We start from the raw sequence: 57077 nt of genomic DNA, 5'->3' as shown, positions 1-57077 counted from the left end.
GTCCTCGGCGAAGACCTTGCCGAGGACCGTCTCGTGGGACTCGGGGTCGAGGGCGTCGAAGGCGACGGTACGGACGTCCGCGCCGAGGGCGCGCAGGCCCTCGGCGGTCTGCTCCAGCGCGGGGGAGGGGCGGCCCGCCAGCCACACGGTGCGGGTACGGCGGGCGATCAGTCGGCGGGCGATGGCCAGCCCGATCTCGGACGTGCCACCGAGGACGAGCAGGGACTGCGGGGCTCCGGGCATGCCAGTGACCGTATCGCCCGGCTATAGGTGGTTAATGGGATGACGCGCCATATTGGCATTAGGTCTTTGCCATCAGGTGTTTGCGTAGGTATTTGCGATGAGGGCAGGAACGGATCATGGACTGGCTGAAGAAACTGCCTGCCATCGGGCCGATCGTCACCCGGCTGACGGCCACCCACGCATGGCACTGTTACGAGCGCCTGGACCGGGTGAAGTGGTCCCGGCTGGCCGCCGCCATGACGTTCGTCAGCTTCGTGGCGCTGTTCCCGCTGCTCACCGTGGCCGCCGCGGTCGCCGCCGCCACGCTCAGCCCGGCCCGCCAGAAGGCCGTCGAGCACCGGATCGCCGACCAGTTCCCGGGTATCTCCCAGCAGTTGGACATCAGCGGCCTGGTCCACAACGCCGGTACCGTCGGCATCATCGCGGGCGCCGTCCTGGTGTTCACCGGCATCAACTGGGTCGGCCAGGTGCGGGACTGCCTGCGCGCGGTGTGGGAGCTGCCGGACCGCGAGGAGAACCCCGTCCTCGCCAAGGCCAAGGACGCGGGCATCCTGATCGGCCTCGGCGGCGCCCTGCTGGTGACGTTCGCCGCCTCCACCCTCGCCTCCGCGGCCGTGGGCCGGGTGTCCCATCTGCTCGGCCTGGCCGGCCAGGGCTTCGGCAGCCTCCTGCTGCGCATCGCCGCGTTCGCCGTCGCCGTGCTCGCCGACTTCCTGGTTCTGCTCTACGCCCTGACCCTGCTGCCCGGGGTCGAACCGCCGCGCCGCCGGCTGCTGGTGGCCGCGCTGCTCGGCGCGGTCGGCTTCGAGGCGCTGAAGCTGCTGCTCAGCAGCTACATCCAGGGAGTCGCCGCGAAGAGCATGTACGGTGCGTTCGGCGTGCCCGTGGCCCTGCTGCTGTGGATCAACTTCACCTCGAAACTCCTCCTGTTCTGCGCCGCCTGGACGGCGACGCAGAACGAGGAGGAGACGGAGACCGAGGTACAGGAGGAGGCCGAGGTGCAGGAGGAGGCCGAAGAGGAGGACGTCAGGGACGAGGCCGACGGCGCATCAGATCCGGCAGCGGCCAACGGCGGTTGACCAGGAACACCCCGCCCGAGAGCAGCACCAGCAGCCCGCCCGCGATGGCCAGCGCGATCCCGACCCCGCCGGAGCCGCCCCCGGCGGTGGCGCTCGTCACCGGCTTCGAGCCGGAACCGCCGGTCGCGGAGCCCGCCTTGCCGGCGGGGGCACCGCCGCTCGGCTGCGCACTGGCCTGCACGGCACTCTTCGGCGGCACCAGCTCGCCCACCGCCGCGACCTTGCCGGCCGACCGGAAACCCCAGTCGAGCAGCTTCGCGGCCTCCCTGTAGACCTCGTTGTGCTCGTGCTTCTCCGGATTCATGACGGTGACCAGCAGCACCCTGCCGTTCCGCTCGGCGACACCGGTGAACGTGGCGCCGGCGTTGGTGGTGTTGCCGTTCTTCACACCCGCGATGCCCTGGTAGACGGGCACGTCGGTGTCGCCGCTCAGCAGCCGGTTGGTGTTCTGGATCTCGGCCGCACCGAATTTCGCGCGCACGGTCGAGCAGTAGTCGCGGAAGTCCTTCTTCTGCAGCCCGGAGCGCGCGAACAGCGTCAGGTCGTACGCCGACGACACCTGCCCTGGCGCGTCGTAGCCGTCGGGGCTGATCACATGCGTGTCCAGCGCCTGGAGTTCGTCGGCGTGGTCCTGCATGTCCTTGACGGTGCGCGGGACGCCGCCGTTCATCGCGGACAGCACGTGCACCGCGTCGTTGCCCGAGCGAAGGAAGACGCCGAGCCACAGGTCGTGCACGTTGTAGCTGTGGCCCTCCTTTATCCCGACCACGCTGGAGCCGGCGCCCATGCCCGCCAGGTCGGGCGCCGCCACCTTGTGCGTCATCGACCTCGGGAAGCGGGGCAGCACGGTGTCCGCGAACAGCATCTTCAGCGTGCTCGCCGGGGGCAGCCGCCAGTGGGCGTTGTGCGCGGCCAGCACCTGGCCCGACTCCGCGTCGGAGACGATCCAGGAGCGGGCGGTGAGGTCCTTCGGCAGCGCGGGGACACCGGGGGCGGAGTTCACCTGCGTGCCGGGCTGCCCGAGCCGCACACCGCCCACCGTCGACATACCGGCCGGGGGTGTGGCCGTCGGCGTCGTCGAGGGGCGCGGGGCCGCGAGCGCGGCGGGCGCGGCGACGGAAAGGGACAGCAATGTGGCTGAGGTGACCAGCAGTGATCGCCTGATGGTCTTGTTCGGTGCGGACACGATCGAGAACGTACCTGGACCGGACGCCGAAGTCCCGCGCACCACCCCACCCCCGGCACGGAACCGGACACCGGCCAGTGATACTGGCTCCATGAAGCTCAGCCGCCCTGTCTCCTGGTTCCTGCTCGCCTTCGGGGTGTGGAGCTGGGTCATCTGGGTCACTTTCGTCAAGAATCTCGTCAAGGACAGCAGCGGACTCGCCTTCGACGACGGTCACCCGACCGCGTACTTCTGGGTGCATCTGCTGCTGGCGATCGTCTCCTTCGTACTGGGGACGGTCATCGGGGTCATCGGGTTGCGCGGACTGCGCGCACTGCGCCGCACTTCATAGCGGAGGGTGCGGTCGGGGCGGTGTGACGGTGATCGAACCGGCCGCCACGCGCACGTGACTGGAACCGCTTTCCTTCCTGTGAAGGCGTTGTGAAACCAGGCGGTAACAACACGCTCGGTAAGTTCTTTCCCCATCTGGTCAGAAAGCCCTTCCCCCAGGTGAGAGACCTGTGATTAGGTGAGCCGCGCCGCTTAGGGGAGTGGCGAAATTGTGCTGGCCATGGGTAGGGCTCAAAAGGCCTGGGGAGGGCACCACCATGCGATCTGTTCGCATGCGCGTTCTCGTGACACTGATCGTGCTCGGGGTCGTAGGGATCGGCGGCTGGCAGTTGCTGCCGTCGGATCAGAACAAGAACAAGACCATCACGGTCGGTACGACGGACGCGGTGACGTCGCTGGACCCGGCCGGGGCCTACGACGCCGGTTCCTGGGCGTTGTTCAGCAACGTCTTCCAGTCGCTGCTGACGTTCGAGCCGGGCGGAGTCGAGCCGGTCCCGGACGCGGCGAAGAGCTGCTCCTTCCAGGGCTCGGGTCTGAAGACGTACCAGTGCACGCTGCGCGACGGGATCACGTTCCCCAGCGGGCGCACGATGACCGCCGAGGACGTGAAGTACTCCTTCGACCGGGTCAAGAAGATCGACTCGGATGTCGGCCCGGCGTCCCTGTTCGCCACGCTCGGCTCGGTGACGGCCGACAGCGCGACGACCGTGACCTTCCACCTGTCGTCCCCGGACGCCACGTTCCCGCAGAAGGTGGCGACCGGCGCCGGTTCCATCGTGGACAAGGACAGGTACCCGGCCGACAGCCTGCGCACCGACGCCGCGGCCGACGGCACCGGGCCGTACCGGCTGACGTCGTACGTGAAGGACACGAAGGCCGTCCTCGCGCCGAACTCGAGCTACAAGGGCGACCTCAGCGGCACCGGCCGCCCCGTCGAGCTGCGCTACTACGCCGACTCCCAGGAGCTGAACAGCGCCTGGAACGCCAAGAAGCTCGACGTCGCCACCCGGACGCTGCCGCCGGACGTGCTCTCCCGGCTGAACCCGAGCGACCCCAAGCAGCGCGTCACCGAGGCCGACAGCTCCGAGACCCGCAACCTCTACCTCAACACCCGCGCCGGCTCCCCGCTGCACGACGTGCACGTGCGCCGCGCGATGGCCTGGCTCGTCAACCGCGAGAAGCTCGCCGCCACGGTGTACCAGGGCACGGTCGACCCGCTGTACTCGCTGATCCCGACCGGCATCACCGGCCACACCACGTCCTTCTTCGACACCTACCCGACGCAGGACGTCGCCAAGGCCCGCGAACTGCTCACCCAGGCCGGCGTCACCCTCCCGGTGCGCTTCACCTTCGGCTACGGCAAGGGCCGGGGCGCGGGCGAGGACGAGGCCGCGGCGCTGAAGACGCAGCTGGAGCAGGGCGGCCTGTTCAAGGTGGACGTCCAGGGGTACGAGTGGACCGACTTCCAGAAGCGCTGGGCCGCCGGGAAGATGGACGCCTGGGCGGTCGGCTGGGTCGCGGACTACCCCGACCCGGACACCTTCGGCTCCCCGCTCGTCGGCACCGGCTCGACCATGAACACGGGCTACAGCAACAAGGCGGTCGACAACCTCATCCTCGACAGCCAGCAGTACGCCGACCGCAGCCGCGCGGCGAACGACTTCCGTGACATCCAGTCGACCGTGGCCACCGACGTCCCGCTGATCCCCCTGTGGCAGCGCAAGGAGTACGTGGTCAGCACCGAGGACGTGGGCGGCGGCCAGTACCTGTCCGACGGCACGGGCGTGTTCCGGCTGTGGCGACTGGAGTGGATCTGATCAGCCGGCCCCTGGGCCCTCCCGGCCCTCCCGGCCCTTCTTCGCCGGGTCCGGCAGCGCCTTCGTCATCCCCGGCAGGAAGTCCGTGAACAGTTCGTGGACCTCCAGCACGAGGGGGCGCAGGACCCGGAACCGGGCCAGGGCGACGCCGCGGGCGGTGAGGCGGGCACCCCGCCTCGCCAGCCGGTAGCTACGCTCGCGGCCCTCCGTGCGGTCGAAGATCCAGTACAGGACCAGGCCCATCTGGGAGAGCCACAACAACTCCGGGAGAACCTCCCGGAGTTCGGGTGCGACCTTGGACTTGGAGCCGGCCAGGACCTGCCGGTGCACGCTGATGGCCTGCTCACGTGCGTGCTCGCTCTCCGGGGAGAAAGGGCTGAGCGGGCTGTCGGGGTCGGCGGCGTTCTTGAAGAACTGGACGGCGAACTCGTGGTACGGCCTGGCGATGTCCAGCCAGGCGGTCAGTACGCCCGCGAGCCGCGCCTCCAGATCGGTCTCCCGCTCCAGGACCTCCCGGACCGCCACCTGGTGCTCGGCGGCGATCCGGTCGTAGAAGCCCTGGATGAGGTGTTCCTTGCCCTCGAAGTAGTAGTACGCGTTGCCGACGGAGACCCCGGCCTCCGTGGCAATGGCCCGCATCGTGGTCTTGTCGTAGCCGCGTTCCTGGAACAGCCGCATGGCGGTCTCAAGGATCAGCGCACGGGTCTGCTCGGACTTGCTGCTCTGGGGGCCGGCCGCTTCGGGGCCGTCGTTCTTCGCGGGCACGAGAGGAGAGCCTAACGAGTGCCGTCGGCCGCGCCGGAGCAGGAGGGCGGCTCGTGGACCCAGCCGCTGTTCGGGTGATACACCCACCCGTCGGCCCGATGGTACGACTGCCCTCCCCAGGCCCCGCCCTGCCCGCTCCGCTCCCCTCCGCCCGGCCACTGGGCGCCCCGCCACTTCGCGGCGGCCAGGGCCGCGCCCCGGGCCACCCTGGCCCCGGCCGGAGTGCTCAACCTGTGGGCGAGCGGGCGGTGTTCGCGCAGGGCCCACAGGACGACGATCCAGGCGCGGGAGCCCCGGTAGACCTGCCCGGAGTCGCCGACGACGGTGATCTCCTCGAGGGTGCTCGCGGGGTCGAGCCCCGGGAAGCGGGCGCGTGCCTGCTCCGAGCCCGCCGGCACCAGCTCCAGCGGCACGAGCTGCGGCTGCCGGGCGAGCCAGTCGCGCAGGTGTGCGCACAGCCCGCACGAGGCGTCGTACAGAACGGTGAGCCCGCGGACCGGAGCGGCTGGGGTGGTCACGGTGGTCACGCCCCGGCCGTCGGGGCGATCCACTCCTGCGGGTTGACCGGCGGACGCTGCTCGCGCTCCATGATCCCGCGCCGCCGGATCCGGTTGAGGACGTACACGTTGCCCAGGTGCATCGCGCCGAGCACCAGCAGGACCACGCCCAGCTTGGTCGACAGGGCCTCGAAGACCCCGCGGGTGTCCTCGATCGTCTCGTCCCCGCTCAGGTACAGCGCCACGAAGCCGAGGTTGACCAGGTAGAAGCCGACCACCAGGAGGTGGTTGACCGCGTCGGCCAGCTGCTCGTTGCCGCGCAGGACGTCGGCGAGGAAGATCCGGCCGTTGCGGCTGAGCGTGCGGGCCACCCAGATGGTCAGCGCGATGCTGACGACCAGGTAGATGACGTAGGCGATGACGGTGCGGTCCATGCCCCACCCCTTCTTGAACGCGTTCAAAACTCTGACAGGGATGACTGTAGACCTACTTTTGAACGTGTTCAACTCAAAGGCGGGGAGGGGTGCTTCACCTTCTGCGCCCCAACTCCGGCCGCTTGCTGTAGTCCGTGAAGCCCAGGACGTTCCCCCACGGGTCGGCGATCTCCACGGTCCACCCGGTGGCCACGGGGAACGCCTCGTCCAGCGGCGTGATCCCGGCGGCGGCCAGCTCCCGCGCCGCCGCCCGCGCGTCGGGCACCTCCAGCCAGATGCGCGCCGAGTGCCAGGGCGGCGACCGGTACCCCAGCTCCTCGTCCACCCGCAGCAGAATCCCGGGCGTCTCCTTGCCGACCTTCAGCAGCGCGATCCCGGCCTCGTCGAACCGGAACCCGACCCCGAATCCGGCCCGCTCGTAGAACCCGACGGCCTCTGCGAGGTCCCCGACGGGGAGCAGCACGTTGTCGAACCCGAGCAGCTCGTACGACTCTTTGTCTGACATGTCGTCAGATTAGAGCGACGGGGAAGAGAACCCGCACAAAAACGCCCGAGGGCCCTGCTTCCGGAGCATCGGAAACAGGGCCCTCGGGCCGACCGGTTCGGTTCCCCCGATCACCCGATGGCGATGCGGGTCTTCCAGTAGTCCTTCGGGGAGATGATCTCCGTTCCGGAACTGGTGAGCGTGCTCTTGCCCCCCGAGTAGAAGCGGACGGAACCGTCGGAGCGGACGGCCCAGAAGTCCGGGACCGTGTCTCCGTCGGTGCTGGGCGTGCCGATCAGGAGCGGGACGCTGCTGCTGAGCCAGCCGGACGCGGCGTACTCGATGTCGACACCGCCCGAGGAGTTGGCGCCGGCGGCGAGGGAATTGAGGTCGACCCCGCCGTCGCCGTCCGCGATGCCCTTGCGGAGCATGAGACGGCCGGAGACGTCGCTGCGGTAGAGGAAGTCGGTGACGCCGTCGCCGCTGATGTCCAGTGCGGTGACGAGATCGCGGTCCTTCCATGCCCAGCTGGAGAGCCGGATCGCCTGGTCGATGGTCGCGCCGTGGTAGCCGATGAAGGCCCACAGCTCGTCGTCGGTGCCGTTCCTGACGGTGGCGAAGAAGTCGGTGCGACCGTCTCCCGTGGCATCGCCGGCGCTGATGATCTGGGTGAAGTCGGCGGGGCTGGGCGCTCCCTCGGGCAGAAGGATCTCCCGGCGCTTGTCGACGTTCACGGCGCCGTATCCGTCGCCCGGGTAGACCCAGAGCTTGCCGCCGACGCGCGCGACGAGGTCCTGGAGGCCGTCGCCGCCGTAGATGTCGCCGTTGTGGGTGATGAGGGCGCCCTTGAAGTGCCCCCGCGCCGATTCGAAGGGCGGCAGGTCGTCGCCGTTGGGGTCCTTGTCGGGGTTGGCGCGGTAGGCGCCGGACATGGAGTAGTCCAGGTCGCCGGTCGGCTGGTTCGGGTCGTCCTTGTCGGCCTGGGAGGGGTAGAGGGCGAGGTTGCCGGCCTCGGTGACGACCATGAGGTCGGGCATGCCGTCACCGGTGAAGTCGCCGGCCTTGTCGGCCTGGTCCCGCGGACTGACGTAGAAGAAGTACTTCGTCGGCTCCGAGACGTTGCCGGCGCTGTCGACGGTGCGGACGTACAGCACGTTGGGGCCGGCGGTCGGCGGCTTGGCGTTGGTCATCGTGGCACTGACCGAGGTGTCGGTCCCGGCGATACGGGTCAGGTAGAAGGGGTAGTAGGCGGAGTTGAACCCGTACTCGTATCGGACGACGTCGGTGTTGAGGGCGCGGACGGTGAAGGAGCCGGGGGTGCCGAACTTCTTGGTGCTCCAGTTGGAGTCCTCGTCGTCGTTGCCGAAGCCGTTGTCGTCGGCGTCGGCGTCGGGGAAGTCGGTGGAGCTGACCTTGGGCGGCCTGGGAGCCGTGGTGTCGAGGACGAACCGGCAGGGGGTTTTGGCCGGGGCGAAGCCGGACGAGCTGTTGGCGTCGTCCCGCGCCTGCACGCGCCAGGAGTAGACGGTGCCGTTGGTCAGCTTCAGGTTGCCGGTGTCGGCGCTCGCGGTCACCAGTGCGGTGCCGGTGCCGTTGGCCAAGTTCTTCTCGCCGGCGGAGCCGAGCAGATCACCGGTGGTGTTCCACTTGCCCGTCGGCCACAGGTCGAAGTCGACGTAGTCGAGGTTGTTGTCCTTGTCGGTGGCCTTGGCCGTGAAGGTCAGGTCGCCTGAGCCCATGCGGACGTACGGCTTGGTGGTGGTGCACCTGGCGTCCGGTCCCAGATCGAGGGAGCCGGGGACGATGCTGGGCCTGCGGTTGTAGATCAGCTCCAGGAGGGGGGCGTTGTCGCCGTCGGCCTGGAACTTCTTCCACGCGTACTGGGAGTGCTCGTCGCGGGCGCGCAGGCCGAAGGTGATGGTGTCGTCGCCGTCGTCGGCGGCCTCCTGGGCACCGTGCCTGACGTCGAAGGCCTCGTACGCGTCGTGGCAACTGGAGGCTTTCCAGCCGTGTGCGAAGCTCTTGGTGGCGAGCTTGTTGCCGTCGTGCAGCTTGGGGGCGTTGCTCCAGTTGGTGTGCGAGTCGATCTCTCCGGTCAGGTGCACGCTCATGGAACGGGCGCTGCAGGACCAGGAGTAGGTCTCCAGCATGGTCAACTTGGCGCGGGTGATCTTCGTGCCCTTCAGGTCCTTGTCGAAGGGAATGTTGAAGAACGAGCGGGAGGTGCCCCAGGTGTCGGACTCGAAGCCGACGCGGGCCTCATGGGTGCCGCCCTTGTTGAAGCCCTTGCCGTTGTAGAAGGTGGCGTGGGGGAAGCGGTCGTAGGCCGTGGTCCAGTTCTCAGCGTGCTTCTTGAACGGGGGGTCGATGAACACCGGATACGTGGTCGCCGGGTCGGCCAGGAAGTCCTGGTCGGGGGTGAGCAGCCACTTCCCCGCGGACAGGTCGGCATCGACCAGGGCGCCGAGCGAGTCGGGCGAGGGACCGTCGAGGGAGGGCATGCTCAGCGTCGCCGCCGCGCCGGTCTGCGAGGGGGCAGGGGTCGGCTCGGGCGGGGCGGACGGCAGCGGGGACTCCGACACGGTCGGCTCGGGGCCGTCGGTGGCGGGGGGCAGGGTTTCTACGTCGGTGTCGCTCTGCTCGTCGGACTCGACGGGAGCTTCCGCGCTGGGGCTCGGGCTGTCGCTGGGCGTGGGATCGGCGGAGTCGGAGGGATCCGGAGTCTCGGGCTCGGTCGGCTGGGCCGTCTCGCCCACGGTGCTGTCGCTCACGGCCGGTGCACCGCTGCTGTCCCACATCAGCGGCGTGGGCGACATCGCGACTTCGTCGCCGTTGACATCCTCGGCACTGACGATGCCGGAGGACGGGCTCAGCCGGAAGGTGAGGTCGGCGGAGTGCAGGCCGTACACGAGCTGCTGGACGTGTGGATCGGACGCTGCCTGACGGTTCTTCAGCACGATGAGCTGGGCGAAGCCGTCGTCGTCGGCGGTCAGGACGAGGTCGCCGCCCGGGAAGATGTCCGGGTACAGCGCGCGGTTGCCGTCGATGATCGGGGTGGGCACGGCGTCGGGCCAGGTGAGCTGGATGTCGTGGTCGCCGACGTGCAGGGTGACCAGCGGGGTTCCGGTGTCGCTGGTGGCGGAGCTCTTCAGCAGGGAGACGCGGCTCACGGTCGAACGGGAGGCGGGCTGTTCGGCGCTTCCATGAGAGCCCGGTGAGAAGACCACGCGGGTATTTGTCGCCTTCGGCTCCCACCCGGCCTTGGTGCGGTGCAGTGTCGGGTCGATCCTCTTCCACTCACCGCCGACCTTGGCGCGGATCGGGGAGGAGTAGAGCCGTTTCATCATGAGGCCGTCGGGGCGGGCCCAGGTGGTGGAGTGCGCGGTACGGGCAGCGGTGACCTCGACGTTCTTGCCGGTCCGGGCCGCTTGGGCCTGGGCTGCGGCTTCGGTGACGGTCTTCGCGTGCCGGTTGTGCTCACCGTGCTCGCCGTGCGTGGCGTCGCCGTCCATCCGGAACCCGGCGTAGACGATTCCGGTGGTGGCGACGGCGGTTGCGAGCAGCGCCGCGCTAGCTCTGCGGCCAGGCATACGGCGCCAGTTGCGCGTCATCGGGCGCGTTCCCCTTCCCCCTCGTTCCCCCTTGGAGCCGGCGCGCGATACGGCGTGGCCGGGCCAGCCGATGATGACCTATGAGGGAACTGTCGTCACCCTGTGGAGAAGTTGCGTGCGACGCGACAGGGGGCTGCCTCGGCCCTCGGCAGGGGAGGTCGATCGGCTTGCCGAATGGCAAGCGGGCGACAAAGCAGCGAGGCGTAGAAAGTAAAAGCCATGCCTGATCCGGGCAAAGCGAAGGGATGTTTGACCTGGGCTGTGTATGCCCGCCCCATAGTGAACTAAAGGGCTGTTAACGCCAGGTAAAGCGCTTCCCCTCCTTTGAGGCTGTTCATCCTGTAGCGGAACGTTACGTTCCGTGGCAGTGATCACATCAATCCGTAGCCTCTGGCGTTTCCTCACGGGGTGATCACAGAATCCCCACTGTCTGATACGTCGTCACGCGTGGTCCGTCACCGGCCCCGCTCCAAGTGGTCCGGGGGGCCTCGCCGTGTTCGATCGTCTTTCGCGTGCCCGCGAGCATCGCCTCGCGCGCGCCGCCGTGCCGGTCACGGCCGCCGCGCTGCTGGTGGGGTTGCTGCCCGCGCAGTCATTCGCGCTGCCACCGGATCCGTCGAAGGCCGAGACCGGGCGTGAGACGCTGACACTGGAGGACCTCAAGCCTGATCTGCCGGTCCCCGGCGGCCATGCGTTCAGCCGCCGCCTGCCCTCGCTGAGGGCCGACGTCCTGACGGACGACGTGCCCAAGGAGCAGCTCAGCGCGCCGGTCAGCACGACGACTCCGCCGTCCAACCTGCAGGGCGCGGTCAACTTCGACTCGACCACCACGACGGCTTCCTTCCACGGGGCCGCGGCCACCGCCGAGCAGACAGCCCTGAGCCCCGTCGGCAGCCTCCCCGTCAGCCTCGGCCAGGCCTCCGGCCAGCCGGCACCGAGCGGCACTTGGCAGGTCGACATCCCGGACCGCACCTCCGCCGTCAGCCAAGGCGTGGCTGGCGCGTTGCTGGTCGTGCAGGCCCCCGACACCGGCGCGGTCCCCGTCTCCGTCAAGCTGGACTACTCCAAGTTCAAGAGCCTCTACGGCGCCGACTGGGCATCCCGCCTGAGCTTCGTCCAGTTCCCCGACTGCTATCTGACGACGCCGGACGACGAGGCATGCCAGCAGTACGAGGAACTGGAGACGACGAACGACACGGCGTCGAACTCCATCACCGCCACCGTCGACCCGGCGGCCGACAGCACGGTGACCCCGGCGACCGCGAAGTCCTCGCCCACCGCCGGATCCGGCGTGGTCCAGGCGGCGTACCGGACGTCCACCTCGGCGACCCCCGCGGCCATGGGCAGCGGCACGGCCGTCCTCGGCGCGCTCGACTCGGGTGGCAGCGTCTCGGGCAGCGGGGCAGGCGGCAGCTTCAAGGCGACGCCGCTCGCCTCGGACGGCAAGTGGGAGGCGGGAGGCTCGTCCGGGGCGTTCACGTGGTCCTACCCGCTGACCGTGCCGAACCCGCCCGCGGGCCCGGCGCCCAAGATCTCCTTCGACTACAACTCCCAGACGGTGGACGGCCGTACCGCGGTGTCGTCACCGCAGGCGTCCTGGATCGGCGAAGGTTGGTCGTACGACCCCGGCTACATCGAGCGCCGCTACCGCACGTGCAAGGACGACCGGAAGACCCTGAAGGCCGGTACACCCAACAACACCGCCACGAAGGACAAGACGTCCGACCTGTGCTGGGTGTCGTACAACGCCGTGATGTCCCTGGGCGGCAAGACGACCGAGTTGGTGCGGGACGCCGCCTCCGGCAGCGACCCCGAGAAGGACAGCGAGTTCTACCGCCCCCAGCAGGACGACGGCACCCGGGTCGAGCACCGCGTCGGCGGCGGCAACGGCGACAACAACGGTGAGTACTGGGTGGTCACGACGCCTGACGGCACCCAGTACTACTACGGCCTGAACCACGTCGGCGGCGGCCACGCCGACACCGACTCGGTCTCCACCGTCCCGGTCTTCGGCAACCACCCCGGCGAACCCTGCCACGCCGACGCCTTCGCCGACTCCCGCTGCGGCGCGGGCAAACAGCAGGCGTGGCGCTGGGGCCTGGACAAGGTCGTCGACGTCAATGGCAACGTCATGGTCGTCGACTGGGACCAGGAGACGAACTACTACGCCGTACGCAAGAAGTCCAAGTCGCCCGAGCAATACGACCGTTCCGCGTACCCGACCTCGATCCAGTACGGCATGCGCACGGACGACCTCACCAAGCCGTCCGCGACCATCGACTTCGGCACCAAGCAGCGCTGCCTGAAGTCCGAGACCGCCTGCACTGCGGAGAACTTCGACAAGACCGACGACCCTGGCGCCTACCGTCCCTGGTGGGACACGCCGGGCAACCTCAACTGCAAGTCCACGTCCAAGCTGTGCCCGCCCTTCCCGTCCTTCTGGACGCAACGGCGCCTGGACACGGTGACGACGAAGGCCGCCCGCGCCGGCCAGACCGGCCTCGACAACGTGGACGTGTACACCCTTCACCAGTCCTTCCCGGCGGACTGGTACGACACGTCCCCCGGCCTCTGGCTGAAATCGATCACACGGACCGGCTACGGCCCCGGCGACACCACCGGCACCCTCCAGTCGGAGGACGGTGTCAGCTTCGCGCGGTACACCGTCGGCTCCACCTCGCCCAAGTCCATGCAGTGGCTGAAGGACCGCCAGCTGCCGAACCTGGTGCGCAAGAACAAGAGCGACCAGACCCCAGGCTTCACCCGCCCCCGCATCGGCACCGTCTCCACCGAGTACGGCGGTGACATCAAGGTCGAGTACACGGGCGGCTGCCGGTTCGAACCCAGCGAGGACAAGGGCAAGGACAACGGCACCTGCTTCCCGGTCCGCTGGTCGCCCGACAGCGACGTGAGGACTCCGGAGAAGGCGTGGTTCAACAAGTACGTCGTCGACTCCGTGACCGAGACCGACAACGTCACCTCGAACGGCGAGCCGATCGTCACCAAGTACGCGTACGAGGGCCCGGCCTGGGCGAAGAGCGATGACGAGTTCACTCGCCCCGCGATGCGCACGTACAGCGACTGGCGTGGCTACCTCCAGGTCACGGTGATCAAGGGCAGCAAGTCCAGCTCCGAGCAGGGCGACCCGCAGTCCCAGTCGTACGCGGTGACGCGCTACTTCCAAGGCACCGGCGGCGAGTTCAAGGACTCGACGAAAACCCGCACGCTGCTCGCGGACGACGCCCCCCAGTACGCGGGCATGCCGGCCGAGACCATCACCTACCGCGACGTCGACGGCCAGGCCCTCAAGCGCACCCTGAACTATCCCTGGTCCAAGCAGACGGCGTCCCGCCCACGGGAGAACGAGGACGGCACCGACGCCGACCCGCTGCTCGCCCACCGCACCGGCATCAAGCGGACGGATGCGATCCAGTACCTGGACAGCAGCGGCTACACGAAGAGCAGCAGCGGCTACACGGAAAGCAGCAGCTGGCGGGCCGTCCGCACCCTCACCACCGTCGACGACACCTACGGTCTGCCGATCCAGGTGGAGACGGCCGTCGTCACACCCGACGGCACCAGCGAGAAGCTGTCCGACCAGACGTGCACGGTGACGACGTACGTCCACAACACCACAGCCTGGCTGATCGGCCTGCCCAAGGAGCAGCGCACCACGGGCACCTCCTGCGCCGACTACGCCACCGCCGACCCGGCAACCCAGCTCAAGTCGGCGATGCGAAACACCTACGACAAGATCGCCTACGGTGCCACGCCGACGAAGGGCCTGGTCACCTCGGTGTCCGAGATCGACGGCGCCGGCACCTCGTACTCGGTCGCCGCCGACACGACGTACGACGACCTCGGCCGTATCCGCACGGTCACCAGTCCGGGCGAGGGTACGACCGAGACGCAGTACATCCCCGCGGCGGGCGGTCCGGTCACCCAGACCAAGGCGATCGACGCCCTGGGCCATGCCACCACGACCACCTACGACCCGGGCCGCGGCCTCCCCCTCACGGTCACCGACCCCAACGGCCGCGCGACGCGCTACGAGTACGACGACCTCGGCCGCCTGGTGAAGGGCTGGTCCGCGTCCCGTTCCTCGGGCGGCATGTCGCCCAACGTCGTGATCGACTACGACCCGGCGATCGCCACGAGCAGCGTGAACCGCCCGGCCGCCGTGACCGTCAAGACACTCAAGGACGACGGTTCCTACGCCACCGAGGTCACCCTCTACGACGGCCTGATGCGTGAGGTCCAGAAGCAGTCCGAGGCCCACGGCGCCGGCCGGATCATCACGGACACGAAGTACGACGACCACGGTCTGGTCGACGAACAGACCGGCGGGTACCTGGCGGCGGGCGATCCGAAGACGGAACTCTTCGCTCCCAAGTCGAAGTCCCTGATCCCCACGTGGACCAAGCACCGTTACGACGGCCTGGAGCGAGAAGTCCGCGCGTCGGTCTACCAGGGCGGCGACTACAAGTACGCAACCACCACCAGCTACGGCTTCACCAGCACGTACGTCGACCCGCCGGGCACGACGACGCCGCGGATGCGGACGTACTACGACGCCCTCGGCCGCGTCAGCTCCGTCAAGCACTACACGAAGGTGCTCTCCACCTCGACGGTCGCCCGCGCGACGACGTACGCCTACGACGCCAGGGGCAACCGCAGCACCGTCACGGACCCGGCGGGCAACGTCTGGTCGTACACGTACGACACCCGCGGCCGGGTCACGTCCTCCACGGACCCCGACACGGGGACGACGTACACCTGGTACGACGAGGCGGACCGCCCCAACCACGTCAAGAACGCCCGCCAGCAGGAGACGTTCACCGAGTACGACCTGCTCGGGAGGGTGAGGTACGTCCGCCAGGGCTCCGCGACGTCCACCCCGGTCAAGGAGTACACCTACGACGACGCGCACAGCGGAATCGGCAAGCCGGGAAGCTCGATCCGGCACACCGACGGCGGCGACTACATCGACCGCGTAGTCGGCTACGACGCCGACTACAACCCGGTGGTCACCGAGACGACCATCCCGTCCAACTCGATGACGACCGGCCTGTCCGGCACGTACACCTACTCCTACGACTACACGCCCACCGGCAAACCGCAGTCCGTCACACTGCCGGCCGCCGGCGGCCTGGCGAGGGAAAAGGTCGTCACCCGCTACACCTCCGACGGCCTTCCGGAGTCCACCTCCGGCCTGACCTGGTACACGTCCGACGTCACGTACTCGCCGTACGGCGAACCCCTGCGTGTCGTCTCCGGCTCCCAGCCCTACCGCCTCTGGACGACCAACTTCGTAGACCCGCACACAGGCCGTCTCCAGCGCACGGTGTCGGACCGCGAGACGTCGGGCCCGCACCGCATCACGGACAGCTTTTACGCTTACGACACGTCCGGCGTGATCACCTCCAACGCCCGCAAGCTCAGCGAGTCGACGGGCGACACCTGGGACACCCAGTGCTTCACGTACGACGCGATGGGCGAGCTGGTGCACGCCTGGACGTCGGACATCACGCCAAACTTCAACGGCACGGGTTGCAAGTCCTCCAACGGCACCACGTGGGGCTACCGCACGGACTACGCGACGTCGTCGGGTCCGGTGACGGACGCGTCGGATTCGGCGACGGACACGACGAGCCCGGACAGCTCCCTCAGCTCCACCCTCTCGGCAGCGGCCCCGGATACGACGACCGTCTCGACGGGCGCGACGGCCTACCGCCAGTCCTTCACCTTCGACTGGCTCGGCAGCCGCGCCAAGATGACGGATTACGACACGGCGGACGCGTCGAAGAACGTCTCCTACACATACGGATACGGCAAGACGGTCACCGGCGGCGGCACGACCCAGCCCCACACGATGACGGGCATCAGCTCCAGCCCGTCCGGCAAGGGCAGCACCTACACCTACGACGAAACCGGCAACACCAAGGTCCGGACCCTGCCCGCCACGACACAGAACCTGGTCTGGTCACCGGAGAACAAGCTCGACTCCATCACCGCCGACGGCAAGAAGACGACGTACGTCTACGACGCCGACGGCAACCGGCTACTGGAGAACTCGTCATCCGGCTCAACGCTGTACCTGGGCGCAACGGAACTGACCACGGACGCGACAGGCACCATCACCCGTGCCGCCCGCACCTACACCCAGGCCGGCGCCCCCACGGTCGTCCGCTCCACGACGAACGGCTCCACCACGGGCCACAAACTGAGCGTCCTGATAGCCGACCAGCTGGGCACAGCGAACACGTCGGTGGATCTGGCGAGCGGCCAGCCGGTGACGCGTCGCGCGTTCAAGCCGTACGGCGAGGTCCGTGGGGCAAAGCCGACGACGTGGCCCAACAAGCGCACGTACCTCGGCGTAGGCATTGACGACACCGCCTCCGGCCTGACCCACATAGGCGCCCGCGAATACGACCAGAACTCGGGCCGCTTCCTTTCCGCGGACCCGATCGTCGACATAGCGGACCCGCTGCAGATGAACGGGTACGCCTACTCCCGCAACAGCCCCATCTCCCAGAGTGATCCCACTGGCCTTAAGCCGATCTTCGATAGCAGCGGTGGCAACTCCGCAACCACGAACGAGCCCGACATCGTGCTGGCCACTCACGTCTCCTACGACACGACGGTCACCCTGTACACGAGCGGGACAAAGCCGCTAAGGAACCCCAGCAATACCTCGGAGGCCGAGTACAACAAGGCAGCTCACCTTTACGACAAGCCGAGCGGAGAACTCAGATATGAAGCAGCGTTCCAGATGTGGCTCTACGGTGCATCACATGCTGAGATCTCGTACTTCCTGAAGAATTATTGTAAGTTCCTTCACTGCAACAGCCCCACCGAAGCCCTGCTCACCGGCCATCTCGTGGAATCCCCATTCCACTCGTACGCGTTCCAGGATACGGTCACCGATTCCTTGCTTGCTGGCGAGGCGTATCGGGGAGAACCCGGCAAAACCAGGTTCGTCGGATGTAATCACAGCTTTGTGGCCGGGACGCAGGTCCTCCTGGCAGGCGGCAGAACCAAGCACATCGAGGATGTGGAGGACGGGGACAAGGTCGTCGCCACCGATCCGAAGAGCGGGAAGACGACCGCTTACAAGGTCATCGACACCATCCTCACGAAGGACGACAAGAATTTCGTCGCCCTCACCATCAAGGGCGCCAAGGGGCAAAACTCCAGTGCACCGCTGATCGCCACCACCACGCACCCGTTCTGGTCCCCTTCGGGGGGGAACTGGGTGGACGCCGGCGACCTGCGCCCGGGCATGACCCTGCGCACCAACGACGGTCGCCAGGTCAAGGTCGCTGCCGTCCGCCACTTCACCAAGCGGCAGATCACTCACGACCTGACCGTCAGCGGTGTCCACACGTACTATGTGCTGGCGGGGGCCACGCCGGTCCTCGTTCATAACTGCAACGAAACCTTCTATCGTGCGATGAGTGAGAAGGAATTCGCTCAGCTGGGGGCCAATGGTGAGATCACTGTCAAGGGTACAGAGAATTTCGTCACGCAGTCCCGTGAGTACCTTGAAGGCCTGCGTGCCAGGACCGCACGCAGGGGAGGTAGGAATGCCGATAAATATACTATCCTGGTCCGCTTTGAAATGTCCCCAGGTACCCGCGAAGCATTGATTTCGGCAGGTAAAACTCCGGGGGAAATCGGTCAGGATATCAACGCCGTGCACCTGAAATCGGAACGCGGGGCTGATACTTTCGGCCTGCGGCCTGGATCGGTCGGAGTGTTCAATTCGAATATTACCGGATTTGAAAGGGTGGATGACTGGTGACCCCCCCAATGGCCGAACGATCTGAAGCTGATCTAGTGGAATCGCTCGTGAATGGGTTTCTCACGGAACAGGATGCCAGGTCCATTGCGGAACTGCATCCTGGGCTCTGTGGCGGCATCGTTTCTTGGATTCGCGAAGCGGCGCACATGGGAAACTGGACCAGGGTTGAGAAGTTTGCCAACCTGGCTGCCCCTCTCCGGGTGGCGGGTCTTGGTGAGGTTCTTCAGGAGGTCCTTGATTCAGATGCCGCAGGATTGAACAAGGAGGATCTCGTAGACATTTTGGGCGAGATCCGGGAAGCTGGCGCGGTTACCTCCCTGTTTCGGGTAGCGGAAGGTTCGGTAAGTAAGGACGCTCCGGCGTACTGGCTATGCCAGAAAGTTATCGCCTCTCTGGGGGAAATTGGCACGCCAGAGGCCCTTGAGTGCATTCGCCAGATGACAGCCCAGTCATGGCCCGACGCTGTCCGATGGCATGCAGCTGTTGAACTGGGGATCGAAGGTGAGCTTGGGTTCGACGAAGATCAAATGTTGGGGTAGCGCGTGCCCCGGGAGCTATTGAGATCCAAGAAGTGCCGATAGTGTCAGCAAAAACGAAGCCCCGTCAGATGTGTGTTCTGGCGGGGCTTCTGCGTGGGGTGACGGCAGTAGTTGACGGCAACGTCAACTGGCAAGGGCGGTGAGCGAAGGCGGATTGTCGCCGTCAACTCGACTGGTTTTGACGCTCGTTATGCTATCGAGGGCGTCGATGGCGTTCTGCTGGAGGCGGAGTCGTACGTGGGCGTAGACGGTGGCGGTGACGCCGATGTTGGCGTGGCCGAGGAGTTCCTTGATCACGACGAGTTCCACCCCCTATTCGAGGAGCAGGGTGGCGGTCGAGTGCCGGAGGTCGTGGAAGCGGATGCGTCGGAGTTCGGGCTTGTCACGGAAGCTGAGGGAAGCGGTGGGTGAGGGTTGGAGGGGCGAGAGGCCTGCCTGTGGTTGTGGTGAAGGCGAAGCCGCTGACGCGGGGGAAGGAGTGACGGCCGGGGCGGTGTCTGCGCGCGATGACGACTGAGGTGCTCCGGAAAGCATGAGGAATCCCCCGGTCGGCGCAGCCCCTGGGCTCCTGGTGTGCGACCCGTTCCGGACGGGCTAGGCAGGCATCCGGCCGGAACGGGGGTTCGCCACCGTCGGATCAGCCGAGTTGGCCGGTTGCGCGGCGTCTTGCTGGTCGTCCTCGTCGTCCGGCATGTCGAGGGCATCGAGGTCTTCGTAGGCCGGCGCGGGCAGGCGGGCGCCCCGGCTCACCGCGATGCGGTGGACGTTCGTCAGCGCCTCGGTCAACTGGACTGTCAGCAGGTGCAGTTCGCCAGCCATCCACTGACGCTCGTCCAGAATGCGCTCTGCCTCCTGAATGAGTTCACCAGCCAGGCCGAGTTGGGCTGACTCCATGTTGTCAGCGAGGCGTGAAAGATGTCCGGTCCCGTCGCCTTCGAGGTAGCAGGGCTTTCCTTCCGGCCCGGTCCAGGGGAGCAGGCGGGCCTGATTCGCGAGGCTCATCAGGGCCGCACCTCCACGCCGTTCATCAGCCGGGGCCCGATGTCCAAGCCGTGCCCAGCCAGCCGTAGTGCGCGCCGCGGTGTCCGTCGGCGCTGCCGGTCCCGCTGCTCGTGCGCGACCAGGTACGGGCGGATCAGGCCGATGTCCTCACCGCGCAGCACGGGGGCAGAGGGTGCGCGAGGCGGACATTCAGTCGATGTCTCCACCCCGGGGTTGATGAAATGGCGATCAGGTCTGCGGTGGCGGCCCGGTGCCGGCCAGAGCAGCCGCAGAAGTGACTCGGAAATGCGGGCGATGCAGTGCGGCATGTCGACGCTCCTTGTCAGCATTGGCCACGCCCCCCGCACCGTTCGCTCGGTCGCGGAGGTCCTGACTGAGCGTCAGCCTGCCGACTGGCGATGCACGGCAGTTGCACTGAAGGGTGCAACTCCTCCTGCCAGGAAGCTGCTACACCCCGACCCACTCCGCGTACTGCGTCAGCGAGCCGTTACGCGCCCGCTCCTGCCGCTTGAGAGCCAGCACGGTCTCCCGCACGGTCGGGTGGTAACGGGTCTGCTGAGGCGCGATGCGCCGGGCATCGTGCAGGCAGTCCAGAGCCTGTTCAGGGTGGCCGGCCCAGGCGTGGGCTCGGCCGAGGTCCATCCAGTGGTGCCCGGCCCGCGAACGGGTCCAGCCACGCGGAATGCGTACATCCTCGGCGAGTTCGATCGCGCGCCCGAAGTCGTCAGCCTCCGAGGCGATCGCCACGGCGTGGACACCGACGTTCACCGGCCCCCACGTGACGCCGAAGTCGGGCAGCTCGCCTGTGGCCTGGGCAAGGGCACGGGCCTCGGCCAGGCGGGCGTCGGCATGGTCCTTGTCCTTCATGCGACCCGCGATGGTCGCGGCGCGCAGGTGCAGCATCCCCCGCATGGCCTCAATGCCCGCCGGGCGGTGTGACTCCTGGCCATCGAGGTCCCGCAGAGCCCGGTCGACCACCCGCAGACCTACGTCGTACCGGCCCGACGACATCGTGGTCTGCGCACGCAGGAAGGCATGCATCGCGGCCAGCCCCGGCTCGTCGGTGCGCGGTGCGGTCCACGCCAGCCGGTCCAGCGCGACAGTCGCGAGATCGAGAAAGCCGAGCTTCCATGCCACGGTGAACACACACCGGAACGTCTCCGCCAGGCACTCGTAGGCCAGCCGCTGCGCTTCCCCGGTGCTGGTGTGCACGGCCTGCACCGACTCGTCGATCAGCACGGGCAGGTCGCGCACCATGTCTGTGTACTGCGCCTGACGCCGCTGCTCCAGCGCTCGTTGGACATCCGTCCAGATCAGTGCGGCCGGGCGCGGAGCGGTCTCCCAGTTCAGAGGGATGTCCCAGTTCTCCAGCCCTTCACGGATCGGCTGGATCAACGCATCCATCCTGTCCCGGCGCAGTTCGTCCGCGTACGGCTGCCCCAGCAGCTCGGACGCGGAAACACCCAGCGCGCGGGCGCAGGTGGCGACAAAAGCCGGGGAGGCGGGCTTCTGCCCGCATTCCACCTTCGACAACAGCGACTTCGACACATGCGCCCGCATCGCCAGCCCCTGCTGCGTCAGACCACGTTGCTTCCGGATACGGGCGATCCGGGCGCCGGTGTGCTCCTCGATGCTCTGCGACACGGCGAACTCCGTTCTGCGGCAACACTCAGACGGTACCCGGCCGCGCTGTTGCACATGGATGTCCTTGGAGGGGATCCTGCCCCTCCAGGCGCCGGACCGGGGAACCTGCCGCGTCATGGCCATGTGATCACTCGTTGAGGTGAGGCGCCCTGCATTCCGCCTGGGTAGGCTGAAACTACAGGCGAGACTCCGGCCCCATGGGAGCACTGATGAGCGCCGCATCCGAGCATGAGGCAGGGCAGGGCGGCGAGCCTGGGTATCGCTGGCCGATCCCGCCGCCCGGGGGTTGGACCGCGGACGACCTCGACCGGATTCCGGGCCTCCCGCCGCACACGGAGTTGATCGACGGGAGTCTCGTCTTCATGAGTCCGCAGACCCGGTTCCACTCGCGCACCCTGCGTCTGCTGGACAACGCCTTGTTGGCGCAGGTGCCCGAGCACCTTGACGTCGACCGGGAAATGACGATCAAACTGGACCCGAAGAATCGGCCTGAGCCCGATATCGTCGTGTTTCCGGCGGACGCGGTCACCGGGCCTGATCAGACCTGGTACAGGGCCGAAGACATTCTCTTGGCCGTCGAGGTCGTCTCGGACGACTCCCGTGAGCGTGATCGCGAGGTCAAGCCCCGCAAGTACGCTGCGGCCGGTGTGCCGCATTTCTGGCGGGTCGAGAAGGACGAAGAGGCAGGGCTGCCCGTCGTCTACGTCTACGAACTCGACCCCGCCACCAGCGCCTATGCCCTCACCGGCATCTTCCACGACCGGCTCAAGCTCTCCGTCCCCTTCGACATTGAGATCGACCTGACCGCGATTAGCGAGCGGCCCGGCCGTCAGCCGAAGGAAACGGAGGGCAAGAGCTGAGAGCTGTGCATCTAAGGGGCGGTTCCGCTGGCTGACCCCTGAGCTGGAGCTGTCTGCGCATTTCGGCAAGCCGGTGTGCGCGGGCCTCGGTCACCATGCGCCGTGCTCCGATGACGACCTCTTCGAAGTCCTCGGCGTCGAAGACCTCGTGCTTTACCTCGTCCCAGGAGTGGAAGCCCGTCACTTCTGCGTCTCCTTCTTCCGTTGACTCGGTCCACCAGTGGACGGCCAGGGTCAGGGATGGCCGGCCTTCAGGAGTCTCCCCACGTCCAAAGTGACCTCGGCGCCGATGGAGTCGGGCAGGGTGACCGACTCGCCGGGGGAGTGGACCCGGTGGGTGGTGTAAGCGCCTTCGCGGGAAGCCATGAAGACATGGAGCCGCTGGTCATGGCGGTCGACGATGACGTACAGCGGGATGCCGGCCGCGGCATACGCGGAGACCTTGTGGCGGAGGTCGAGGTTGGGGTTCTCCGAGGTAACCTCCAGGACCATACGGAAGCAGGACGGGGCGTAGCAGTTGTGCTCGACCATGTGGGCGCAGATGTCCGCGTCGACGACAGACAGATCGGGGATGGCGTAGTCCTCCGGACCGGTGGGTAGCCAGAGTCCCACCCTCTGGAGGACCTCGGTCTCGGTGCCGTCGATCCCGGCGTGCATGCACGCGAGCATGACATCCGTGAGGACCTCGGCATGAGGGCCGTCGGGGAGTGGTGTCGCCAATAGGACGCCATTGATGATCTCGAAGCGACAGCCCGGGTTGCGTTCCATGAGCCGGTCGGCTGCCGCGATCAAGGGACGGTGCGGTCGCGTCGTTGACATTGCGAGCCTTTCGGGAAGCCGGCCGACTTACGGGCATCCTTCAAGGTCGCTGGGCCGCACGTGGGCCGGTTCCGGTCGCGTCACCCGAACGGGATCCAGCACGGCGAAGGCCCCGCCCCCGGTGCGAAACCGGAGACGGGGCCCAACTCGCCGTAGGCGACGGCTGATCCGATCGGATCAGAAGCGACGCGTGATCAGCGCGCGCTTCACTTCCTGGATCGCCTTCGTGACCTCGATACCGCGCGGGCAGGCGTCCGTGCAGTTGAAGGTCGTGCGGCAGCGCCAGACGCCGTCCTTGTCGTTGAGGATCTCCAGGCGCTGCTCGCCCGCCTCGTCACGGCTGTCGAAGATGAAGCGGTGGGCGTTCACGATCGCGGCCGGACCGAAGTACTGGCCGTCGTTCCAGAACACCGGGCAGGACGAGGTGCAGGCGGCGCAGAGGATGCACTTCGTGGTGTCGTCGAAGCGCTCGCGGTCCTCGGCCGACTGGAGACGCTCACGCGTGGGCTCGTTCGTGTCCTTCGTGATGAGGAAGGGCATGACGTCGCGGTACGCCTGGAAGAACGGCTCCATGTCCACGACGAGGTCCTTGAGGACCGTGAGGCCCTTGATGGGCTCGACCGTGATCGGCTTCTCGGGGTTGATGTCCTTGATCAGGGTCTTGCAGGCAAGACGGTTCTTGCCGTTGATCCGCATCGCGTCCGAGCCGCAGATGCCGTGCGCGCACGAGCGGCGGAAGGTGAGGGTGCCGTCGACGTCCCACTTGATCTTGTGGAGGCCGTCGAGGACACGCTCCTTCGGGTCGATCTCCAGCTGGAAGTCTTCCCACGTCGACTCCGCCGAGACCTCCGGGTTGAACCGGCGGACCCGGAAGGTGACGGTGATGTAGGGGGACGCCGCGGCCTCCGCCTCCACCTTGTCCAGAACAGGGGTAGCCATCAGTACTTACGCTCCATCGGCTGGTAGCGGGTCTGGACGACCGGCTTGTAGTCGAGACGGACGGATTCCGCGCCGTCGGCGCCGACCTCGCGGTACGCCATCGTGTGACGCATGAAGTTGACGTCGTCGCGGTTCGGGTAGTCCTCGCGGTAGTGACCACCGCGGGACTCCTTGCGGGCGAGGGCCGACACCGCCATGACCTCGGCCAGTTCGAGCAGGTTGCCCAGCTCGATCGCCTCGAGGAGGTCCGTGTTGAAACGCTTGCCCTTGTCCTGGATCGCCACGTTCCGGTAGCGCTCCCGGAGCTCGGCGATCTTCTCGACCGCCGTCTTGATCGTCTGCTCGGTGCGGAACACCATGACGTTCGCGTCCATGGTCTCCTGCAGCTCGCGGCGGATCTCGGCCACCCGCTCGTTGCCGGTGGAGTTGCGCAGCCGCTCGATCTGCTCGACGACGAAGGCCTCCGGGTTCTCCGGCAGCTCGACGAAGTCGGCCTTGTGGGAGTACTCCGCGGCGGCGATGCCCGCGCGGCGGCCGAACACGTTGATGTCCAGCAGCGAGTTGGTGCCCAGGCGGTTGGCGCCGTGGACCGACACGCAGGCGACCTCGCCGGCCGCGTACAGGCCCGGGACGACCGTCGTGTTGTCCGCCAGGACCTCACCCTCGACGTTGGTCGGGATGCCGCCCATCGCGTAGTGGGCCGTCGGCTGGATCGGGATCGGGTCCGTGTAGGGCTCGATGCCGAGGTAGGTACGCGCGAACTCCGTGATGTCCGGGAGCTTCGCGTCCAGCTGCTCCGGCGGGAGGTGCGTGAGGTCCAGGTAGACGTGGTCGCCCTCGGGACCGCAGCCGCGGCCCTCGCGGATCTCCGTGTAGATGGAGCGGGAGACGACGTCACGGGACGCGAGGTCCTTCATGACCGGCGCGTACTTCTCCATGAAGCGCTCGCCGTCCTTGTTGCGGAGGATGCCGCCCTCACCACGGGCGCCCTCCGTCAGCAGGATGCCCATGCGCCAGATGCCGGTCGGGTGGAACTGGAAGAACTCCATGTCCTCCAGCGGCAGACCGCGGCGGTAGACGGCGGCCTGGCCGTCACCGGTCAGCGTGTGCGCGTTGGACGTCACCTTGAAGAACTTGCCGGTGCCGCCGGAGGCGTAGATGACGGCCTTCGCCTGGAAGATGTGGATCTCGCCGGTCGCCAGCTCGTAGGCGACGACACCGGCGGACTTCTTGATGCCGTCTTCCTCGGTGATCAGCTGGTCCAGGACGTAGAACTCGTTGAAGAACTCCACGCCCTCCTTGACGCAGTTCTGGTACAGCGTCTGGAGGATCATGTGGCCGGTGCGGTCGGCCGCGTAGCAGGAGCGGCGGACCGGGGCCTCGCCGTGGTTCCGGCTGTGACCGCCGAAGCGGCGCTGGTCGATCGTCCCGTTGGGCGTCCGGTTGAACGGCAGGCCCATCTTCTCCAGGTCGAGGACGGCGTCGATGGCCTCCTTCGCCAGGATCTCGGCGGCGTCCTGGTCGACCAGGTAGTCACCGCCCTTGACCGTGTCGAAGGTGTGCCACTCCCAGTTGTCCTCCTCCACGTTGGCGAGCGCGGCGGCCATGCCGCCCTGCGCGGCGCCCGTGTGGGAGCGGGTCGGGTAGAGCTTGGTCAGGACCGCGGTGCGGCTGCGCTTCGTCGACTCGATGGCGGCGCGCATACCGGCGCCGCCGGCGCCGACGATGACGGTGTCGTACTTGTGGATCTTCATGATTCTCGCAGCCCCGTGCCTAGCGGATGTTCGGGTCGAAGGTGAAGATCACCAGCGTGCCCAGCAGGATGGTGAACACCGTGGCGGTGTAGAGCAGGCCCTTGAGCCACAGCCGGCTGTTGGGCCGCTCCGCGTAGTCGTTGATGACAGTGCGCAGGCCGTTGCTCCCGTGCAGCATCGCGAGCCACAGCATCAGCAGGTCCCAGACCTGCCAGAACGGGGACGCCCAGCGGCCGGCCACGAAGGCGAAGCCGACCTTGGTGACGCCGTTGTCCAGGACGAGCTGGATCAGCAGGTGGCCGATGACGAGGACGACCAGCACGACGCCGGACAGGCGCATGAACAGCCAGGCCGCCATCTCGAAGTTGCCCCGGGTGGACTTCGGGGTCTTCTTGGTCCGCTTGCGCGGCGCCTCGATGAGCGGGGCCGGGTTGTCGACGGAGTAGACGGGGGCGCCCTCGACGGGGCCGACTCCGGTGGTGATTTCAGTCGTGGACATGGGCGTCAGCTCCCGAACAGAACACGAGCGGCGTGGCCGAGGATGGGGTAGACCGCCCCGGCCATGAGCACGACCCAGATACCGACGGCTGCCCAGAGCATCTGCTTCTGGTAGCGCGGGCCCTTCGACCAGAAGTCGACGGCGATGATGCGCAGGCCGTTGAGTGCGTGGAAGAGGACGGCTGCGGTGAGGCCGTATTCCATCGCCGAGATGATCGGCGTCTTGTACGTGGCTACGACCCTGTCGTAGTCCTCGGGGCTGACACGGACGAGAGCGGTGTCCAGCACGTGGACGAACAGGTAGAAGAAAATGAGGACGCCGGTGACTCGGTGAGCCACCCAGGACCACATTCCTTCCCGGCCGCGGTACAGCGTTCCAGCCGGCACGAAAGAACCCTCCGGGAGCGGGGACTAGGGCCGCGCCGGCTTCACTGTCGGTCGGGCCCGGCCGGATCTGGTCCACCGGCCCTCAGCATCGTAGCCATGCGCCGTGCCGTGCTTTACGGGGGGCCTACCTTGTGTGATCAAAATGGCACCGGATGGGGTAGCGGACGGGCCGCCACGGGGGTGGGGGCCGCTGCTATTTGCCGGATGCTGGTGCTTTTGGGTTGCTCGCGCCCGGAGCCGCCGAGGGATGCAACAACCCCGCGCCCGTCAGGCAGGTCGCCAGCCTGTTTCTGGCCAGGCGCCGCAGTTCGTCCCAGGCCACCACCCGCTCGTCCTCCGGATCGTTCGTCAACCGTGACCGGATGCCTTCGAGGTTGCGGTCGATGGCCTCGTCCGGGTGGGTGTCGCCCAGATAGATGACGAACGCGTGTCCGAATCTGGCTTCGTAGGCCGCGTGGGCCGCGCTCAGGGCCATGTGGGCCGCTGAATACGTGCCTTCCGGCAGCTCGGGCAGGGACTCGCCCGCCAGGGCCTCGGCCAGGTCGCCTGGGGTCAGGTCGTATGCCGCCTCGTCCGCCGCGGCCAGGAGGGAGTCCAGGTCGGGGTAGGGGCGGTGGTCGGCGACCCGGCGTGCCCAGCGAAGGCTGCGCAGGCAGTGGAGGAGGAGCGCGCGGGCCTCGTCGGCGTGGGCGGCGTTGAAGGCGTCCAGCGGGTGGGGAAGAGAGGGGAGACGGTGGGCGGGCAGCGTGGGTCCTCGAGTCACATGTGGTGTGGCGGGGAATGCTGTGAAAGGCGTGTCTTCACGTTATCGAGAGTGGTCACAGTGTGTCCGACGGATGCCCGAATTTCACTCGAACGGGAGAGTTTCGGAAGGTCTCGATGACGAACGACGCGGCAAGTGGTCGTACGTTGGCTGGGTGAGCCAGCACCGGCGCCGTCCTTCGGCGCAGCAGGTCAAACGTAAGCGGGCGGTGGTTGCCGCCGCGTTCGCCGGGACCGTCGCGCTCGGGGTGGGCGTCGGCGTGTGGGCCTCGGCGGACGGGGGCGGAGGCAAGCCGGAGAACGGGCCGTCCGAGGCCTCGTCGGAACGGGCGAGCGTCGGCGAGGCCGACACGGGTGCGACCCCCAGCGCCAGTCCCACGCCCAGCCGGGCCTACCCGCTGTCCCGCGCGCCGCGCACGATACCCGCGGTGCGCTCCCACACCCCGGCGCGCGGCCCCGGCTGGCAGCCCGGCAAGGGGCGGCGCGTGGTGGTGAGCGACGCCGAGCTGGCCGACGAGGGGCGGCTCATAGCCGGGGAGCTGGGGCTGACGTACGCGGGCGAGAACGATGACGTACGGGCGGGGGACGTACGGCTCGCGCTCGGCGGGGGCGGGAACCAGGAGTCGTACACGATGACCGTGCGCGGCGGGCGGGTCGACATCAGCGGGCCCGGTGCCGCGGGGGTCTTCTACGGCACCCGCACCCTCAAGCAGGAGGTCCACGGCGGGGGTACGGCGCCGGAGGGGGTCGTGCGGGACGAGCCCGCCAAGCAGGTGCGCGGGTTCAACCTGGACATCGCGCGCAAGCCGTACACCGAGTCCTGGATCGAGGACCGGATACGCGAGCTGGGGGACCTGAAGTTCAACCAGCTGGGGCTGCACTTCTCCGACGACCAGGCCTTCCGGATCGAGTCCAGCACCCACCCCGAGATCGTCTCCGAGGACCATCTGACCAAGGCACAGGTCAAGCGGATCGTGGACCTGGCGAACAGCCGGCACATCACCGTCGTCCCGGAGATCGACTCGCCGGGACACCTGGGCGCGGTCCTCGCCGCCCACCCCGACCTGCAACTGCGCAACGTGAGCGGGGTCGCCACCCGCGGCGCGATCGACATCTCCAAGCCCGCCTCCGCGCAGCTCATCGACCAGCTCCTGAACGAGTACGCGGGCCTGTTCACCGGCAGCCAGTGGCACCTCGGCGGCGACGAGTACCAGGCGCTGACCGTGGCGAACCCGCAGGCCTCCTATCCGCAACTGGCCGCCGCCGCCCGGACGAAGTACGGCTCCGGCGGCACGGTCGCCGACCTCGCCACCGGCTGGCTCAACGACCGCGCGGACGCCGTCCGCGCCCACGACAGGACGATGCGGGCCTGGAACGACGGCTTCTTCCGCAGCACCTCCGTGCAGCCCGCCAAGGACCTCCAGGTCGCCTACTGGACCGGCAAGGAGTACGGCGCCCGGCCGCCGGCGGAGTATCTGGGCGCGGGCCGGGAGCTCATCAACTACAACGACGAGTACCTCTACTACGTCCTCGGGCAGCCGCAGACCTTCGTGTATCCGACGGGGCAGCGGATCTACCAGCAGTGGAACCCGCGGGTGGTGCGCGGGACGGCCGCCGTGCCGGCACGCTACGACGGGCAGATCCTCGGCGGCTTCTTCGCCGTCTGGAGCGACCGGCCGTACGCCCAGACCCAGGACCAGGTCGCCGCCGGCATCCGCATGCCGCTGCGGGCCACCGTGCAGAAGCTGTGGGATCCGGGCGCCCCGCCGCTCACCTGGTCCGACTTCAGGAAGCTGGCGGACCGGCTGGGTTGAGGTCCCACCCGGATTCGAGTGCCGGATTCGAGTGGACGTGCGAGGCGCGCGAACCGTATCTTCCGGTGTTCGTCACCGCGCGGACCCGGTTCAACGGACCCGGCTCTGGGGAGAGCCGCGCGCTTCCACGTCGTTTCGGGGGGACCCCTTCATGATCTGTGCCCGCTGCCGGCAGTTCGCCGCCGTTCCCGGGGGCACCCTGTGCGCCCAGTGCGCCGTGACCGCCCCGCCGGTGATGCCCGCCGCGCCGTTCGTGCCCGGCGCCGTCGTGCGCTCTCCGGTCGGGCTCGGCCGGGCCGCCGCCGTGCTGCTCGGCGTGGTCATCGCCGCCGACCTGTTCGCCGTCGTGGCCGACACGCTGGAGATGAACGTCGCCGGGGACCTCGCCGACGGGGTCACCGGTGCCGATGTGATCCACCGGGCCGACCACGCCGACGCGCTCTACAACGCCTCCGGCGTCGTCCAGGTCCTCGCCCTGCTGGCGACGATGACCGTGTACCTGTGCTGGTTCTGGCGGGTGCGGGTCAACGCCGAGGTGTTCAACCCCGGCGGGCACAGCAGGTCGCGGGGCTGGACGATCGGCGGCTGGTTCTGCCCGGTCGTGAACCTGTGGTTCCCGCGCCGGATCATCCTCGACATCTGGGACTCCAGCGCCGCCTGGGCCGAGCGCCCCGGCCATGGGCTGGTGAACTCCTGGTGGACGGTGTGGATCATCTCGCTGTTCGCCGGCCGGGCCGCCGACACGCAGTACCGGCACGCCGACGGCGCGGCCGAACTGCACGACGCCGCCCGCATGATGCTGTTCTCCGACGTGGTCGACAGCGTGGCCGCCGTGCTCGCCATCCTGGTCGTTCTCAAGCTCACAAAGATGCAGCACAGCAAGGCTCTGGCGGGCCCCGTCCCGGTCTCGGTCCTTGGCTGACTTTGGCTGAAAACCCGTCACTGTGACAATCCCGCGCCGTTGCACGCAGTTAGGGGAAGTGCGGGCTCCGTATCGGTCGGTGCCCCGGCTAGGGAGGCTTTTCATGAGCCTGTTGGAACGGATCGCACAGGCCGACGAACGCGGGCTCGCCGCCGGCGGACTGGCTTGTTTGGATCGGTGCGTGCCTCTGCTCGGCGGCGACGACGAGGCACTGCGCCCGCTGTGGACGCACCTCGCCGACGGCTCCGACTGGGCCGGAAGCCTGGAGAAGGCGCGCGCCGCGCTCGACCCGGGCAACGCGGGTGGGGCGGGCGAGGAGGCCGCGGAGGACGAGGCCGGGCTGCTCGCCCGCCGCATGCTGGAGGCCGCCCCGGCCGAGCGCACCGCCGACGCGCTGCGGGAGTGGGCGGACGCCTGCTCCGTCGCCTCCCTGCGCATCCACCGGCTGCTCGACCCCGCCGTCGACGAAACCACCCCGGAGGACGACGTGGAGGCCGAGCGGGCCGGCGGCCCCGAGAGCGCGTCCCCGTTGGTCGCCGCCGAGCTGCGGCGCCAGATCCTCGTCCTGGAACTCCTCGCCGAACACGGCAAGCAGGGCCTGCGCCGCGCCCTGGACGTCTCGGTCGAGGGCCGACGGGTGCTGAGGGCGGTGGTCTCCCGCCGGGCCCGCAGCGGAGTCAAACCTGGTTGCTGAGAGGGTCCTGTGCCTGTCGTGCGGTGGAGCTGAGGCGGTCCTGCGCCGGTTGCCGAAACGAAGCGGAACCGAGTGACGAATGCCCTGCCCAGGCCGCTCTTCCCTATGTGACAGCCCAGTACCTGACAGCACAGCAGGAGACGACCAGGCCGAACGCCGCGACGAAGCCCGTGCGATGGGCGGCGGACGCGGTGGCCACCATGCGCGAGGGCGCGCGGGTGCGGCTCGACTACTCGGCACAGAGCCTGTGGCGGGTGGACCGGATGATCGAGGAGATACGGCGCGAGGATCCGCCGTACGCGGCGGTCGAGAACGTGCTGCGCGGCTTCGGTGCCTACGCCGGCGAGGTGATCGTCCGCCAGAGCGGCGCCGAGTGGTGGTCCACCGGCGGCGACCACTGGATCCGTACGCCCGACGGCCGGCTCTGGGACCCCATCGACGAGGCCCGGCGCTGCTACGACGGCAACGGCTCGCTGCGCCTGCTGTGCCGGGACGCGACCGCCTCGGAGTGAACGGCCGTGCGCACGGGGTGCCTCGGATACATGCCTTGGACGGAGGGCGTGCCGTTCCTTGGTGCGAAGGGGCTGTTCATCCCGGTTCGTCTCGGCGCTCGCTGTTCCCCTGGTCGTTGATGTATAACCGGGCCTTCATCGAACCCCCGTCCCAGCCGAAGGGTCATGTCGTGCTGCCCGGAACCGGAAATCCCCTCTGTTCGAGTGGGCGTCGTGCCGTCGGTGTCGTGTTGGTCGTCGCCACCGCCGTGGTCGTGGGGGTGTCCGGGTGCTCCCCGCACGGCGGCAAGAGGAAGGCTGCTGGGCGGCACGGTTCGTCGAAGGCGGCGCAGGCCCATCCGGAGGCCGCCGGCACGTCGCATTCCACCACCGCGCCCGCCCCGGCGAAGCCTGAGACCGCCGCGCAGTTCGTCGCCCGTGCCCGGCAGGCCGTGAGCGCCGAGAAGGGGTGGACGTTTGCGCTGTGGGGGAGTGAGTCCGCCGTCCTGCAGGGGCAGGCGCCCTCCTCCGCCACGTACGCCGCGACCGTGCACCGCACCACCGAACCCGCCGCGCTCCAGCAGACCGGCACGATCACCACGAGCAAGGGGGAGCGCAAGGCCGAGGTGGTGTACGTCGTCGGTGGGACCGGTTACGTGAAGGAGGGTGCCGCGGGGTGGAAGCAGGGGCCGTTGTCCCAGACCGACATCGCCAATGACGTTGAGGATCCTGTGGCCGAGCTGGATGCCTTCGCGTCGTACGCCAAGAGTGCGACGGTCAGTCGTACGGGGGCGGGCGGCGGCGGGGTCGTACGGCTTCAAGTCGCCGCTTCCGGATGGCAGTTGTCGGCTGCCCGTGATCGGCCCGCGCTCAAGCGAGCTGTGCGGGAAGTCGAGCCCACGCTGGCCCAGTTGCGCAAGGCGGGGGTGACCGCGACCGATGGTCAGATCACGCTGAAGAGTTCCACGGAGACGTGGGAACTGGATGCCGGACATGGGTACCGGCCCGCAGCGCATCGCTACGCGTTCACCTTCCTCGTGCCCTATCAGGGCGGAGACATCACGGTCAGTCAGGAGGTACGGGCGGACAACCGTGGCGTGTTCCGTGGGCGCGTGGCCTTGCCTTCCGGTGTGGGGTGATGTGTGCGACTCGCGGCAGGGCTGGAAGGTTGTACGTCTGCTGTGACTTTCCTGTGTGTTTCTTGACATGCCTGTAAGCCGTGATGTTGGAGACGTTGCTTCCGCTTGGTGGACGGGGGGACGGGGGCCCTGGTCCCCCCTGAACCGGGCGAGAGGGGAACCGTCTCATGGGTGGGGTGGACACGCGGCCGTCCGCCGGGGCGATGCGGGCATGCGCGGCGGCGTTCGTCGCGCGGGCCACCGTCCGCAACCGGCTGCCGTTGGACTACTCCGAGCGCAGCCTGCGTGTCGTCGACTTTCTGATCGACGGGTTACGCAAGGGCGGGGGTGACGAGGAACGGGCGCAGGGCGTGCTCTTCGGGCTCGGGGCGTACGTCGGTGAGGTGCTCGTGCGCCGTGCGGGGGCGGTGTGGGTGGACTTCGACGCCGAGCAGCGGGCGTACTTCGGGCAGCCGGTGGGGGTACGCATGCCGGACGAGAGGGTGTGGAACCCGCTGGGCAAGGTGCTCAATCGCTTCGAACTCGGTGGCCCGGAGGAGTCGTTGCAGATCTTCTGGCTGACGCTGCACGGGCGACGGGCGCGGCGGGAGGCCGGCTGAGGGGGCGCTCTGGTGTCCCGCCGGCGTCCGGCTGGCGGTTTGCAGCAAATGCCTGGTTTGGCACTTCGGTCGCCCTCGCCGCTGCCGCTGTTGTATAACCGGCCCTCGTTCTGGCCGGCCGCCGCACCTCTCGGCCGTGCCTTCTTGTCCTGCTTCCCATCGAAGGGGATCTTCGTGCTGACCACTTTCCGCGCCCGTGTCCGTACGGGCTCCGTCGTCGCCCCCGCCGTCGTCGGACTCCTGCTGCTGGCGGCGGCCCAGCCCGCGTCCGCCGCCGCCCCCCACGTCCCCCAGCGCTTCCCCGTCCCCGCCACCCCCGGCGACGCCACCCAGCTCATCACCGTGAAGGCGAGCGGGTCGTACGCCACCGTCACCGCCTGGACCAAGCAGGCCCGGGGCTGGAAGTCGCAGTTCACCACGACGGCCGGGCGGGTCGGGGCCAACGGTGTCACCGACGGGGCCACGCGGCAGCAGGGGACGTACACCACGCCCTCCGGGACCTACACCATCACCGAGGGCTTCGGCGTCTCGGCGGGCGGGACGAGCATGCCGTACCACGTCGTCAACAGCACCGACTGGTGGGTGGAGGACCCCCAGTCCAAGTACTACAACTCGATGCACAGTTCGGTCGGCGCCGACTTCCCGCTCACCGAGGCCGGTGACCGGGGCAGCGAGCACCTGATCAACTACCCCGTCCAGTACGCCAAGGCGCTCGTCATCAACTTCAACCGGTGGCCCGCCGTGCCCGGTCGAGGCGCCGGGATCTTCCTGCACGTCAACGGCAGCGGTGCGACGGCCGGTTGTGTGTCCGTGCCGCGCCCCGCCATGGACCGGATCATGGCCTGGATCCAGCCCGGCGCCCACCCGCGCATCGCCATCGGCTGACCCACACACATGACATGCGGGCTGCGACACCGGCGGCTGTGACACTTCTGTGAGCCGTGACGCTGATGTCCCTGGGGGACGGGGGACACGGGAAGTCGTGTCGCACACTGCGGATTCGCTGCGGGCGCGGGCGGGGGCACGGGCTCGGCATGGACGAGGACGGTTCTTGAGTCACGGAGGGGAACCCCGCCGCCGGCAGGCGTACGACGGGGAGCTGGGCGCGGCCGTCGCGCGGGCCCAGGACGGTGACGAGACCGCCTTCGCGGTGGCCTACCGGATCGTGCAGCCCGGTCTGCTGGGCTATCTGCGCGGCTTCGTCGGCGAGGACGCGGAGGACGTGGCTTCCGACGCCTGGCTGGAGATCGCCCGGGATCTGGGGCGGTTCAAGGGCGACGGTGCCGGCTTCCGCGGCTGGACCGCCACCATCGCCCGCCACCGAGCCCTGGACCATCTGCGCAAACAGCGGGTACGGCCCCGGACGGGCGCGCTCGAACAGGACGTACTGGAGCTGCCCGGACCGCACAGCACCCACGAGCAGGCCCTGGAGTCCCTCTCCACCGCCCGCGCTCTGGAGCTGGTCCGGGGGCTGCCGCGCGACCAGGCCGAGGCCGTGCTGCTCCGGGTGGTCGTCGGCCTCGACGGCCCCGCCGCCGCACGCGTCCTCGGCAAGCGCCCCGGCGCGGTCCGTACGGCGGCCCACCGGGGGCTGAAACGCCTCGCCCGGCAACTCGGCGTCCAGCGCGCGGCGGACCAAGGTGTGGACCAAGGTGTGACGGATGAGGCTCCCCGGACGCTGGGTGAGTCGACATGACCGGCGACAGCCATGAGCAGGCGCCGGAATCCAGGACGGCCATGGGCCGTGATGCATCCAGGACGGCCGAAGGCCTCGATGAGTGCACAACGGCCGAGGGCGTGATGAATGCGGGCGGGCGGCTGAGGGCCGTATGAAGTCAGATGCGGTGGCCGGTTCGGCCGGTTCGCCCGATTCGGGTGACCGGGCGGGCCGGACGATCACGGAAACAGGAACAGCAGCAGGTACGGGTACGGGTATGGGAGCTGGAACGGGCATGGGTGAACGGGAGAGCGGCGGTCGGCTGTCCGGCCTTCGCCGCGCGCACCCTCGCGGCGCCGTCTCCTCGCCGGAACCCGTCGACGCCGGCGCCGACGTGGACGCCCTGCTCGGGGAGCGCCTCGGCGCGACCCTGCGCGCGGGCGGCGCCGACCCCGAGGGCGAACAGCGGGCCGTCGCCGCGTTCCGCGCCGCCCGCGACGCCGGCGCACACCGGGCGCGTACCCGGCGCCGGGACGACTGGCGGCCCCGTGAGCCGCGCCGGCTCCGGCTCTCGCTGAAGGGCACGCTCTCGGTGGCGGTCGCGAGCCTCGCGCTGGGCGGTGTCGCCGTCGCCGCGATCGGCTCGGGCGAGTTCGGCGGGCACGGCGGCGACCCTGCGCGGGGTGCGGACCCGTCGGCGAGCGCGCCGGAGCGGACGGGCGCGGGCGCCTCCGGTGGGTCCGCCGGCCAGGGGTCCGGTGCCGCGGGGTCCGGCTCCACCCGTCCGCACCATCCGGTGACCGCCAAGGACACGCTGGCGCACTGCCGTGCCTACGAGCAGGTCGGGAGGCGGGGCAACGCCCTGGACGCCACGGCCTGGCGGCGGCTCGTCACCGCCGCGGGCGGCGAGGAGAAAGTCTCCGCCTACTGTGCCGGACAAGCCGAACAACTGGCGCGTGCGCAGGAGCGGAACCCCGATAAGAGTCGCAATGCCGGTGATGCCAGTAACACCGGTAATGACAGTAATGGCACCAATAGCAGTAACAGCAGCAGCGGCAGTAGCAGCAGCGGCGACAAGGGCGACAGCGGCAAGTCCGGCAGCAGCGGCTCCGTGACCACCGGGCAGGGCAAAGGCAGGAATTGAGGCCGTAGGACCAGGTCCTCTCGGCGCCGAGGCAACGGCCGGGGCCGCCACCCCCCACAGGAGAGGCCCCGGCCGTCGCGCGGCACGGGTCGCGCGGCGGCCCGTACTCTCTACAGCGCCGTGCGTGCCTTTTCTGTCACACCCCGTCGGCATCCGATTGCGTCACGAGTTAGTTGCATCTTCTACGGACATGGACGAGCAGCGGTTTGACGCCGTAACGTGCCTTTCGCGCCGACAGACCACGGGCGTAGAGGGAGTCAGGTGCTGGGGGACGACGCGGAGCTGACCGCCGCGGTGCGATCGGCGCAGGACGGGGACGAGACCGCGTTCCGTACTGTGTATCGCGCTGTGCACCCACGCCTGCTCGGCTACGTGCGCACGCTGGTCGGTGATCCGGACGCCGAGGACGTCGCGTCGGAGGCCTGGCTGCAGATCGCCCGCGACCTCGACCGGTTCGACGGCGACGCCGACCGCTTCCGCGGCTGGGCCGCCCGGATCGCCCGCAACCGCGCCCTGGACCACATACGCATGCGCGGGCGCCGCCCCGCGATAGGCGGCGACGAGACGGAACTGACCGGCCGGGCCGCCGAGTCCGACACCGCGGGTGAGGCCCTCGAAGCCCTCACCACCGACCGCACCCTCTCCCTCATCGCGCGGCTCCCGCAGGACCAGGCCGAGGCGGTCGTCCTGCGCGTGGTGGTGGGCCTCGACGCCAAGACCGCAGCCGAGACGCTCGGCAAGCGCGCGGGCGCCGTACGCACCGCCGCGCACCGCGGGCTGAAGCGGCTCGCGGAACTCCTGGGCGACGATCCGGAATCCGGGGGCGTGCTCGATGCTCTTCCGCCCCAGCGTGAAACGCGCCGAGGCGCGAAAACGTCTGTGACTGTGACGCATACGCGAGCACGGACGCAGAAGGACATGTGATGGCCGACGAGCACCACAAGTGGCTTAATCGTGAGACGGCCGAACGGCTGCTGCGCGGTGAGTCGCTGGAGACAGCCGTCGACGCCGCCGCCCATGAGCAGGCCGAAGCGCTCTCCGAGGCGCTCGGCGCACTGTCCGCGCAGGTGGCCCCGGCCGCCGGTGAACTCCCCGGCGAGCAGGCCGCGCTGGCCGCGTTCCGCAAGGCCCGCGAGGCCACCGAGGCCGAGCGGACCGCCGCCGCCCTGGCCGACGGCACCCCCGGCCGGCGCTCCGCCGCGACCGCGCCCGGCCTCGACGCGGGCCTGATCCGCATCGGCGCCCGGGCCCGTACCGGAATCCGCTTCGGGCGCCCGCGCTGGGCCCGTCCGGTGCGGCTGGCGCTCGCCGCGGCGGTGGCCGCGGGCACGCTCGGCGGGGTCGCCGTGGCCGCCGGGACCGGAGTGCTGCCCGTCCGGTTCGGCCACGGCCACCCGGACCCCGCCGGCACGGTCTCCACCGCGCAGAGCCCCGACGGCCCGCTCACCTCGACGTCCCCGCAGACGACTCCGGGCAGTGGCTCCGCCACCGCCTCGCCCGACGGCGGTACGAGCGGGGCGGACCGCGACGGCTCCGGCCGGACCGGCAAGACGGACAAGGGCACCGGCCGGGGCACCGGCAAGGGCGTCCCCGGCTCCGCCAACCCCTCCGGGGCCGCTGGCAACTGGTGGCACGCGGCCACCGCGGTCTGCCGTGACCTCCGGGACGGCAAGGGCCTGGACGCCCGCCACCAGCGCGCCCTGGAGGGCCTGGCGGGCGGCTCCACCCGCGTGAGCGCCTACTGCAAGGCCGTGCTGGCCGCGTCCGAGGCCGCGGCCCATGACAAGGACGGCGGCAAGGACGGCAAGGATGGCAAGGGCGGCGGCAAGGGCGGTGACGACGACAGCCACCCCGGCCGGGGCGGCAAGGGCAAGGACCGGGACGGTGGCAAGGACCGGAGCCTGAGCGGGGTCTCACCCACCCCCACGGGCACCTCCACGGCCCTCGCTCCCACCCTGCTCATGCGGAAGGGCGGCGCCTCACCGAAGCCGTCGCCGAGCGCACATCGGCTCTGGCCTGCGCTTTCTCAGATCCGTAGAAGTTTCTTCACGCAAGGTGTGACGTTTCTGGGGCCCCCTACGCAGTAATGAGTGAGCCGACTGGTCATCGGCCGTCGCACCGAGCCGGGGTTCCCCCCGTACCCGAGGCTCGTGCACATGGCGCGGGCGGGACACGTTCCCCCGGTCCCGCCCGCGCCCCGCTCTCGCCGAAGACTCTCACCGGCAGATGCTCACCAGTAGACGACGACCTTGTCGCCGACTTTCACCTGAGCGAACAGCTCCGCGATCGCCGTCTCGTCCCGGACGTTCACGCACCCGTGCGAGCCGCCCGCGTAACCGCGCGCCGCGAAGTCGTAGGAGTAGTGCACCGCCTCGCCGCCGCTGAAGAACATCGCATACGGCATCGGGGAGTGATAGAGCGTCGACACATGGTGCCGTGACTTCCAGTAGATGTGGAACACACCTTCGCGGGTCGGGGTGTACTGCGTGCCGAAGCGCACGGACACCGTCGACAGGGTCCGCCCGTCCACCATCCAGCGCAGCGTCCGGCTGGTCTTGCTGATGCACAGCACCCGTCCGGTCAGGCAGCGCGGATCGGGCGCGGCGGCCGGCTGGCCGCCCATCAGGTACAGCTCCCACTGCCCGGGCCGGTGTGTCATCGCGAGCAGCCGCTGCCAGGTGACCGTGTCCGTCTCTCCGGTCCGCGGCAGGCCGCGCTTGCCCTGGAAGCCCTGGACGGCCTGCTCGGTCAGGTCGTCGTACGCCCCCGTCGGCCCGTCGAACAGCCAGCCGATCTGCCGGAGCCGGGCCTGCAGCTCCCGCACCCCCGAGCCGCTGTCGCCGGGCGCCCACAGCACCTGGGGCGCGGGCGCGGCCGGCGACTCCCGGGCCGTACGGGCGGGACCGGCAGGGTGGTTCCCGGGGGTCCGGGCCCGCACCGGTGCCCGGGGCTTGCCGTCGGCGGCCATGGGTTGCACGGTGCAGCCGCAGAGGGCGGCGAGAGCGGCGGCCGAGGCGAGTACGGCGGCGGGTCTGCCCGTGATCCTCATACCCGGGATGCTTCCCCGCGTGACCGCCGCCGAACTACGGGGCATGGTGAGGGGAGATACAACGTACTGCGGAGGCATCCATGGCACGTGAGTCGGAGTCGGGACTGCCGATCGAGCCGGTCTACGGGCCGCAGGCTCTGGAGGGCTGGGACCCGGCCGGAAAACTGGGCGAACCTGGGACGTATCCCTACACCCGGGGCGTGTATCCCACCATGTACACCGGCCGCCCCTGGACCATGCGCCAGTACGCCGGCTTCGGCACGGCCGCCGAGTCCAACGCCCGCTACCGGCAGCTGATCGCCCACGGCACCACGGGGCTGTCCGTCGCGTTCGACCTGCCCACCCAGATGGGCCACGACTCCGACGCGCCCCTCGCGCACGGCGAGGTCGGCAAGGTGGGCGTGGCGATCGACTCGGTCGAGGACATGCGGGTGCTGTTCGACGGCATCCCGCTGGACCAGGTCTCCACGTCGATGACGATCAACGCGCCGGCCGCGCTGCTGCTCCTCCTGTACCAGCTGGTGGCGGAGGAGCAGGGGGTGCCGGCGGACCGGCTGACGGGCACGATCCAGAACGACGTGCTGAAGGAGTACATCGCCCGCGGGACGTACATCTTCCCGCCGAAGCCCTCCCTCCGGCTGACCGCGGACATCTTCAAGTACTGCACGGCCGAGATCCCGAAGTGGAACACGATCTCGATCTCCGGCTACCACATGGCGGAGGCGGGCGCGTCCCCCGCGCAGGAGATCGCGTTCACGCTCGCCGACGGCATCGAGTACGTCCGTACTGCGGTGGCGGCGGGCATGGACGTGGACGACTTCGCGCCCCGGCTGTCCTTCTTCTTCGTGGCCCGTACGACGCTGCTGGAGGAGATCGCCAAGTTCCGCGCGGCGCGCAGGATCTGGGCCCGGGTGATGCGGGAGGAGTTCGGCGCGCGCAACCCGAAGTCGCTGATGCTGCGCTTCCACACCCAGACCGCCGGGGTCCAGCTGACCGCCCAGCAGCCGGAGGTGAACCTGGTCCGGGTCGCCGTACAGGCCCTCGCGGCCGTGCTCGGCGGCACCCAGTCCCTGCACACCAACTCCTTCGACGAGGCGATCGCCCTGCCGACGGACAAGAGCGCGCGGCTCGCGCTGCGGACGCAGCAGGTGCTGGCGTACGAGACGGACGTGACGGCGACGGTGGACCCGTTCGCGGGCTCTTACGCCGTCGAGAGCCTCACGGACGAGGTGGAGCAGGCCGCGCTGGACCTGATGCGCCGGGTCCAGGACCTGGGCGGGGCGGAGGCGGCGATCGAGCAGGGCTTCCAGAAGACCGAGATCGAGCGGAACGCCTACCGCATCGCCCAGGAGACGGACTCCGGGGAGCGGGTGGTGGTCGGCGTGAACCGCTTCCAGCTCCACGAGGAGGAGCCGTACGAGCCGCTGCGGGTGGACCCGGCGATCGAGGCGCGGCAGGCGGAGCGGCTGCGGAAGCTGCGGGCCGCGCGGGACCAGGGGGCGGTGGATGCCGCCCTGGCCGCGCTCAAGAAGGCGGCGGAGGGCGAGGAGAACGTCCTGTACCCGATGAAGGAGGCGCTGCGGGCACGGGCAACCGTGGGGGAGGTGTGCAACGCGCTGCGCGAGGTGTGGGGCAGGTACGTGCCGAGCGATGCGTTCTGAGCCCGGGCCCTGAGGTTCCGGGATGTGAGCGACGGCGGCGGAGTGTCAGACCTGCGTGCGAGACTCCTTCTCATGTTCGGCGTCATCGATCTCCCCACCTATCTCGCAGGGCTCGCCCTGATCGTCCTGCTGCCCGGGCCCAACTCGCTGTACGTGCTGTCCGTGGCCGCCCGCCGCGGAGTGCGGGCCGGGTACACCGCAGCCGCGGGCGTGTGGTGCGGGGACACCGTGCTGATGACGCTGTCCGCCGCGGGCGTCGCCTCGCTGCTGAAGGCCAACGCCGTGCTGTTCGGGATCGTGAAGTACGCCGGTGCGGGGTATCTGACCTGGCTGGCGGTAGGGATGCTGCGTGCCGCCTGGCAGCTGTGGCGGACCCGGCGGGAGCAGGCCGCCGACGAGGGCGGCCCGGCCGCCGTCGCCACCGACGAGCGGCCCTTCCGGCGCGCCTTCGTCGTCAGCCTGTTCAACCCCAAGGCGATCCTGTTCTTCGTCGCCTTCTTCGTGCAGTTCGTGGACCCGGGCTACGCCTATCCGGCCCTGTCCTTCGTCGTGCTCGGCACCTTCGCGCAGCTGGCCAGCTGCCTGTACCTGAGCGCGCTGATATTCGGCGGCACCCGCCTCGCCGCCGCCTTCCGCCGCCGCAAGCGGCTGTCGGCCACGGCGACGACGGCGGCGGGCGCGCTGTTCCTCGGCTTCGCGGTGAAGCTGTCGCTGGCTGGCGCATAACTCCGGAGAAGTGCTCAGTCGATGCGGTTGGTCCAGCCCACTTCGAGGAATGTCCTGTGGCCGATCAGTTCAGTGCTGGGCTCATTTCTGGTTTCCAGGATGCGCGCGGTCTTCCGGTCAATCACGACGTATTGCGAGCTCCAGACGTGGGAGAGGCTACCGTTCTTGTCCTTGAACGTGAGTTTGACGGGCAAGGCGATCGCGGTGCCCGGGCGACCGTGACTGTCTTTGACGCTGCCCTTCAGTTTCACCCCGGGGATATCCCCAATGATCATGAAGAGCGCCGACCGCAGTTGCGGACTCGCGGGGGAATCCTCCAGCAGTTTCGTGGCCTGTTCGAACCGATCAAGCGGGCTCCTCGCGAGGCAGGGCGCCAGCACTTTCGGATCGGTGGGTAGCCGATCGAGTTCAGGCCAGGCCAGGAACCGGCGCCCCACAGTCCACCAGGTCTTGGGGGACTTGACAACTTTGCCGTCAGGGCGGCGCTCCCACATGTCGCCCGTGCGGTCGCCGTACCACGTGTTCGTGCGGGTGGTCCCTTCCAGCGTCTCGATGCGGACCTTCCAGTACCCGCCGGACGGCAACGGCGCCTGTTCCGCGGAAACTTCCGCCATCTCCTTCAGGAAAGCGGCTGTGGAGGCAGGGGAGGCCGTGGAGGCCGGTTTGCCGCCGACGTCCAGCGCCGGGTAGCTGATGGCGCCCAAGGTGACGACGGCCGCTGCGGAGGCGGCGATCAGCACCCTGCGGCGCGAGAAACGGCCTTGCCGTGCCCATGCCTTCGTAGGCTCTCTCACTCCAATAATGATCAGCTCTTCGTCCGCGTCCGGCAGAACGGCGTCGGGCACCGGGGCAGCCGCCGGCTGGGACTCGCGTTCCGCGAGGAGTGCCAGCATCTTGGGCACAATGGTGATCCTGCTAGCCGAGTTCGGTGCCACTGCTCCGGCCGCGATCAGCTCGTCGGCGCCCGGGAAGTCAAGGATCTCGTCGCGCTCGGTACGTTGTGTCATGCCGGGTCCCCAGTCATGTCGCGGGCAGCGCCGGAGCGCATGCGATTACGGGCGCGGTACAGCCGGGTGCGGGCCGTCGCTGCGGGTATGCCGACCACCGCGGCGGCCTCGCTGGGCGTCAGCTGCTCCCAGGCGACGAGGAGCAGCAGCTCACGTTCTTCGGAGGGAAGTTCGGCGAGCAGGGTGCGTAATTTGGGAGCCATCGCGGCTGCCGCGAGGCGATCGTCCACCGCTTCCCACGGGTCGTCGGCGTCGGCGGCAGACAGCACGCCGGGACGGGACGAGGTCAGTTGGCGCCAATGCGCGAACAACACGTTCCTGGCCACGCCGAAGAGCCACGCTCGTACGGACCCGCGAGCCGGGTCGAAACCGCGTCGCGCTGCATAGGCCCGAAGCCAGACCTCGGCGACCAGATCGTCGGCCGCTCCTGGCGCGCGGCGCGCGAAGTAGTCATGCAGGGCCGGCGAGTGCTGCTCCACGAGCGGAGCGAAGGCGGCTGGTTCCCGCATCGTGCGGGTCAGCCTCTCCCGGTCCTCCGGGTCCTCGGTCACGGGATCTCCGTTTCCGGACCGCCGGTCGGCGGTCTCACCCGGTACTTGCCGCGAAGGGGCGGGAGCGTTCTCGGCCTCGGCAACTGGGGGCAGGCTTGTGAGCTCGCGCGTGCTTGTCTCGCGCGTACGCGGTTTCGCAGTTACGCCCCGAGCGTTCGCGTCAAGTGAGCATGATCCGTCACTTTCGCGTACGCCGGCCACAAAGCCGGATCGTTCAATTCCGCAGCCTGTGCAGCCCTTTCACGCAGTTGACATTCGAGGCATGGGTCGCCGTTCGTTGCGAGATTGCACATGATTAACCTGCGGTTCACCGGAACGAGGGCCCGAAAGAATCCCCTCGCAGATTCCCCCATTGATCAGGTCGGACGGGCCCTGCAAATCTCAGGCCAGCCGCCGGGAATGCGGCTCGGATTCCATGAACTCGAAGGGGTTTCCCTCGTCATGTCCAAGACCACGAAGACGATCGCTCGATTCTCCACTGCGGCCGCAGCGGTCGTGTGCGCACTGACCTTCTCCGCCCCGGCCCATGCGCAGGTGGCCGGTTACAAGACCCTCCTCAACAGCAACAGTGATAAGTGCCTGGCCGTCCCCAACTCGAGCACCGCCAACGGGACCGGCCTGATCCAGTGGACCTGCACCGGTGACAGCGAGCAGCAGTGGCAGCTGGAGCCGGTCGAGGGCGGGGCCGGCGACCGCTACCTCGTCCGGAACCTGAACAGCGGCAAGTGTCTTGCGATGTCGAACTCCAGTACGGTCAACGGCACCCAAGCCATCCAGTGGACGTGCAACGGCGGCAGCGAGCAGATCTGGATTCACGACAGCATCAACCGCCTGCGGAACCTGAACAGTGACAAGTGCCTCGCGGTCGCCAACGACAGCACGGCCAACGGGGCTGAGGCCATCCAGTGGACGTGCAGCGAGAACTTTGATCAGAGGTGGATCTGGTAGCACCCGAGGCCGGGGCGGCCCGCTCTCGTGGGGCGCCCCGGCACATCCAAGGGCCTACCTTTTGGCCGCGCGGGCCTTGCGGATCGCGCGGGTGACCACCGGCGGCAGCAGGTCGATCGCCACCCGGCGGACCTGGCTGCGGCCGGGGCGGGCCGGTGGGGTCGCCACGGGCGCCGGGGCCGGTGCCTCGGTGGGTGCCGGTGCCGCTGCGGCCTCCACGTCGGCCGCCGCGTGCTTGGAGGCCGGGAAGTCCGGTGCCCGCATGCCCTTCGACTTCAGCCGGATGATGCGGTGCCCGGCGGCCTCCTGGACACTCAGGTGGCAGTCGGACCGCTCCTGCACCATCGCCAGCAGCTCCTCCTGGACCGCCTCGGCGTCGCCCCAGGTGCCGTAGAGCTTCTGGGTGCTCAGGCAGATCGGCTTCAGGCCGCGGTTGAGCACGGCCTCCCAGGCGGCTATGGACACGCCGGGCGTGTGCTCGGAGCGGAAGTCGTCGAGGATGACGATCCCGTCCCGCAGCAGCAGGTCGTGCGCGGCGCCTATGTCGCCGTACACGTGCTCGTACAGGTGTGAGGCGTCGACGTGTACGAACCGGCAGGAGCGCGGCTCCACCTCGTCGGGCACCAGCGAGCTGGGGCCCTGGAGTACGCGCGGCAGGTCGTCGTGGAAGGAGAGGTAGTTCTCCTCGAAGATGCGCCGGGTCAGCTTGCTGTACGACTTGGTCGACTCGGCGCGGTTGGCGTCGTCCGGGGCCTCACCCTCGAAGAGGTCGCACACGGTGTACTTCTCGCCAGGCTGAAGGTGGCGGCCGGTGAGGATCGCGCTCTTTCCCATGTAAACGCCGACTTCCAGCAGATCACCCCGCACCTCGGCGGTTTCCTGGCGGCTCAGGAACCAGTCGAAGAGCATCTGGTCGAGTACCGGGAACCAGCCGGGTACGTCTTCCAGATGGCGGGGCGGACGCATCGTTTCCTTGATGGTGGCCATGCGGGGTGGGGACTCCCTCGGTACGGCGTCTGTGGAACCCCTGTGGTGCGCCTGTGAAGGCAGACAGGGGCTTCGTTGCGCCTGCCCCGGTGGCTGGTTTAAAACCCCGGCTGCGGTGAACGGTTGGCCACTTTCCGCCCCTTCAGTGACCGCTTCAGGCGCGGACCGAAAGGCTTCTCGACAAACCGGTACATAAGCCACGCCAGGAGCAGCATGCCGAGCACCGTCGCCGCGAGTGTCGGCCAGGCGGGCAGGCCGAGGCCGCGGTGCAGGATGCGGATGGCGAACCAGCCCAGGTGCTCGTGGACCAGGTAGAACGGGTAGGTCAGCGCGCCGGCCGTGGTCAGCCACCGCCAGTTCGCGCGGCGGGTCCAGCCGAGGGCCACGGCGGCCACGGTCGCGAAGGCCAGGGTGACGATCAGCAGGATGACATGCGGGTTGCGGTGGAAGTCGCCGTGGGCGCCCGGGTGCCACAGCCCGCGTGTGGCGACGCTCTGCCCGAGCAGCCAGGAGACCGCCACGATGCCCCACAGCAGCAGATCGCTGCCGAAGCGGTGGATCAGGTACAGGGCGAGGCCGCCGATGAAGAAGGGCGCGTACTCGGGCATGACCAGCTGGTCGAGCAGCTGGTTGCCGGAGCTCTGGACGAGGACGGCGGCCAGCGTCCACACCCCGCAGAAGAGCACGACCCGGCGGTAGGTGACCCCGCGCACAACGACGCACAGGGCGAACAGCGCGTAGAAGCGGACCTCGACCCAGAGCGTCCAGCACACGCCGAGCACGCGCGGCACGCCCATGGGCTGTTGCAGCATCGTCAGGTTGACCAGGAAGTCGTCCAGCCGGAGAGGTTTCACCACCACCGGCAGGGCGAAAGACGCCGCCGTGATCAGCACCAGCGCGACCCAGTAGGCGGGGTAGAGGCGGGCGACCCGGGAGCGGAAGAAGTCGCCCAGGGTGCGGCCCCAGCTGCTCATGCAGATCACGAAACCGCTGATGACGAAGAAGAACTGCACGCCCAGGCAGCCGTAGGTGGCCGCCTGGGACAGCGTCGGGAAGACCCGGGCCGGGGTCTGGTGCCAGGACTCGGAGACCGTGCCGCCGCGTCCGCTGTAGTGGTACAGGGCGACCATCAGCGCGGCGACGAGCCGTAGACCGTCCAGGGCCTGCAGGCGGCCCTGGCCTTTGCCGGACCGGGCGGGCACCTCCTGGCGTATGAGCGGACCGGGTGTGGCGGCGAGGCCGGGGGGTGACGCTGCCATGGAGGCGGTTTCCTTCCTGGTTCGGTTGTCTCGATCGAGTGCTGACGGCGCCCGGCTCAGCCCTCACGGCTCTTGGCTCAGCGTCGATGGCTTCCGGCCGGGCCTGCGGCCCTGCCCGCGGGCCGGCGCCCCGCGTAGCTACCCGCGTGCGGTCCGGCGCAGGCTGCGCGCCTTGCGCGCCACCCGGCGGACCGTGGCGTTGCGCGGGATGAACGCCAGCTGGGTGGGCACCCCGCCGGGCAGCGCCAGCGAGGTCAGGCGCCGGCGCTTGAAGTAGCGCAGGGTCTTCGCGTTCAGGTTCTTCGTCAGGTACCGCTCGGTCTCCGCGCGCAGCCGCGGATAGATCTTCGGCTGCATCGCGAAGCCCACCGCGCTCACCAGCGCGCCCAGAGCGTCCACATCAATGCCCCGGCGCTGCTCGGTGACCGCAGCCCGGTCGCCCAGCTCGGGCAGCAGCGCGTCCACGATCGTGACCGGCACCCGGTTGCTGTTCTCGTACGGGGTCAGCCGCTCCAGCAGCAGCTGGGTGCCCACCCGGGCGACCGGCAGGCCGTACAGTGCGGACGCGGTGAGCAGCGCAGTGGAGAAGCAGCCGACGACCAGCGCGGGGCGGGTCCGCTGGTAGAGCACCTCAGCGAGGACCGGCATGTCCAGCACGGTCAGCTCGACGCCGAGCTTCTCCGCCTCCTGCTCCAGGGAGCGGGTGTAGCGGGCGGGTGCGGTGGGGTGCGGCTTGAACACCACATTGGTGTGGCCGAACTGGACCGCGTCCTTCAGCATCCGCACATGGAGGTTCTCCTCCTCCTCGGCGGTGAGGATGTCGAGCGCGGAGAGATACTGACCGAGCAGCAGCGCGGGTTCCTCGATCTCCGGCAGGTCGTCGCCGAGCGGGGCGAGCTCGGCGAGCACCTTGGTGAAGGCGGGCGTCGGCACCAGCTCGCCGGGCACGCCGAACTCGGTGAGCAGCAGGGGCTTGAGGCCCGGCACCAGGTCGAGGTGGAGCACCCGGTCCACACGGGTGCCGACCAGCGGGTCGATCTTGTTGCGGGTGGGGCCGTAACTCATCAGGCCGTCGGCGTAGACAGTGACCGGGGCGCCGGTGAAGATCTGCGCGAGCGCGAGCGACGGGTTGACCTGGATGGACTCGACGGCCAACTCGACGTCGTCGTCGCCGAGTTGCCACTCGTGCCGCAGGAACCGCTCCCACAGGGGCATGTCGTCCACGCGGGGCGACCAGCCGCCGGGGTGGAAGGGGAAGATCGTCTCGTTGTACGAGATCACGTCGTCGAAGCGGTCCCGCAGCCGCTCGAAGCCGGGCATCTCGTCCAGGCCGGGCGTGGTCTCGGGGGTGGCCGCGTTGTTGCAGACCAGCAGGATGCGCCGGTCGGCGGGGCCGAAGCGGCCGGAGTCCAGGGCGGCGGCGAGAGTGGCCGTGCCGTAGAGCGTCGACGCCTGGAAGATCTGGGTGGTCACGCGGCGGCTCCCGCGGGGGCCGGACGGCGGCGCAGCCGGCGCAGCTTCGAGGCGCGCTCCAGGTCCATGGAGTCCAGCGCCTCGTCCAGCACGTCCTGCGGCATGCGCCGCAGCGCGGCGGCACTCATGGATTTCAGTTTCTTCGCCACCGCTGGCTCGAACCTTTCGATGGATCCCAGGTGATGGGAAATGATGGCGCAATAGGTGCGGACGGCCTTCGGGAGGAGTTTGTCCGCCTCCGGATCCTTGGCGGTTTCCGCGATGACCTGGTCGAACGCACGAATGAAATCGAGCTGCCGCACATCGCCGATCTGGGTGAGGGACGAGGTGACTCCGCGCCGGTAGAACACACCGAGCATGCTCACCACGGCGAAGGATTCCGCCTCGCGGTGCAGCTTCCAGATCCACGGCCGGTCCTCGGCCGTGCGCAGCCCGTCAGTGAAGTGCAGCAGGCCCTTGTCGACCAGTCGGCGGTGGTAGATGCCCGCCCAGGCGAACGCGTAGTCCACCGAGGTCGACCGGTCGGCGGGCAGTATCGCCTCGCGCGGGTTCATCACGACGCCCCGCCGGCCGTGCGGCACCCGGTGCACGCTGCGCGCCCGCGCGGTGCACTGCACGTGGTCGGTGCGGAGGAAGTCGCAGCCCAGTTCCTCCATGGTCGCGACCAGCTGCGGGAAGTAGCCGGGAGCGAGCCAGTCGTCGCCGTCCAGGAAGGTCAGGTACTCGCCGCGCGCCCGGTCGATGCCGGTGTTGCGCGCGGTCGCCAGTCCTCCGTTCTGCTCGTGCCGGACCATGACCGCGCCCGGCAGCTCGCGCTCCGCGCGCGCGAGAATGTCTGGTGTCCCGTCGCGGGAACAGTCGTCGACGAGAATGAACTCGAAGTCGCCACGCGCATTCGCCTTCAGGCTCATGAGCGTGTCGGGCGCGTATTGCTGCACGTTGTAGAACGGCACGATGACGGAGAGCTTGACCACGCACTGGACGTTAGGTGGAAGCCCGTCATTCGTCTTGACTGTCTGCTTGATGCCGAGTGAACGGCACGTGGCGAAGCTGTGAACCAGGCTTTTTTCGCGCCCGATCACGGCCCGATTCGCCATTCGGCGGTGTGCTGTTAACCGTTTGTTGCATTCGGGTTGGGCGGAACCTCGGAATGGCTTCCTAGCGTCTCCGGCGTGCCAGCAAGTGCAACGAAGGCCCTGCGGGTCGCCGTCCTCGCGGATTCCGACACCCGATGGAAGTGGGGCGGGCTCACCGCCCAGCGCCTCACTCCCGCGGATGCCGAGATCCGGCTCGACGGCTACCTCCTGCGGGGCCGCGCCACCCCGACCGCCCGCCAGCTCGACGAGGTCGGCGTCCGCGCGGACTCCCTCCGCGAGGTCACCGGCGTCGAGTTCCTGCGCGCGATGAGCGAGGAGTCCTACGACCTCCTCGTCCTCGCCCTGGTCGGCGGCGGAGTGCAGGCGATGCTGCACGGCCTCAGGAACATCTGGGGCGGCGCCGGGCAGCGTCCCGTCGTCGTCACCGGCTACGTCGGCGTCGTCTACGAGAAGCTCGCCGACGGGCTGCTGCTGCGCCACGGCGCGGACCTCGTCCTCGCCAACTCCCGCCACGACGCGGACCGTTTCCGGGCCGTGTACGAGGGTGTGGGCGCCGATGCCTCCTCGGTCACCGAGGTAGCGCTGCCCTTCCTCGGCGGCGACCCGTACACCGGTGAACACGACCCGTACACCGTGGTGTTCGCGGCCCAGCCGTCCGTGCCGGACAACCGCAAGGACCGCACGTACCTCCTCAACCGGCTGATCGAGCACGCCCGGAAGCACCCCGAGCGCGAGGTGCTGCTGAAACTGCGCTCCAAGCCCGGCGAACACACCACGCACATCGAGGAGTTGCCGTACCAGAAGCTGGTGCAGGGCAAGGACGTGCCCACCAACTTCCGCCTGGTGTACGGCCACATGGGCGAGGTGCTGGACCGCACCGACCTGCTGGTCACGGTCAGCTCCACCGCCGCCCTGGAGGCCCTGCACCGGCGCATCCCGACGGTCGTCCTGACCGACCTCGGCGTACGCGAGACGCTCGGCAACCACCACTTCACCGGCTCCGGGTGCCTCGCCTCCTGGGACCAGCTCGACGCCGGGCACCGTCCGGCGGCGGACGAGGAGTGGGTGGCCCGGCAGGGCGTTGCCACCGACGGCCTGTACGCCACCGCCTTCGACGCCGCCCGTGAGCGCATCACCAGGCTGCTGGAGCGCCCCGGCGGCCTGCCGCCCCTGAACCCCTACTACACCCCCGAGACCGCGCCCGGCTACCTGCCCGGCATCCTCGCCCGCCACCACCTCGGCCCCGACGGCGCCCCGCTGCCCGGCGCGCCCGCCGCCGACAAGGCGCCCGGACCCGTCCGCCAGATCGTGCGCCGGGCCGCGCGCGGCGCCTACCGCCACGGTGTGCAGCGAGTGGCCCCCGTCATCCGACGCATGGGGGAACTGTGAGCGGCCGGATCCCACCTCAAGGAGAAGAAGCCATGTCCAACTCGGAAGGCGGCCCAGGCACTTCGGTTCGCCGGGTGCTCGCGGTCATCCCCGCGCGCGGCGGCTCCAAGGGCGTTCCCGCGAAGAACCTCGCGCCCGTCGGCGGCATCCCGCTGGTGGCCCGCGCGGTCCGCGAGTGCCGGGCGACCCGGCTGGTGACCGACGTGGTCGTCTCCACCGACGACCAGGCCATCGCCGCCGCCGCGCGGCAGGCCGGCGCCGAGGTCGTGCTGCGCCCGGCCGCCATCGCCGGGGACACGGCGACCTCCGAGGCCGCGGTCCTGCACGCCATGGACGCCCACGAGGCGCTGCACGGCGCGACCGTCGACGTCGTGCTCCTCGTGCAGTGCACCAGCCCGTTCATCGTCCGCGAGGACATCGACGGCGTGGCCGGCGCGGTCGTGGAGAACGGCGCGGACACCGCCGTGACGGTGGCCCCCTTCCACGGCTTCATCTGGCGCGAGGCGAACGCTGAGGACGCTGAGTCCGAGGGCGGGGTGGGCGTCAACCACGACAAGTCCTTCCGCCCCCGCCGCCAGGACCGCCCCCAGGACTTCCTGGAGACCGGCGCCGCCTACGCCATGGACGCAGCCGGCTTCCGCAAGCACAACCACCGCTTCTTCGGCCACACCGAGCTGGTCCGCACCGACCCGGCCCGGGTGCTGGAGATCGACGACCCGCACGACCTGGCGCGGGCCCGCGCCCTGGCGCCCCTGTTCGACGCGGACCGCCCGGGCGCCCTTCCCACCTACGACGACATCGACGCCGTAGTCCTCGACTTCGACGGCACCCAGACGGACGACCGGGTGCTGATCGACTCCGACGGACGGGAGTTCGTCTCCGTGCACCGCGGAGACGGGCTCGGCATCGCCGCCCTGCGCAAGAGCGGCCTGAAGATGCTGATCCTGTCCACAGAACAGAACCCGGTGGTCGCCGCCCGCGCCCGGAAGCTCAAGCTCCCGGTGCTGCACGGCATCGACCGCAAGGACCTCGCGCTGAAGCAGTGGTGCGAGGAGCAGGGCATCGCGCCGGAGCGCGTGCTCTACGTCGGTAACGACGTCAACGACCTTCCGTGCTTCGCCCTCGTCGGCTGGCCCGTGGCGGTCGCGAGCGCCCACGACGTCGTACGCGGCGCCGCACGCGCGGTCACCACCGTACCTGGCGGTGACGGCGCGATCCGAGAGATCGCCAGCTGGATCCTCGGCCCCTCTCTCGATTCCCTCCCCAAGTAAGGACATCCCCCGATGAGCACCAACTCCCGTCTGCGTACGTTCGGTTCGCGCGAGGTCGGCCCCGGCCGTCCCGTCTACATCTGCGGCGAGATCGGCATCAACCACAACGGTGAGCTGGAGAACGCCTTCAAGCTGATCGACGTGGCGGCCGAGTCCGGCTGCGACGCCGTGAAGTTCCAGAAGCGCACCCCGGAGATCTGCACCCCGCGCGACCAGTGGGACATCGAGCGCGACACCCCCTGGGGCCGGATGACCTACATCGACTACCGCCACCGTGTGGAGTTCGGTGAGGACGAGTACCGCCAGATCGACGAGTACTGCAAGGAGAAGGGGATCGACTGGTTCGCCTCCCCGTGGGACACCGAGGCCGTCGCCTTCCTGGAGAAGTTCGACGTCCCCGCCCACAAGGTGGCCTCCGCGTCCCTGACGGACGACGAGCTGCTCCGCGCCCTGCGTGCCACGGGCCGCGCGGTCATCCTCTCCACGGGCATGTCGACCCCGAAGCAGATCCGCCACGCGGTCGAGGTCCTGGGCAGCGACAACATCGTGATGTGCCACGCCACGTCGACCTACCCGGCGAAGGCCGAGGAGCTGAACCTCCGCGCGATCAACACGCTGGAGAAGGAGTTCCCGAACGTCCCGATCGGCTACTCCGGCCACGAGACGGGCCTGCAGACCACGCTGGCCGCGGTCGCCCTGGGCGCCGTGTTCGTCGAGCGCCACATCACCCTGGACCGCGCGATGTGGGGCTCCGACCAGGCCGCCTCCGTCGAGCCGCAGGGCCTGCAGCGCCTGGTGCGCGACATCCGCACCATCGAGGCCTCCCTCGGTGACGGCGTCAAGAAGGTCTACGACTCCGAGCTGGGCCCGATGAAGAAGCTGCGCCGCGTCGCCGGCGTCGTCGCCGAGGCGGAGATCGCCGCGGCGGCGGGCGAGCCGGTCACGGTCTGAAGCCTGCGTTGAGCCCCTTACGACGGGACGGTCGTACGCCGATGAGCCCCCGCGCCGGTCAAGCCGGCCAGCCTCCCCGCACGCTCGCCTTCGTGGAGAGCCCGGTCCAGCTGCTCAACGTACTGGAGTGGGCCCACCTGCAGGGCCTGCGTGGTGCGGAGCCGGACTTCCTGCTGTCCGTGCCCGCGCAGGTGCGGCGGACGGTGGACGGTGATGCGCCGCCACCGGACGGCGCGGAACTCACGGTGGTCGTCCTGTCCCCGACGGACCCCATGACCCGGGGCCAGCTGCGCCGCATGGCGGACCTGGCGCGGGACGAGGGGTACCGGGTGCGCTGGGAGGAGGCGCGGGGCGGCACGACCGCGCCCTTCTCGACGATCGGCGGCCTGGCGGGTTCGCTCCGCCGGGCCGACCGGATCGTCATGGGAGACCCCTTCTCCCGCTACGTGCAGCTGCTGCTGACCATCACCCGGGCGAAGGACCTGGTAGTGGTCGACGACGGCACGGCGACAATGGAATTCGTGGCGCAGCTGGCCCGCGGCGAACGCCTGGTCCGCTGGCACCGCAAGGGGGGCCGGCCGGGCCCTCGTGACCTCCTCTTCGCCCCGGTCTCCTCGTCGGCCCGCCGCCGCCTGACCCCGAGTGCGCACCGCCGCGTGGAGATCTTCTCCTCCATGCCGGTCGAGGAGACCCCCGACGGCGTCACGGTCACCGCGAACGCCTTCGCCTGGACCCGCGACCGCTTCGGCCCGCCGCGCATCACCAAGGGCGCGGACATGGTCGGCACGTCCCTGGTCGAAACGGGCGTGGTCGACGGCGACCGCTATCTGGAGGCGGTCGCTGGTCTGGCCAAAACGCACGGCGCCACGCGCTACTTCGCCCACCGCAGGGAGAGCACGGACAAGCTGCACCGCCTCGCGGTGGAAACGGGCCTGGAGATAGTCCGCCCGGACCTCCCCCTGGAATTGATCGCCCGCCGGGGCCCCATCGGCCGTACAATCCTGAGCTTCCCGTCGACGGTCGTCCACACGCTGCCGCTGGCGCTGGCCGGCACGGGAGTGCGTGTCGCGGTGTGCGACATCGACCCGTCGTGGCTGACGGAGAACGCGTCCCCGCGTGCGCAGGGCTTCCTGTCGGGGGTTACGGGGACGGCGAAGGATGTGCACCGGCTGGCTTCGGTGGCATTGGCCTGACGAATCGTCTACCTGGGCGCCTGACCCGTCGCGAGCCGTGCATGCCACGGACGCGGCGGAGCTGTTCGCCGGGGAGGTCGGGTAGTCCGGACGAATTCTGGCGTGATCCTTTCGCCGCGCTAAGATCCGTGCGCTGCAGACGAGTTGACACACGGGGGAACAGTGACCGGCGACGCCATGCCCGCAGGGGCCTTTCAGCCGCTGACCGAGGACGACCCGCGGGCGATCGCCGGGTACCGGATCGCCGCACGGCTCGGGGCCGGTGGCATGGGCAAGGTCTATCTGTCCCACACCCTGGGCGGACGGCCCGTCGCCATCAAGGTGATTCGGTCCGAGTTCGCCGAAGACCCGGAGTTCCGGCGGCGGTTCGCGCAGGAGGTGCGGGCGGCCGAGCGGGTTCAGGGGCTGTACACCGCTCCGGTGATCGACAGTGATACGGAGGGGTCGCAGCCCTGGCTGGCGACCGCCTACGTCTCCGGGCCCACGCTCGCCACCGCCGTTGCCGAGCACGGGCCGCTGCCCACGTCCACGGTCCTGCTGCTCACCGCCGGGGTGGCCGAGGCCCTCCAGGTGGTGCACGGCGCCGGCATCGTGCACCGTGACCTGAAGCCGTCCAACGTGCTGCTCGCCGCCGACGGCCCCCGAGTGATCGACTTCGGTATCGCCCGTGCCGCCGACTCCACCGCGCTGACCAACAGCGGCGTCACTGTCGGCACGCCCGCCTTCATGTCGCCGGAACAGGCGGCGGGGCGGGCCGTGGGGCCGCAGTCCGACGTTTTCGCCCTCGGGCAGGTCGCCGCCTTTGCCGCCCTGGGAAGGTCCGCCCACGGGGACGGGCCCTCCCACGCCGTTCTCTACCGGATCGTGCACGAGGAAGCGGACCTCAGCGGACTGCCCGCCGAACTCACCGAACTCGTACGCCGGTGCCTTGCGAAGGAGCCGGACGCGCGTCCGTCGCTCAGTGAGGTTCTCGCCCTGTGCGGTGCCGCGTCCGGCGCCACGCAGCTGCGCCGTCCGGAGGACTGGCTGCCGGGCGCGGTCACCACGGTCATCGCCGACCGCTACAGCGCGCCCCTGCCGGGACCGGCGTCGGGTCCGGTGCCCGGTCCGGTGCCGGCCGAGCAGCCCACCGCGTCTTCGACCGCGCCGCCGCAGCACCCCCCGACGGCCGTGGCCGCAGCCGCCCCGGCGCAGCCGGCGACACCTCCGCCACCTGCGTACGTGCCGACGCAGACGGCCCAGCCCGTGCAGCCCGTGCAGCCTGCGTATGCGCCTACCCAGACGGCCCAGCCCGTGCAGCCCCCGCAGGCTGCGTATGCGCCTACCCGGACGGCTCAGCCCTTCCAGCCCGCCACCCCGTACCCCGGGCCGCCCCCCGTCGTCGTGGGGCAGCCCGGTCGTCCCGCCCGCCGGCGGACCGGGGTCGTCCTCGGTGGTGTCGCGGGTGCCGTCGTGCTTGTCCTCGGTGTCATCGGCTATCTGGCCGACAACGGCGGTGACAGCGGGGGCGGGAAGCACACCGGCGCCGCCGCGGCCCCGGCCGGCGGACACAGCACCAGTGCCCGGCCCACAGGCGGCGCGACCACCGGCGCGCAGCCCAGCGCCTCCGCGAGCAGCACCCCCACGCCCACGGTCTACAAGAACTTCAACCTGACCGACGGCTACCACCTCAAGTTCAGCGACCAGCCCCTGGTCCCGCAGGACTCCAACTACGACGACCTGTACCTGATGTGCGGAGACTCCTGCACCTTCGGGTCGTACAACACCAAACTCGTCCTGCTCGACCAGGGCGAGAAGGGCTCGCTGGACACCTGCAAGCAGGACACCCGGTTCCTGCCCCAGGAGGTGTCCGTAAGCCGGTTCTCCAAGGGCAGGCAGCTGTGCGCGATCACGCAGGACGGCATCGTCGCCCTGGTGACCTTCGACGGCCAGTCGTCCAGCAACAGCGCCAGCCGCTACGTCACCCTGGACATCAGCATCTGGCGTGACGCGGTACCGGCCACGTAGGACTAGCCGGGTCGCCGGGCCAGTACGAACGCGCGTGGGCGGGTCTCCTCCCCGGAGGGTTCCCGGAACACCGTCGCCACCTGCTCCAAGCCCGCCTCCGTGAGCAGCGCGGTCATCTGCTCCGGCGTACGCCAGTGGTAGTCGAGGGCGATCTCGTGGCCGAAGCGTTCGGTCAGGCGCAGTCCGCCGGGCTCGGTGCCGGACTGGAAGGCCAGCAGGACGGGGGCGCCGGGGAGCAGGGTGCGGTGGAACTCCGCGAACACCCTCGGCAGGTGGTCGTCGGGGACGTGGATCGTCGAGTACAGGGCGAGGATGCCGCCGAGGGTCGCGTCCGGGAGGTCCAGGGACGTCATCGAGCCCACGTGGAAACGGAGTTGGGGGTGCGCCTCGCGGGCCAGGGACACCATCGCGGGGGAGAGGTCCACCCCGAACGCCGGGACGCCGAGGTCGTGCAGCAGCGCGGTGACGTAGCCGGGACCGCTGCCCAGGTCGGCCACGGGGACCGGGCCGTTCGCCCTGACCAGTTCCGCGAAGGCCGTGACCACGGAGCGGTCTAGGGGGTGGAAGAGGCCGGTCGGGTAGCGGGCCGTGTAGTCCTTGGCGATCGCGTCGTAGGAGGAGCGGGTGGTCTGGAGGAAGGACGGACTTGGCGTCGGCGTCGGGGTCGCATCGCTCACGGGCGCGCACCCTAGCCGGTTCCGCGCGCTACCGCGTACCCCTCGGACGGACCAGGCCCGTCCCCCAGCCGCTCCCTAGCCCCGCCGAATCCCGTCCCATGGACAAGTCGAGCGGGACTGTGGTGCGGCGTGGTATCCGTGTAGGGGAAAGAAGGGTTTTACCCATCCAAGTCCTCCGCCATGCGTCCGCCGGTCAGATTTTCTTCCCCTAACGGGCTGAACTTTTGTTGATCGAGGGGTAGTTGATCAGTCGGGCGTCCTACCCTTCAGAGGGTGAACCAATTGATGTCCCTTGAGTCCGAGGCAGACCTCCCCGGGGATGTGCTCCCCGGCGTGCTCAGCGAGACCCTGCACGCCGAACTCGTCGCCTTCCGCCGCGACTTGCACATGCACCCCGAGTTGAGCAACCAAGAGTTCCGTACGACGGCCGCGATCAAGGAGCGGCTTGAGCGGGCCGGGCTGCGCCCTCGCGTCCTCTCCACCGGAACCGGACTCGTGTGCGACATCGGCCTCGCCGAGGGGGAGGGGGAGCGGCCGGCCGTACCGATGCTCGCGCTGCGCGCCGACATCGACGCCCTGCCCATCCCGGACACCAAGACCGATTGTCCGTACCGGTCGACCGTGCCCGAGCGCGCGCACGCCTGCGGGCATGATGTGCACACGACCGTCGTGCTCGGCGCCGGCCTCGTCCTCGCAGAGCTGCACGCGCTCGGCCTGCTGCCCCGCCCCGTGCGGCTGCTCTTCCAGCCCGCCGAGGAGGTGCTGCCCGGGGGTGCCCTGGACGTCATCGAGGACGGGGTGCTCACCGGGGTCGGCCGGATCCTGTGCGTGCACTGCGACCCCAAGGTCGACGTCGGGAAGATCGGGCTGCGGCAAGGGCCCGTCACGAGCGCGTGCGACCGGCTGGAGATCGCGCT

50 protein-coding genes and 1 pseudogene (2 of these 51 only partly in view) are annotated in these 57077 nt (G+C 69.2%); 26 read left to right on the top strand and 25 right to left on the bottom strand.

Features of this window, described 5'->3' with window-relative positions:
* Positions 1 to 243, bottom strand: partial view of a decaprenylphospho-beta-D-erythro-pentofuranosid-2-ulose 2-reductase gene (locus tag ACWD35_RS19550; RefSeq protein WP_451352511.1) — the beginning only. The gene continues 507 nt to the left of window position 1, outside the view; only the first 243 of its 750 coding nucleotides appear in the window; its start codon is at positions 241 to 243; the stop codon falls past the left edge of the window.
* A 116-nt stretch (positions 244 to 359) separates the two neighbouring features.
* Between ACWD35_RS19550 and ACWD35_RS19545 the strand changes: the two genes are divergently transcribed.
* Positions 360 to 1322, top strand: a complete 963-nt coding sequence (locus ACWD35_RS19545; RefSeq protein WP_451352510.1) for a YihY/virulence factor BrkB family protein — start codon at positions 360 to 362, stop codon at positions 1320 to 1322.
* On the opposite strand, the gene ACWD35_RS19540 is transcribed toward ACWD35_RS19545, so the two are convergent.
* Positions 1270 to 2508 (bottom strand): D-alanyl-D-alanine carboxypeptidase family protein, encoded by a 1239-nt coding sequence (locus ACWD35_RS19540; protein ID WP_451352509.1) that lies wholly within the window; start codon positions 2506 to 2508, stop codon positions 1270 to 1272. The genes ACWD35_RS19545 and ACWD35_RS19540 overlap by 53 nt on opposite strands.
* Positions 2509 to 2599: 91 nt before the next feature.
* On the opposite strand from ACWD35_RS19540, the gene ACWD35_RS19535 reads away from it, so the two are divergent.
* Together ACWD35_RS19535 and ACWD35_RS19530 are read left to right on the top strand one after the other, a co-directional pair.
* Positions 2600 to 2839, top strand: a complete 240-nt coding sequence (locus ACWD35_RS19535; RefSeq protein ID WP_451352508.1) for an SCO4848 family membrane protein — start codon at positions 2600 to 2602, stop codon at positions 2837 to 2839.
* A 271-nt stretch (positions 2840 to 3110) separates the two neighbouring features.
* Positions 3111 to 4655 (top strand): ABC transporter substrate-binding protein, encoded by a 1545-nt coding sequence (locus tag ACWD35_RS19530; protein WP_451352507.1) that lies wholly within the window; start codon positions 3111 to 3113, stop codon positions 4653 to 4655.
* Here ACWD35_RS19530 and ACWD35_RS19525 read toward each other — a convergent pair whose 3' ends face one another.
* The 5 genes from ACWD35_RS19525 to ACWD35_RS19505 all read right to left on the bottom strand — a co-directional run bounded on the left by ACWD35_RS19525 (position 4656) and on the right by ACWD35_RS19505 (position 10446).
* Positions 4656 to 5420: a TetR family transcriptional regulator gene (locus tag ACWD35_RS19525; protein ID WP_451352506.1), complete on the bottom strand. Its 765-nt coding sequence runs from the start codon at positions 5418 to 5420 to the stop codon at positions 4656 to 4658.
* A gap of 11 nt (positions 5421 to 5431) precedes the next feature.
* Positions 5432 to 5947 (bottom strand): thiol-disulfide oxidoreductase DCC family protein, encoded by a 516-nt coding sequence (locus tag ACWD35_RS19520; protein WP_451352505.1) that lies wholly within the window; start codon positions 5945 to 5947, stop codon positions 5432 to 5434.
* The gene (locus tag ACWD35_RS19515) at positions 5944 to 6351 is read right to left on the bottom strand and encodes a hypothetical protein (protein WP_451352504.1); all 408 of its coding nucleotides are present in this window, start codon (positions 6349 to 6351) and stop codon (positions 5944 to 5946) included. The genes ACWD35_RS19520 and ACWD35_RS19515 overlap by 4 nt, the downstream gene beginning before the upstream one ends.
* A gap of 94 nt (positions 6352 to 6445) precedes the next feature.
* Complete coding sequence (locus ACWD35_RS19510) at positions 6446 to 6856, bottom strand: VOC family protein (RefSeq protein ID WP_451352503.1); 411 nt, start codon at positions 6854 to 6856, stop codon at positions 6446 to 6448.
* Positions 6857 to 6966: 110 nt separating this feature from the next.
* Positions 6967 to 10446 (bottom strand): DNRLRE domain-containing protein, encoded by a 3480-nt coding sequence (locus ACWD35_RS19505; RefSeq protein WP_451352502.1) that lies wholly within the window; start codon positions 10444 to 10446, stop codon positions 6967 to 6969.
* Between the two features lie 493 nt (positions 10447 to 10939).
* Here ACWD35_RS19505 and ACWD35_RS19500 point away from each other — a divergent pair, with 493 nt between their 5' ends.
* Both ACWD35_RS19500 and ACWD35_RS19495 read left to right on the top strand, forming a co-directional pair.
* Positions 10940 to 18250, top strand: coding sequence for a polymorphic toxin-type HINT domain-containing protein (locus tag ACWD35_RS19500; RefSeq protein WP_451352501.1), 7311 nt, complete (start codon positions 10940 to 10942; stop codon positions 18248 to 18250).
* A gap of 35 nt (positions 18251 to 18285) precedes the next feature.
* Positions 18286 to 18789, top strand: coding sequence for a HEAT repeat domain-containing protein (locus ACWD35_RS19495; RefSeq protein ID WP_451352500.1), 504 nt, complete (start codon positions 18286 to 18288; stop codon positions 18787 to 18789).
* A gap of 123 nt (positions 18790 to 18912) precedes the next feature.
* Here the strand turns inward: ACWD35_RS19495 and ACWD35_RS19490 are convergent.
* From ACWD35_RS19490 to ACWD35_RS19475, 4 genes and pseudogenes are all read right to left on the bottom strand, one after another.
* Positions 18913 to 19252, bottom strand: a pseudogene (locus ACWD35_RS19490) (tyrosine-type recombinase/integrase); the annotation flags it as partial.
* 131 nt (positions 19253 to 19383) lie between these two features.
* Complete coding sequence (locus ACWD35_RS19485) at positions 19384 to 19791, bottom strand: hypothetical protein (RefSeq protein WP_451352499.1); 408 nt, start codon at positions 19789 to 19791, stop codon at positions 19384 to 19386.
* A complete protein-coding gene (locus tag ACWD35_RS19480) occupies positions 19791 to 19952 on the bottom strand; it encodes a hypothetical protein (protein WP_451352498.1) in 162 nt (53 codons plus the stop codon). The genes ACWD35_RS19485 and ACWD35_RS19480 overlap by 1 nt, the downstream gene beginning before the upstream one ends.
* A gap of 286 nt (positions 19953 to 20238) precedes the next feature.
* Entirely contained in the window at positions 20239 to 21435 is a 1197-nt protein-coding gene (locus tag ACWD35_RS19475) for a helix-turn-helix domain-containing protein (RefSeq protein WP_451352497.1), read from the bottom strand.
* Between the two features lie 209 nt (positions 21436 to 21644).
* On the opposite strand from ACWD35_RS19475, the gene ACWD35_RS19470 reads away from it, so the two are divergent.
* On the top strand, positions 21645 to 22295 hold the full coding sequence (locus ACWD35_RS19470) for a Uma2 family endonuclease (protein WP_451352496.1): 651 nt from the start codon (positions 21645 to 21647) through the stop codon (positions 22293 to 22295).
* 234 nt (positions 22296 to 22529) lie between these two features.
* Here ACWD35_RS19470 and ACWD35_RS19465 read toward each other — a convergent pair whose 3' ends face one another.
* The 6 genes from ACWD35_RS19465 to ACWD35_RS19440 form a co-directional block, all read right to left on the bottom strand.
* Positions 22530 to 23114, bottom strand: a complete 585-nt coding sequence (locus ACWD35_RS19465; RefSeq protein ID WP_451352495.1) for a Uma2 family endonuclease — start codon at positions 23112 to 23114, stop codon at positions 22530 to 22532.
* Between the two features lie 177 nt (positions 23115 to 23291).
* Positions 23292 to 24053, bottom strand: a complete 762-nt coding sequence (locus tag ACWD35_RS19460) for a succinate dehydrogenase iron-sulfur subunit (RefSeq protein WP_451352494.1) — start codon at positions 24051 to 24053, stop codon at positions 23292 to 23294.
* On the bottom strand, positions 24053 to 25807 hold the full coding sequence (gene sdhA, locus ACWD35_RS19455) for a succinate dehydrogenase flavoprotein subunit (RefSeq protein WP_451352493.1): 1755 nt from the start codon (positions 25805 to 25807) through the stop codon (positions 24053 to 24055). Before sdhA ends, ACWD35_RS19460 begins: the two co-directional genes overlap by 1 nt.
* A 19-nt stretch (positions 25808 to 25826) precedes the next feature.
* Positions 25827 to 26306, bottom strand: a complete 480-nt coding sequence (locus ACWD35_RS19450; RefSeq protein ID WP_451352492.1) for a succinate dehydrogenase hydrophobic membrane anchor subunit — start codon at positions 26304 to 26306, stop codon at positions 25827 to 25829.
* A gap of 5 nt (positions 26307 to 26311) precedes the next feature.
* The gene (gene sdhC / locus ACWD35_RS19445; RefSeq protein WP_451352491.1) at positions 26312 to 26692 is read right to left on the bottom strand and encodes a succinate dehydrogenase, cytochrome b556 subunit; all 381 of its coding nucleotides are present in this window, start codon (positions 26690 to 26692) and stop codon (positions 26312 to 26314) included.
* A gap of 193 nt (positions 26693 to 26885) precedes the next feature.
* Entirely contained in the window at positions 26886 to 27455 is a 570-nt protein-coding gene (locus tag ACWD35_RS19440) for a 2-oxo-4-hydroxy-4-carboxy-5-ureidoimidazoline decarboxylase (RefSeq protein WP_451352490.1), read from the bottom strand.
* Between the two features lie 154 nt (positions 27456 to 27609).
* On the opposite strand from ACWD35_RS19440, the gene ACWD35_RS19435 reads away from it, so the two are divergent.
* The 11 genes from ACWD35_RS19435 (at position 27610) to ACWD35_RS19385 (ending at position 38001) form a co-directional block, all read left to right on the top strand.
* A complete protein-coding gene (locus tag ACWD35_RS19435; RefSeq protein WP_451352489.1) occupies positions 27610 to 29268 on the top strand; it encodes a family 20 glycosylhydrolase in 1659 nt (552 codons plus the stop codon).
* A 151-nt stretch (positions 29269 to 29419) separates the two neighbouring features.
* On the top strand, positions 29420 to 30190 hold the full coding sequence (locus tag ACWD35_RS19430) for a DUF4328 domain-containing protein (protein WP_451352488.1): 771 nt from the start codon (positions 29420 to 29422) through the stop codon (positions 30188 to 30190).
* A gap of 103 nt (positions 30191 to 30293) precedes the next feature.
* Positions 30294 to 30884: a hypothetical protein gene (locus tag ACWD35_RS19425; RefSeq protein WP_451352487.1), complete on the top strand. Its 591-nt coding sequence runs from the start codon at positions 30294 to 30296 to the stop codon at positions 30882 to 30884.
* A gap of 107 nt (positions 30885 to 30991) precedes the next feature.
* Positions 30992 to 31396: a hypothetical protein gene (locus ACWD35_RS19420; RefSeq protein ID WP_451352486.1), complete on the top strand. Its 405-nt coding sequence runs from the start codon at positions 30992 to 30994 to the stop codon at positions 31394 to 31396.
* Positions 31397 to 31623: 227 nt separating this feature from the next.
* Positions 31624 to 32514, top strand: coding sequence for a hypothetical protein (locus ACWD35_RS19415; RefSeq protein ID WP_451352485.1), 891 nt, complete (start codon positions 31624 to 31626; stop codon positions 32512 to 32514).
* 167 nt (positions 32515 to 32681) lie between these two features.
* Positions 32682 to 33113, top strand: a complete 432-nt coding sequence (locus ACWD35_RS19410) for a hypothetical protein (protein ID WP_451352484.1) — start codon at positions 32682 to 32684, stop codon at positions 33111 to 33113.
* Positions 33114 to 33287: 174 nt separating this feature from the next.
* The gene (locus tag ACWD35_RS19405; RefSeq protein ID WP_451352483.1) at positions 33288 to 33998 is read left to right on the top strand and encodes a L,D-transpeptidase family protein; all 711 of its coding nucleotides are present in this window, start codon (positions 33288 to 33290) and stop codon (positions 33996 to 33998) included.
* Between the two features lie 166 nt (positions 33999 to 34164).
* Positions 34165 to 34809: an RNA polymerase sigma factor gene (locus tag ACWD35_RS19400; RefSeq protein WP_451352482.1), complete on the top strand. Its 645-nt coding sequence runs from the start codon at positions 34165 to 34167 to the stop codon at positions 34807 to 34809.
* 256 nt (positions 34810 to 35065) lie between these two features.
* A complete protein-coding gene (locus ACWD35_RS19395; RefSeq protein ID WP_451352481.1) occupies positions 35066 to 35914 on the top strand; it encodes a hypothetical protein in 849 nt (282 codons plus the stop codon).
* A gap of 261 nt (positions 35915 to 36175) precedes the next feature.
* Positions 36176 to 36838, top strand: a complete 663-nt coding sequence (locus ACWD35_RS19390; protein ID WP_451352480.1) for an RNA polymerase sigma factor — start codon at positions 36176 to 36178, stop codon at positions 36836 to 36838.
* Positions 36838 to 38001, top strand: coding sequence for a hypothetical protein (locus ACWD35_RS19385; RefSeq protein ID WP_451352479.1), 1164 nt, complete (start codon positions 36838 to 36840; stop codon positions 37999 to 38001). Before ACWD35_RS19390 ends, ACWD35_RS19385 begins: the two co-directional genes overlap by 1 nt.
* Before the next feature lie 143 nt (positions 38002 to 38144).
* Here the strand turns inward: ACWD35_RS19385 and ACWD35_RS19380 are convergent, their stop codons facing one another.
* Entirely contained in the window at positions 38145 to 38963 is an 819-nt protein-coding gene (locus ACWD35_RS19380; RefSeq protein ID WP_451352478.1) for a L,D-transpeptidase family protein, read from the bottom strand.
* An 80-nt stretch (positions 38964 to 39043) separates the two neighbouring features.
* On the opposite strand from ACWD35_RS19380, the gene ACWD35_RS19375 reads away from it, so the two are divergent.
* A complete protein-coding gene (locus tag ACWD35_RS19375; protein ID WP_451352477.1) occupies positions 39044 to 40624 on the top strand; it encodes an acyl-CoA mutase large subunit family protein in 1581 nt (526 codons plus the stop codon).
* A 72-nt stretch (positions 40625 to 40696) separates the two neighbouring features.
* Positions 40697 to 41350, top strand: a complete 654-nt coding sequence (gene leuE / locus ACWD35_RS19370) for a leucine efflux protein LeuE (RefSeq protein WP_451352476.1) — start codon at positions 40697 to 40699, stop codon at positions 41348 to 41350.
* Positions 41351 to 41364: 14 nt separating this feature from the next.
* Here leuE and ACWD35_RS19365 read toward each other — a convergent pair whose 3' ends face one another.
* On the bottom strand, positions 41365 to 42357 hold the full coding sequence (locus tag ACWD35_RS19365) for a hypothetical protein (protein ID WP_451352475.1): 993 nt from the start codon (positions 42355 to 42357) through the stop codon (positions 41365 to 41367).
* Positions 42354 to 42908 carry an RNA polymerase sigma factor gene (locus ACWD35_RS19360; protein ID WP_451352474.1) on the bottom strand — a complete coding sequence of 185 codons (555 nt, stop codon included), beginning with the start codon at positions 42906 to 42908 and terminating at the stop codon, positions 42354 to 42356. Before ACWD35_RS19360 ends, ACWD35_RS19365 begins: the two co-directional genes overlap by 4 nt.
* A gap of 441 nt (positions 42909 to 43349) precedes the next feature.
* Here ACWD35_RS19360 and ACWD35_RS19355 point away from each other — a divergent pair, with 441 nt between their 5' ends.
* Entirely contained in the window at positions 43350 to 43856 is a 507-nt protein-coding gene (locus ACWD35_RS19355; RefSeq protein WP_451352473.1) for an RICIN domain-containing protein, read from the top strand.
* A 54-nt stretch (positions 43857 to 43910) separates the two neighbouring features.
* Here ACWD35_RS19355 and ACWD35_RS19350 read toward each other — a convergent pair whose 3' ends face one another.
* From ACWD35_RS19350 to ACWD35_RS19335, 4 genes are all read right to left on the bottom strand, one after another.
* Positions 43911 to 44843 (bottom strand): class I SAM-dependent methyltransferase, encoded by a 933-nt coding sequence (locus ACWD35_RS19350; RefSeq protein WP_451352472.1) that lies wholly within the window; start codon positions 44841 to 44843, stop codon positions 43911 to 43913.
* Positions 44844 to 44941: 98 nt separating this feature from the next.
* Entirely contained in the window at positions 44942 to 46102 is a 1161-nt protein-coding gene (locus ACWD35_RS19345) for an acyltransferase family protein (RefSeq protein WP_451352471.1), read from the bottom strand.
* A gap of 138 nt (positions 46103 to 46240) precedes the next feature.
* Positions 46241 to 47575 carry an alpha-2,8-polysialyltransferase family protein gene (locus ACWD35_RS19340; protein ID WP_451352470.1) on the bottom strand — a complete coding sequence of 445 codons (1335 nt, stop codon included), beginning with the start codon at positions 47573 to 47575 and terminating at the stop codon, positions 46241 to 46243.
* Entirely contained in the window at positions 47572 to 48549 is a 978-nt protein-coding gene (locus ACWD35_RS19335; RefSeq protein WP_451352469.1) for a glycosyltransferase family 2 protein, read from the bottom strand. The genes ACWD35_RS19340 and ACWD35_RS19335 overlap by 4 nt, the downstream gene beginning before the upstream one ends.
* Before the next feature lie 198 nt (positions 48550 to 48747).
* Here ACWD35_RS19335 and ACWD35_RS19330 point away from each other — a divergent pair, with 198 nt between their 5' ends.
* From ACWD35_RS19330 to ACWD35_RS19310, 5 genes are all read left to right on the top strand, one after another.
* Positions 48748 to 50061 (top strand): DUF6716 putative glycosyltransferase, encoded by a 1314-nt coding sequence (locus tag ACWD35_RS19330; protein ID WP_451352468.1) that lies wholly within the window; start codon positions 48748 to 48750, stop codon positions 50059 to 50061.
* A gap of 32 nt (positions 50062 to 50093) precedes the next feature.
* Complete coding sequence (locus ACWD35_RS19325) at positions 50094 to 51332, top strand: cytidylyltransferase domain-containing protein (RefSeq protein WP_451352467.1); 1239 nt, start codon at positions 50094 to 50096, stop codon at positions 51330 to 51332.
* Positions 51333 to 51344: 12 nt separating this feature from the next.
* Positions 51345 to 52283, top strand: coding sequence for an N-acetylneuraminate synthase family protein (locus ACWD35_RS19320; protein ID WP_451352466.1), 939 nt, complete (start codon positions 51345 to 51347; stop codon positions 52281 to 52283).
* Positions 52284 to 52324: 41 nt separating this feature from the next.
* Positions 52325 to 53476: a hypothetical protein gene (locus tag ACWD35_RS19315; RefSeq protein WP_451352465.1), complete on the top strand. Its 1152-nt coding sequence runs from the start codon at positions 52325 to 52327 to the stop codon at positions 53474 to 53476.
* Positions 53477 to 53638: 162 nt separating this feature from the next.
* Positions 53639 to 55483, top strand: a complete 1845-nt coding sequence (locus ACWD35_RS19310) for a protein kinase domain-containing protein (RefSeq protein WP_451352464.1) — start codon at positions 53639 to 53641, stop codon at positions 55481 to 55483.
* Positions 55484 to 55485: 2 nt separating this feature from the next.
* Here the strand turns inward: ACWD35_RS19310 and ACWD35_RS19305 are convergent, their stop codons facing one another.
* Complete coding sequence (locus ACWD35_RS19305) at positions 55486 to 56160, bottom strand: class I SAM-dependent DNA methyltransferase (RefSeq protein ID WP_451352463.1); 675 nt, start codon at positions 56158 to 56160, stop codon at positions 55486 to 55488.
* A 285-nt stretch (positions 56161 to 56445) separates the two neighbouring features.
* Here ACWD35_RS19305 and ACWD35_RS19300 point away from each other — a divergent pair, with 285 nt between their 5' ends.
* Positions 56446 to 57077: the 5' portion of a M20 family metallopeptidase gene (locus tag ACWD35_RS19300; protein WP_451352462.1), read on the top strand. It continues 610 nt past the right edge of the window; the window shows 632 of its 1242 coding nt (coding positions 1-632); the start codon lies at positions 56446 to 56448; its stop codon lies off the right edge, out of view.

The sequence above is a fragment of the Streptomyces sp. NPDC002671 genome (assembly GCF_053592475.1).
The sequence above is the reverse complement of the archived record's forward strand: the minus strand, read 5'-3'. Positions and strand labels throughout refer to the sequence as shown.

Excerpts from the sequence above, each read along its gene's own strand:
- ACWD35_RS19545 (WP_451352510.1), top strand. The coding sequence starts at position 360 with ATGGACTGGCTGAAGAAACTGCCTGCCATCGGGCCGATCGTCACCCGG.
- ACWD35_RS19535 (WP_451352508.1), top strand. The coding sequence starts at position 2,600 with ATGAAGCTCAGCCGCCCTGTCTCCTGGTTCCTGCTCGCCTTCGGGGTG.
- ACWD35_RS19530 (WP_451352507.1), top strand. The coding sequence starts at position 3,111 with ATGCGCGTTCTCGTGACACTGATCGTGCTCGGGGTCGTAGGGATCGGC.
- ACWD35_RS19515 (WP_451352504.1), bottom strand. The coding sequence starts at position 6,351 with ATGGACCGCACCGTCATCGCCTACGTCATCTACCTGGTCGTCAGCATC.
- ACWD35_RS19510 (WP_451352503.1), bottom strand. The coding sequence starts at position 6,856 with ATGTCAGACAAAGAGTCGTACGAGCTGCTCGGGTTCGACAACGTGCTG.
- ACWD35_RS19505 (WP_451352502.1), bottom strand. The coding sequence starts at position 10,446 with ATGACGCGCAACTGGCGCCGTATGCCTGGCCGCAGAGCTAGCGCGGCG.
- ACWD35_RS19485 (WP_451352499.1), bottom strand. The coding sequence starts at position 19,791 with ATGAGCCTCGCGAATCAGGCCCGCCTGCTCCCCTGGACCGGGCCGGAA.
- ACWD35_RS19470 (WP_451352496.1), top strand. The coding sequence starts at position 21,645 with ATGAGCGCCGCATCCGAGCATGAGGCAGGGCAGGGCGGCGAGCCTGGG.
- ACWD35_RS19465 (WP_451352495.1), bottom strand. The coding sequence starts at position 23,114 with ATGTCAACGACGCGACCGCACCGTCCCTTGATCGCGGCAGCCGACCGG.
- ACWD35_RS19460 (WP_451352494.1), bottom strand. The coding sequence starts at position 24,053 with ATGGCTACCCCTGTTCTGGACAAGGTGGAGGCGGAGGCCGCGGCGTCC.
- sdhA (WP_451352493.1), bottom strand. The coding sequence starts at position 25,807 with ATGAAGATCCACAAGTACGACACCGTCATCGTCGGCGCCGGCGGCGCC.
- ACWD35_RS19450 (WP_451352492.1), bottom strand. The coding sequence starts at position 26,306 with ATGTCCACGACTGAAATCACCACCGGAGTCGGCCCCGTCGAGGGCGCC.
- ACWD35_RS19430 (WP_451352488.1), top strand. The coding sequence starts at position 29,420 with ATGATCTGTGCCCGCTGCCGGCAGTTCGCCGCCGTTCCCGGGGGCACC.
- ACWD35_RS19425 (WP_451352487.1), top strand. The coding sequence starts at position 30,294 with ATGAGCCTGTTGGAACGGATCGCACAGGCCGACGAACGCGGGCTCGCC.
- ACWD35_RS19410 (WP_451352484.1), top strand. The coding sequence starts at position 32,682 with ATGGGTGGGGTGGACACGCGGCCGTCCGCCGGGGCGATGCGGGCATGC.
- ACWD35_RS19395 (WP_451352481.1), top strand. The coding sequence starts at position 35,066 with ATGGGTGAACGGGAGAGCGGCGGTCGGCTGTCCGGCCTTCGCCGCGCG.
- ACWD35_RS19385 (WP_451352479.1), top strand. The coding sequence starts at position 36,838 with ATGGCCGACGAGCACCACAAGTGGCTTAATCGTGAGACGGCCGAACGG.
- ACWD35_RS19380 (WP_451352478.1), bottom strand. The coding sequence starts at position 38,963 with ATGAGGATCACGGGCAGACCCGCCGCCGTACTCGCCTCGGCCGCCGCT.
- ACWD35_RS19375 (WP_451352477.1), top strand. The coding sequence starts at position 39,044 with ATGGCACGTGAGTCGGAGTCGGGACTGCCGATCGAGCCGGTCTACGGG.
- leuE (WP_451352476.1), top strand. The coding sequence starts at position 40,697 with ATGTTCGGCGTCATCGATCTCCCCACCTATCTCGCAGGGCTCGCCCTG.
- ACWD35_RS19365 (WP_451352475.1), bottom strand. The coding sequence starts at position 42,357 with ATGACACAACGTACCGAGCGCGACGAGATCCTTGACTTCCCGGGCGCC.
- ACWD35_RS19355 (WP_451352473.1), top strand. The coding sequence starts at position 43,350 with ATGTCCAAGACCACGAAGACGATCGCTCGATTCTCCACTGCGGCCGCA.
- ACWD35_RS19350 (WP_451352472.1), bottom strand. The coding sequence starts at position 44,843 with ATGGCCACCATCAAGGAAACGATGCGTCCGCCCCGCCATCTGGAAGAC.
- ACWD35_RS19345 (WP_451352471.1), bottom strand. The coding sequence starts at position 46,102 with ATGGCAGCGTCACCCCCCGGCCTCGCCGCCACACCCGGTCCGCTCATA.
- ACWD35_RS19325 (WP_451352467.1), top strand. The coding sequence starts at position 50,094 with ATGTCCAACTCGGAAGGCGGCCCAGGCACTTCGGTTCGCCGGGTGCTC.
- ACWD35_RS19320 (WP_451352466.1), top strand. The coding sequence starts at position 51,345 with ATGAGCACCAACTCCCGTCTGCGTACGTTCGGTTCGCGCGAGGTCGGC.
- ACWD35_RS19315 (WP_451352465.1), top strand. The coding sequence starts at position 52,325 with ATGAGCCCCCGCGCCGGTCAAGCCGGCCAGCCTCCCCGCACGCTCGCC.